At 69.0% G+C, this 55536-nt stretch carries 57 protein-coding genes and 1 pseudogene (1 of these 58 only partly in view); 39 read left to right on the top strand and 19 right to left on the bottom strand.

Features of this window, described 5'->3' with window-relative positions:
• Positions 1 to 149: 149 nt before the first annotated feature.
• Entirely contained in the window at positions 150 to 968 is an 819-nt protein-coding gene (locus EFY87_RS17865) for a GNAT family N-acetyltransferase (protein WP_123272848.1), read from the bottom strand.
• A gap of 251 nt (positions 969 to 1219) precedes the next feature.
• Between EFY87_RS17865 and EFY87_RS17870 the strand changes: the two are divergent.
• The 3 genes and pseudogenes from EFY87_RS17870 to EFY87_RS17880 all read left to right on the top strand — a co-directional run bounded on the left by EFY87_RS17870 (position 1220) and on the right by EFY87_RS17880 (position 3728).
• Positions 1220 to 1808, top strand: a pseudogene (locus EFY87_RS17870) (recombinase family protein).
• Positions 1809 to 1977: 169 nt separating this feature from the next.
• Positions 1978 to 2493, top strand: a complete 516-nt coding sequence (locus tag EFY87_RS20105; protein ID WP_148043394.1) for a hypothetical protein — start codon at positions 1978 to 1980, stop codon at positions 2491 to 2493.
• A gap of 41 nt (positions 2494 to 2534) precedes the next feature.
• Positions 2535 to 3728, top strand: a complete 1194-nt coding sequence (locus tag EFY87_RS17880; RefSeq protein WP_123272850.1) for an ATP-binding protein — start codon at positions 2535 to 2537, stop codon at positions 3726 to 3728.
• Between the two features lie 80 nt (positions 3729 to 3808).
• Here the strand turns inward: EFY87_RS17880 and EFY87_RS17885 are convergent, their stop codons facing one another.
• Positions 3809 to 4624: an NAD-dependent epimerase/dehydratase family protein gene (locus tag EFY87_RS17885; RefSeq protein ID WP_123272851.1), complete on the bottom strand. Its 816-nt coding sequence runs from the start codon at positions 4622 to 4624 to the stop codon at positions 3809 to 3811.
• A gap of 131 nt (positions 4625 to 4755) precedes the next feature.
• On the opposite strand from EFY87_RS17885, the gene EFY87_RS17890 reads away from it, so the two are divergent.
• The 3 genes from EFY87_RS17890 to EFY87_RS17900 are packed head-to-tail and all read left to right on the top strand — an operon-like array spanning position 4756 to position 8104.
• Complete coding sequence (locus EFY87_RS17890; RefSeq protein WP_123272852.1) at positions 4756 to 5709, top strand: 5-dehydro-4-deoxyglucarate dehydratase; 954 nt, start codon at positions 4756 to 4758, stop codon at positions 5707 to 5709.
• Positions 5706 to 6962, top strand: coding sequence for an enolase C-terminal domain-like protein (locus EFY87_RS17895; protein ID WP_123272853.1), 1257 nt, complete (start codon positions 5706 to 5708; stop codon positions 6960 to 6962). Before EFY87_RS17890 ends, EFY87_RS17895 begins: the two co-directional genes overlap by 4 nt.
• Positions 6959 to 8104, top strand: a complete 1146-nt coding sequence (locus EFY87_RS17900) for a hypothetical protein (RefSeq protein ID WP_220093701.1) — start codon at positions 6959 to 6961, stop codon at positions 8102 to 8104. Before EFY87_RS17895 ends, EFY87_RS17900 begins: the two co-directional genes overlap by 4 nt.
• A 233-nt stretch (positions 8105 to 8337) precedes the next feature.
• On the opposite strand, the gene EFY87_RS17910 is transcribed toward EFY87_RS17900, so the two are convergent.
• On the bottom strand, positions 8338 to 9273 hold the full coding sequence (locus tag EFY87_RS17910) for a metallophosphoesterase (protein WP_123272856.1): 936 nt from the start codon (positions 9271 to 9273) through the stop codon (positions 8338 to 8340).
• Positions 9274 to 9339: 66 nt separating this feature from the next.
• Here EFY87_RS17910 and EFY87_RS17915 point away from each other — a divergent pair, with 66 nt between their 5' ends.
• Complete coding sequence (locus EFY87_RS17915; RefSeq protein ID WP_123272857.1) at positions 9340 to 9792, top strand: GatB/YqeY domain-containing protein; 453 nt, start codon at positions 9340 to 9342, stop codon at positions 9790 to 9792.
• 33 nt (positions 9793 to 9825) lie between these two features.
• Here EFY87_RS17915 and EFY87_RS17920 read toward each other — a convergent pair whose 3' ends face one another.
• Entirely contained in the window at positions 9826 to 12150 is a 2325-nt protein-coding gene (locus EFY87_RS17920; protein ID WP_158607703.1) for a transglycosylase domain-containing protein, read from the bottom strand.
• Between the two features lie 222 nt (positions 12151 to 12372).
• On the opposite strand from EFY87_RS17920, the gene EFY87_RS17925 reads away from it, so the two are divergent.
• A complete protein-coding gene (locus EFY87_RS17925; RefSeq protein WP_123272859.1) occupies positions 12373 to 12687 on the top strand; it encodes a WhiB family transcriptional regulator in 315 nt (104 codons plus the stop codon).
• An 8-nt stretch (positions 12688 to 12695) separates the two neighbouring features.
• On the opposite strand, the gene bagB is transcribed toward EFY87_RS17925, so the two are convergent.
• Positions 12696 to 13859 carry an ArsA family ATPase gene (gene bagB, locus EFY87_RS17930; protein ID WP_123272860.1) on the bottom strand — a complete coding sequence of 388 codons (1164 nt, stop codon included), beginning with the start codon at positions 13857 to 13859 and terminating at the stop codon, positions 12696 to 12698.
• Positions 13856 to 14857 carry an ATPase BagA gene (bagA, locus tag EFY87_RS17935; protein ID WP_123272861.1) on the bottom strand — a complete coding sequence of 334 codons (1002 nt, stop codon included), beginning with the start codon at positions 14855 to 14857 and terminating at the stop codon, positions 13856 to 13858. The genes bagB and bagA overlap by 4 nt, the downstream gene beginning before the upstream one ends.
• A gap of 113 nt (positions 14858 to 14970) precedes the next feature.
• Here bagA and EFY87_RS17940 point away from each other — a divergent pair, with 113 nt between their 5' ends.
• The 5 genes from EFY87_RS17940 to EFY87_RS17960 all read left to right on the top strand — a co-directional run bounded on the left by EFY87_RS17940 (position 14971) and on the right by EFY87_RS17960 (position 19405).
• Positions 14971 to 16188, top strand: coding sequence for a sensor histidine kinase (locus tag EFY87_RS17940; RefSeq protein ID WP_123272862.1), 1218 nt, complete (start codon positions 14971 to 14973; stop codon positions 16186 to 16188).
• The gene (locus tag EFY87_RS17945; protein ID WP_123272863.1) at positions 16185 to 16859 is read left to right on the top strand and encodes a response regulator; all 675 of its coding nucleotides are present in this window, start codon (positions 16185 to 16187) and stop codon (positions 16857 to 16859) included. The genes EFY87_RS17940 and EFY87_RS17945 overlap by 4 nt, the downstream gene beginning before the upstream one ends.
• 142 nt (positions 16860 to 17001) lie before the next feature.
• Positions 17002 to 17814, top strand: a complete 813-nt coding sequence (locus EFY87_RS17950) for an alpha/beta hydrolase (RefSeq protein WP_123272864.1) — start codon at positions 17002 to 17004, stop codon at positions 17812 to 17814.
• Positions 17811 to 18572, top strand: coding sequence for an ABC transporter ATP-binding protein (locus tag EFY87_RS17955; RefSeq protein ID WP_123272865.1), 762 nt, complete (start codon positions 17811 to 17813; stop codon positions 18570 to 18572). The genes EFY87_RS17950 and EFY87_RS17955 overlap by 4 nt, the downstream gene beginning before the upstream one ends.
• A complete protein-coding gene (locus EFY87_RS17960; RefSeq protein ID WP_123272866.1) occupies positions 18572 to 19405 on the top strand; it encodes an ABC transporter permease in 834 nt (277 codons plus the stop codon). Before EFY87_RS17955 ends, EFY87_RS17960 begins: the two co-directional genes overlap by 1 nt.
• 64 nt (positions 19406 to 19469) lie before the next feature.
• Here EFY87_RS17960 and EFY87_RS17965 read toward each other — a convergent pair whose 3' ends face one another.
• Positions 19470 to 20192, bottom strand: a complete 723-nt coding sequence (locus EFY87_RS17965; protein ID WP_123272867.1) for an alpha/beta hydrolase family protein — start codon at positions 20190 to 20192, stop codon at positions 19470 to 19472.
• Between the two features lie 104 nt (positions 20193 to 20296).
• Between EFY87_RS17965 and EFY87_RS17970 the strand changes: the two genes are divergently transcribed.
• Genes EFY87_RS17970 through EFY87_RS17985 form a run of 4 tightly spaced genes read left to right on the top strand, consistent with a single transcriptional unit; the run spans position 20297 to position 23088 of the window.
• Complete coding sequence (locus EFY87_RS17970) at positions 20297 to 21580, top strand: NAD(P)/FAD-dependent oxidoreductase (protein ID WP_123272868.1); 1284 nt, start codon at positions 20297 to 20299, stop codon at positions 21578 to 21580.
• A gap of 31 nt (positions 21581 to 21611) precedes the next feature.
• Entirely contained in the window at positions 21612 to 21770 is a 159-nt protein-coding gene (sp36, locus tag EFY87_RS17975; RefSeq protein WP_123272869.1) for a Sp36 family protein, read from the top strand.
• Between the two features lie 3 nt (positions 21771 to 21773).
• Complete coding sequence (locus EFY87_RS17980) at positions 21774 to 22235, top strand: RidA family protein (protein WP_123272870.1); 462 nt, start codon at positions 21774 to 21776, stop codon at positions 22233 to 22235.
• A 22-nt stretch (positions 22236 to 22257) separates the two neighbouring features.
• Positions 22258 to 23088, top strand: a complete 831-nt coding sequence (locus EFY87_RS17985) for an NUDIX hydrolase (RefSeq protein WP_123272871.1) — start codon at positions 22258 to 22260, stop codon at positions 23086 to 23088.
• Between the two features lie 21 nt (positions 23089 to 23109).
• Here EFY87_RS17985 and EFY87_RS17990 read toward each other — a convergent pair whose 3' ends face one another.
• Positions 23110 to 24006 (bottom strand): lysozyme, encoded by an 897-nt coding sequence (locus EFY87_RS17990; RefSeq protein ID WP_220093702.1) that lies wholly within the window; start codon positions 24004 to 24006, stop codon positions 23110 to 23112.
• A gap of 92 nt (positions 24007 to 24098) precedes the next feature.
• Here EFY87_RS17990 and EFY87_RS17995 point away from each other — a divergent pair, with 92 nt between their 5' ends.
• Positions 24099 to 24902, top strand: coding sequence for an MBL fold metallo-hydrolase (locus EFY87_RS17995; protein ID WP_123272872.1), 804 nt, complete (start codon positions 24099 to 24101; stop codon positions 24900 to 24902).
• Here EFY87_RS17995 and EFY87_RS18000 read toward each other — a convergent pair.
• Both EFY87_RS18000 and EFY87_RS18005 read right to left on the bottom strand, forming a co-directional pair.
• Entirely contained in the window at positions 24890 to 25750 is an 861-nt protein-coding gene (locus EFY87_RS18000) for a PP2C family protein-serine/threonine phosphatase (protein ID WP_158607704.1), read from the bottom strand. The two genes, EFY87_RS17995 and EFY87_RS18000, sit on opposite strands and share 13 nt — an antisense overlap.
• Before the next feature lie 91 nt (positions 25751 to 25841).
• A complete protein-coding gene (locus EFY87_RS18005; protein WP_123272874.1) occupies positions 25842 to 26519 on the bottom strand; it encodes a Crp/Fnr family transcriptional regulator in 678 nt (225 codons plus the stop codon).
• 144 nt (positions 26520 to 26663) lie between these two features.
• Between EFY87_RS18005 and nth the strand changes: the two genes are divergently transcribed.
• Positions 26664 to 27365, top strand: coding sequence for an endonuclease III (gene nth, locus EFY87_RS18010; RefSeq protein WP_123272908.1), 702 nt, complete (start codon positions 26664 to 26666; stop codon positions 27363 to 27365).
• Complete coding sequence (locus EFY87_RS18015; RefSeq protein WP_123272875.1) at positions 27362 to 28015, top strand: NUDIX hydrolase; 654 nt, start codon at positions 27362 to 27364, stop codon at positions 28013 to 28015. Before nth ends, EFY87_RS18015 begins: the two co-directional genes overlap by 4 nt.
• Before the next feature lie 3 nt (positions 28016 to 28018).
• Here EFY87_RS18015 and EFY87_RS18020 read toward each other — a convergent pair whose 3' ends face one another.
• From EFY87_RS18020 to EFY87_RS18030, 3 genes are all read right to left on the bottom strand, one after another.
• The gene (locus EFY87_RS18020; RefSeq protein ID WP_123272876.1) at positions 28019 to 28420 is read right to left on the bottom strand and encodes a phage holin family protein; all 402 of its coding nucleotides are present in this window, start codon (positions 28418 to 28420) and stop codon (positions 28019 to 28021) included.
• Between the two features lie 81 nt (positions 28421 to 28501).
• Positions 28502 to 29758 (bottom strand): Na+/H+ antiporter NhaA, encoded by a 1257-nt coding sequence (nhaA, locus tag EFY87_RS18025; protein WP_123272877.1) that lies wholly within the window; start codon positions 29756 to 29758, stop codon positions 28502 to 28504.
• A gap of 168 nt (positions 29759 to 29926) precedes the next feature.
• A complete protein-coding gene (locus EFY87_RS18030; RefSeq protein ID WP_123272878.1) occupies positions 29927 to 30613 on the bottom strand; it encodes a TetR/AcrR family transcriptional regulator in 687 nt (228 codons plus the stop codon).
• Positions 30614 to 30744: 131 nt separating this feature from the next.
• Between EFY87_RS18030 and EFY87_RS18035 the strand changes: the two genes are divergently transcribed.
• The 10 genes from EFY87_RS18035 to EFY87_RS18080 all read left to right on the top strand — a co-directional run bounded on the left by EFY87_RS18035 (position 30745) and on the right by EFY87_RS18080 (position 37616).
• Positions 30745 to 31179, top strand: a complete 435-nt coding sequence (locus tag EFY87_RS18035; protein WP_123272879.1) for a nitroreductase family deazaflavin-dependent oxidoreductase — start codon at positions 30745 to 30747, stop codon at positions 31177 to 31179.
• 106 nt (positions 31180 to 31285) lie between these two features.
• Positions 31286 to 31888 (top strand): hypothetical protein, encoded by a 603-nt coding sequence (locus EFY87_RS18040; RefSeq protein ID WP_123272880.1) that lies wholly within the window; start codon positions 31286 to 31288, stop codon positions 31886 to 31888.
• Between the two features lie 82 nt (positions 31889 to 31970).
• Entirely contained in the window at positions 31971 to 32804 is an 834-nt protein-coding gene (locus EFY87_RS18045; RefSeq protein ID WP_123272881.1) for a Fic family protein, read from the top strand.
• A 656-nt stretch (positions 32805 to 33460) separates the two neighbouring features.
• Complete coding sequence (locus EFY87_RS18050) at positions 33461 to 34150, top strand: CpaE-like family protein (protein WP_148043396.1); 690 nt, start codon at positions 33461 to 33463, stop codon at positions 34148 to 34150.
• Positions 34147 to 35319, top strand: a complete 1173-nt coding sequence (locus EFY87_RS18055; RefSeq protein ID WP_245988739.1) for a TadA family conjugal transfer-associated ATPase — start codon at positions 34147 to 34149, stop codon at positions 35317 to 35319. The genes EFY87_RS18050 and EFY87_RS18055 overlap by 4 nt, the downstream gene beginning before the upstream one ends.
• A complete protein-coding gene (locus EFY87_RS18060; protein ID WP_158607705.1) occupies positions 35316 to 36029 on the top strand; it encodes a type II secretion system F family protein in 714 nt (237 codons plus the stop codon). The genes EFY87_RS18055 and EFY87_RS18060 overlap by 4 nt, the downstream gene beginning before the upstream one ends.
• Positions 36026 to 36592: a type II secretion system F family protein gene (locus tag EFY87_RS18065; protein ID WP_123272885.1), complete on the top strand. Its 567-nt coding sequence runs from the start codon at positions 36026 to 36028 to the stop codon at positions 36590 to 36592. Before EFY87_RS18060 ends, EFY87_RS18065 begins: the two co-directional genes overlap by 4 nt.
• Before the next feature lie 72 nt (positions 36593 to 36664).
• Positions 36665 to 36892 (top strand): DUF4244 domain-containing protein, encoded by a 228-nt coding sequence (locus EFY87_RS18070; protein WP_123272886.1) that lies wholly within the window; start codon positions 36665 to 36667, stop codon positions 36890 to 36892.
• Positions 36892 to 37278, top strand: coding sequence for a TadE family type IV pilus minor pilin (locus EFY87_RS18075; protein ID WP_245988740.1), 387 nt, complete (start codon positions 36892 to 36894; stop codon positions 37276 to 37278). The genes EFY87_RS18070 and EFY87_RS18075 overlap by 1 nt, the downstream gene beginning before the upstream one ends.
• Positions 37275 to 37616 carry an Rv3654c family TadE-like protein gene (locus EFY87_RS18080; RefSeq protein ID WP_123272887.1) on the top strand — a complete coding sequence of 114 codons (342 nt, stop codon included), beginning with the start codon at positions 37275 to 37277 and terminating at the stop codon, positions 37614 to 37616. The genes EFY87_RS18075 and EFY87_RS18080 overlap by 4 nt, the downstream gene beginning before the upstream one ends.
• A 33-nt stretch (positions 37617 to 37649) precedes the next feature.
• Here the strand turns inward: EFY87_RS18080 and EFY87_RS18085 are convergent, their stop codons facing one another.
• From EFY87_RS18085 to EFY87_RS18100, 4 genes are all read right to left on the bottom strand, one after another.
• On the bottom strand, positions 37650 to 38834 hold the full coding sequence (locus EFY87_RS18085; RefSeq protein WP_123272888.1) for an acetyl-CoA C-acyltransferase family protein: 1185 nt from the start codon (positions 38832 to 38834) through the stop codon (positions 37650 to 37652).
• A 133-nt stretch (positions 38835 to 38967) separates the two neighbouring features.
• A complete protein-coding gene (locus EFY87_RS18090; protein ID WP_148043397.1) occupies positions 38968 to 40506 on the bottom strand; it encodes a hypothetical protein in 1539 nt (512 codons plus the stop codon).
• A gap of 108 nt (positions 40507 to 40614) precedes the next feature.
• Positions 40615 to 41406: a GNAT family N-acetyltransferase gene (locus EFY87_RS18095; protein ID WP_123272890.1), complete on the bottom strand. Its 792-nt coding sequence runs from the start codon at positions 41404 to 41406 to the stop codon at positions 40615 to 40617.
• A gap of 46 nt (positions 41407 to 41452) precedes the next feature.
• Positions 41453 to 43792 (bottom strand): DEAD/DEAH box helicase, encoded by a 2340-nt coding sequence (locus EFY87_RS18100; protein ID WP_123272891.1) that lies wholly within the window; start codon positions 43790 to 43792, stop codon positions 41453 to 41455.
• 115 nt (positions 43793 to 43907) lie between these two features.
• On the opposite strand from EFY87_RS18100, the gene EFY87_RS18105 reads away from it, so the two are divergent.
• The 4 genes from EFY87_RS18105 to topA all read left to right on the top strand — a co-directional run bounded on the left by EFY87_RS18105 (position 43908) and on the right by topA (position 49704).
• Positions 43908 to 44279 (top strand): STAS domain-containing protein, encoded by a 372-nt coding sequence (locus EFY87_RS18105; protein ID WP_123272892.1) that lies wholly within the window; start codon positions 43908 to 43910, stop codon positions 44277 to 44279.
• Positions 44269 to 45786 (top strand): DUF7059 domain-containing protein, encoded by a 1518-nt coding sequence (locus EFY87_RS18110; RefSeq protein ID WP_123272893.1) that lies wholly within the window; start codon positions 44269 to 44271, stop codon positions 45784 to 45786. The genes EFY87_RS18105 and EFY87_RS18110 overlap by 11 nt, the downstream gene beginning before the upstream one ends.
• A gap of 13 nt (positions 45787 to 45799) precedes the next feature.
• A complete protein-coding gene (locus EFY87_RS18115) occupies positions 45800 to 46741 on the top strand; it encodes an LLM class F420-dependent oxidoreductase (protein ID WP_123272894.1) in 942 nt (313 codons plus the stop codon).
• A gap of 137 nt (positions 46742 to 46878) precedes the next feature.
• Positions 46879 to 49704 (top strand): type I DNA topoisomerase, encoded by a 2826-nt coding sequence (gene topA / locus EFY87_RS18120; RefSeq protein ID WP_123272895.1) that lies wholly within the window; start codon positions 46879 to 46881, stop codon positions 49702 to 49704.
• Positions 49705 to 49761: 57 nt separating this feature from the next.
• Here the strand turns inward: topA and EFY87_RS18125 are convergent, their stop codons facing one another.
• Positions 49762 to 50073: a hypothetical protein gene (locus EFY87_RS18125; protein ID WP_148043398.1), complete on the bottom strand. Its 312-nt coding sequence runs from the start codon at positions 50071 to 50073 to the stop codon at positions 49762 to 49764.
• Here EFY87_RS18125 and EFY87_RS18130 point away from each other — a divergent pair.
• Positions 50066 to 50458, top strand: coding sequence for a hypothetical protein (locus tag EFY87_RS18130; RefSeq protein ID WP_123272897.1), 393 nt, complete (start codon positions 50066 to 50068; stop codon positions 50456 to 50458). The genes EFY87_RS18125 and EFY87_RS18130 overlap by 8 nt on opposite strands.
• Position 50459: 1 nt before the next feature.
• Here the strand turns inward: EFY87_RS18130 and EFY87_RS18135 are convergent, their stop codons facing one another.
• On the bottom strand, positions 50460 to 51815 hold the full coding sequence (locus tag EFY87_RS18135; protein WP_123272898.1) for a serine hydrolase domain-containing protein: 1356 nt from the start codon (positions 51813 to 51815) through the stop codon (positions 50460 to 50462).
• A 75-nt stretch (positions 51816 to 51890) separates the two neighbouring features.
• Here EFY87_RS18135 and tmk point away from each other — a divergent pair, with 75 nt between their 5' ends.
• The 4 genes in view from tmk to EFY87_RS18155 are tightly spaced (at most 20 nt apart) and all read left to right on the top strand, a layout consistent with a single transcriptional unit that may run on beyond the window.
• Positions 51891 to 52484 carry a dTMP kinase gene (tmk, locus tag EFY87_RS18140; protein ID WP_342769141.1) on the top strand — a complete coding sequence of 198 codons (594 nt, stop codon included), beginning with the start codon at positions 51891 to 51893 and terminating at the stop codon, positions 52482 to 52484.
• Positions 52481 to 53653 carry a DNA polymerase III subunit delta' gene (locus EFY87_RS18145; RefSeq protein WP_123272899.1) on the top strand — a complete coding sequence of 391 codons (1173 nt, stop codon included), beginning with the start codon at positions 52481 to 52483 and terminating at the stop codon, positions 53651 to 53653. The genes tmk and EFY87_RS18145 overlap by 4 nt, the downstream gene beginning before the upstream one ends.
• A 15-nt stretch (positions 53654 to 53668) precedes the next feature.
• Entirely contained in the window at positions 53669 to 55243 is a 1575-nt protein-coding gene (locus EFY87_RS18150; protein ID WP_245988742.1) for an alpha/beta hydrolase, read from the top strand.
• A gap of 20 nt (positions 55244 to 55263) precedes the next feature.
• Positions 55264 to 55536, top strand: the start of a protein-coding gene (locus EFY87_RS18155) for a 3-hydroxybutyrate dehydrogenase (protein WP_123272901.1). Its footprint extends 477 nt past the window's final position; 273 of the gene's 750 nt are visible here — the first part of the coding sequence; its start codon is at positions 55264 to 55266; its stop codon lies off the right edge, out of view.

A 55536-nucleotide genomic window follows, 5' to 3' on the forward strand; every position in this document is an offset into this window, starting at 1 on the left:
GGGCAGATCCCATGACCGCCAGCGGGCACTTCTCATGACCGCTACCGGGCAGCTACCTGACCGCCCCCGGGAATTTTTTCGTGGCCGCCGTCAGCCGAGCCGCCCCAGTTAATAGTTCTCGTTTGGCGATCGTCGTATGGGCAAGCTGATCAGCCTTCTCCGAACTGAAGTCTCCAGCAGCGTTCGAAGGCGTATGAGCGGAATCCCATCCCTTCGAGGATGGGAGCTGAGGTCTCCTGTCGGGCCTTGGTCAGCGCCATCGTCGCCCCCTTGGCGTGACCGAGTTCGCAGCGAGCAGTCACCAGTGAACGGTAAAGGCCGCGCCTGCGGAACGCTGGAATGGTCACTGCCCCGAACAGCCGCACGACCGAGCCAAACACTGCGCAGCGAGCCACAGCGGCTGGCGAGCCCTCGACAGTCGCCAACATCGCGAACTCCGAAGACGACTCCAGACCAGCGCGCAAAGTGGCCCAGTCCTGAGTCATGGTGTCGGACGTGGGTGCGGGCCGGCCCCACCCCTCGGCCTCTAATCTGGCCAGTGCCGTGAATTCCTCTTTGCTGGCCACGACATTCGTCGACACCCCAGGTGGGGTGCCGCAGTTCTGCTGGTCGTGCGTGTCGACTTCAGTGAGAGGCCGCGCCATTACCAACTCGGTCAACACCACGGTTGCGCCGGCGGAGCGCAGGGACTCGGTGGCATCCGGTTCGGCCCGTCGCTCCGCCCGCCACCACACGTCGTGGGTACCGCGGGCGCGGGCGAAGCGCTCAACCTCGGTGCGTACCTCAGCAAAGGGTCGGTCTGACGTAATCCACGCATGAACCCGGCCCGACGTTGTCGACGTCAAGTGCGTCGGGCGGCAGATCACCAGGTAGTCATCAGTCTGCACAGCGTCGATGTTCGGCGGTAGCCATGCCCGGTCAACGGCCTCCGACGCGGCGAGCACTTGCGCTGACGTCCAGGAGGCCATCCTTCGAGTGTAATACGCACCGAAGACCTAAAATCGCAGGTTGCGACGACGATCTGGCAGTAGAACATGCGCCAATCGCTGTATTACTCGGCGTAGTCGCGATAGAGGTTCCCTCAGCGGGACACCCTGAGCAGGGGCGGCGACCGGCTCGACTTCGCGGGATTCCTCGGTCATATGAATCCCGTAAGACCCGCCCGGTTTAATGCCCGGTCGAGCGTGCTCAAACGGTACAGTCAGTGGTCGTGGCGAAGATGCTGATCGGATACGCCCGCTGTTCCACTGACGGCCAGGACCTCACCGCGCAGCGCAACGCGCTGACCGCCATGGGGGTGGACCCCCAACGGATATACGTCGACCACGGCCTCACCGGAACAAACCGTGTCCGACCTGGCCTGCGCGAAGCTCTTGCCGCGTGCCACGCCGGCGACACCCTCGCGGTCACCAAGCTCGACCGCCTCGCCCGGTCCCTGACCGACGCCCCGCAACATCGTGGAAGAACTCACCGCCGCCGAGGTCAAACTCAACATCGGCGGATCCGTACACGACCCCACCGACCCCGTTGGTCGACTGCTGTTCAACGTGCTCGCCATGATCGCCGAGTTCGAATCCGACCTGATCCGGATGCGCACCCGCGAAGGGATGAAGGTCGCCAAGGCCAAGGGCCGACTCCGGGGTAAGCAGCCCAAGCTCAAACCAGCCCAAGAAGCCCACCTCGTCGAGCTCTGGCGCGCCGGCCACCACACCTCGGCCGAACTAGCCGACCTCTTCAACGTCGGCCGCTCCACCGTCTACCGAGCCGTCCGACGCGCAGAACCCGACACGGGCGACACCTCCGGCTGACCGGAACCCCTGGCCGAAATTCCCCCTTCCAGATGGGCGATCACAACGGCCAGGAATTACAGGCGGCTCAACCCACCAGCAGCCATGCGGTGGCCGAAATGATCCGTTAACGGGCCGACTCAACCGGAAACGAAGGCGCCGTAGACGCCGGAGCCGCCACACTCGACCCATGACCACTGCTGAACCCGGCGAGACCACCGGGATCACGATCAAGGACCTTCAACATCACTGGGTCAGTGGCACACCACTCGATCTACGCAACTCTCCGCAGGAGGCCCGGGAACTCGACCCCGACCACCTCCGCCAGGTCCTGCTCGACCCTGACCTTCGACCCGACCCCCGCGGCCTCAACATCTACGGCGCACACCTGACCGGACCACTCAACCTGGACGAATGCACGATCCGCACATCCCTCCGCCTCCCACACCTGACCGCCAACCACCCCATCCGCCTGTCCGGGGCGCACATCACCGGCCAACTCGACCTGTCCGGCGCCACCCTCACCGGACAAGAACGCCGGATCGACCTTAGAGTCGACATCGGTGGTCATGACAGGCACTCCTTGGAGGACAGGTTGGCGCGGAGCGTTGGCCAGCCCGCGGGAGGCGGAGCCCTTGGCGCTGCCGTGGCTGATGCCGAGCAGGCCTGCGTTGTTGCGACGGTTAGCAAAGTTAGGAAGGTTTAGGAGATCGCCTTAAATCTTCCTAACTTTGCTAACATCTGCGGATGGATCCCATCCGAAACCCCTACACCCCGAACGCCGGAGCCCCTCCAGCGGCGCTCGTCGGACGGGACGATCAGTTGCAATCGTTCGATCTGCTCCTCGCTCGCTTGGAGCGCCGGCGCAGTGAGCAGTCGATGATCATCACGGGGCTGCGCGGCGTTGGGAAGACCGTGCTTCTGGGCGAATTCCGCGAGAAGGCGCTGTCCGCAGACTGGGTCGTGGTCGAAGTCGAGGTGAGCAAGCATGACGAGCTGGGGTTTCGCACCTCCCTGGCGAGCAAGTTGCGTACGGCGATGTTCGAGCTCTCACCGCGATCCGAGTGGACCGCGAAGCTTCGGCACGCGATGTCGGTCCTCAAGTCATTCACCGTAAGCGTTGACTCGACGGGCGTCGTGTCGGCTGGGCTCGACATCGAAGCAGCGGAAGGATTTGCCGATCATGGGCGCCTGGATCTCGACCTCACCGATCTCTTCGTGGCCGTCGGCGAGGCGGCTCAGGATCGGTCCCGTGGCGTCGTTCTGCTCTTTGACGAGGTGCAGTTTCTGAACCGCCAGCAGCTCGAAGCCATCATCATGGCGCTCCACAAACTCGTCCAACGCCGACTTCCCGTGACTCTGGTTGGAGCAGGTCTCCCGCAGATAGCCGAACTCGCTGGAGACGCGAAGTCATATGCGGAACGGCTCTTCAAGTTTCCCGGCATAGGAAACCTCACCGAGCAAGCCGCCAGGCGTGCGCTGGCCGAGCCAGCCGAGGCCGAGGGGGTGGCATTCACTGACGAAGCACTCCATAGGGCGTTGACAATCACCGGACGGTACCCCTATTTCTTGCAGGAGTTGGGATCCGCCGCCTGGGCATCCGCGTCGGGGAGCGAGATCACCCCAGTCGACATCGACCACTGTCAGGGACTCTACGTGTCGAAGCTCGACGGATCTTTCTTCCGGGTCCGAATTGACCGATGCACAAATCGGCAGCGGCAGTACCTTCGTGCGATGGCCGAACTCGGTGGCGAGCCACAGAAAGCCCAGGACGTCGCCGCCCTGTTGGGACGTCAGTCGAGTCAGGTTGCGCCATTCCGCGCTGAACTGATCAGCATGGGACTTCTCTACACACCTGAGCACGGGTACGCAGCCTTCACAGTTCCCCGCTTCGATCAGTACATGAAGCGCATCTTGCCGACCTTCGAGGTGCCATCCTGATGTCGACCACGGCTCCACTTTGCTGACGTCATTCGAAGGCCGCGCGTTCGGGACGCGTAGCGGCGGCGCGTGGCTGGGCCTCAGGGCGGGTTGTAGATCCCGAGCAGCGCGGTGGTGAAACCGCCCCCGACATACTCCGAACCGGGCGACTCAGGAACATCGGCGAGCCGATCGGCATATACCTCGGCGTTGTCCTGCGGTTCGTATCCGAGGGCGCGAGCTTCGGTGAGCGAGTAGATCCGGCGCGTATTGTCCGAGACACCCCAGATCACCTGGTAACCGGGGCTTTCCGCCGAGAGGCAGGCCTCGAAAAGACGCGCGGCGTCGTCCGGGGACAGCCAGGTGCCAAGGCCGCGCGGGCCGAGCGGCAACGGGTCGGGGAAGCAGGAGCCGATCCTGATGACGATGACATCCATGCCGAACCGCGAGTGGTAGAGGCTGCCGAGTGCTTCGATCGCGGCCTTGCTCACGCCGTAGAACGTGTCCGGCCGGGTGGTGGTGTCCGCCGGTATGCCGTCGGCGCCGGCCTCGTCGACGCGCCGGAAGCCCACCGCGTGGTTGCTCGACGCCAGCACCACCCGCCGTACGCCCGCCTCCTGCGCCGCCTGGAGGACGACTTGCGTGCCGGTGATGTTCACCAGCGACGTTTGTTCCCAAGAGCTTTCGCGACTGAGGCCGCCCAGGTGAATGACCGTGTCCACCCCCTCACAGGCCCGCGCCATCAGCGCCCGATCGGTCACGTCTCCGGTCAGCGACTCCTCGCCGTCCCCGGCAGGCGTCTCCAGCGGCTTGATGTCGACGAGCCGCACCACGCGACCGCGCCGCCTCATCCGCTCCCGCACCAGGCCAGCGACCATCCCGCCGGCGCCGGTGATGAGAAGTCGTTCGTCCGGCATGCGTTTGGTCCTTTCGCGCGCACTCGTCAGCCAGCTGCAGGTCGCCCGGCATTGATGCTCGGTCAGGCGTAAGAACATAATTCACGTAACGGGACGAACGGGCGAGCCGCCGTCCGCGAAAGGATGAGGACATGGCCGCACCACCTGCCGAAACAGCCGGGCAACTGACCGGAGTGCTGGCGTTCCCGCTGACCGCGTTCGACAGCGAACTCGAACTCGACCTGGAGGGCACCGCAGCTGGCATTGAGCGGCAGGTTGCAGCCGGGGCATCGGCCGTGTTCATCGCCTGCGGCACCGGCGAGTTGAGCTCGCTGACGTTCGAGGAGCAGCGCGCACTGTGGCGCCGCGCCGTCGAGGTAGTGGACGGGCGAGTGCCGGTGTGGGTCGGCGCGGGCGGCGGTGCCGGGCAAGCGCGGGCGGCATACCGGGCCGCAGCCGACTCGTATGTCGACGGCGCGCTGCTCCTTCCGCCCTACCTGGTGACCGGACCCGAGCGCGGCATCGGCGACTACGTTCGCTACGTGACCGGCACCGGCGCGCTGCAGACGGTCGTTTACCACCGCGCCACCGCAGTCCTGTCTCCCGCAGCCGCAACAGACCTGCTGGATGTGCCCGCAGTGATCGGCATCAAGGACGGCTACGGCTCGATCGAGCTGATGAGCCGCATCGTCACTGCCGTGCGTTCCAGCGGTCACCCGCGGGCGCAGGACTTCCTCTTCTTCAACGGGCTACCGACCGCGGAGATGTCTGCTCGCGCGTACGCCGCGATCGACGTGGCTCGCTACTCCTCCGCGGTGCACTGCTTCGCTCCGGAGCTCGCCCAGGCCTTCCATGACGCGTTACTGGGTGGCGACGAGGACGCGGTCGACCTCTTGCTGGCCCGCTTCTACCTGCCGCTGGTCGCATTGCGCGATGAATGCCCAGGATTTGCAGTGTCATTGGTGAAGGCAGGCGCCGCGTTGCGCGGCCACCCGATGGGCGCGGTCCGGCCGCCGCTGGTGATGCCGGACGCCATACAGGTGGAACGGCTTGCGGCGATCCTGGCCGCCGGTGACGGCGCGATGCAGGAGTTGGCTGCACGATGAAGATCCTGGGTGCGCAGCTGACGCCGGTCGCGTTCGACGACCCGCCGCTGCTCAACGTCATGGGCGTGCATGAGCCCTACGCCCTGCGCAGTGTGCTGCGACTGCAGTGCGAGGACGGCATCGTCGGCCTTGGCGAGTCGTATGGCGATGCGCCCTTCCTGGAGCAACTCGGCAAGGCGCTGGCCGCTCTGCCGGGTCTGGACGCCTTCGACCTGCCCGCGCTGCGGGACTCCGTCGCGCGCTCGCTGGGTCACGCCGTCATCACCGACGCGCACGGCCTGATCGGCGGCTTCTCCGCGAACAAGACTCTCGCGTCGGTGTATTCGATCATCGAAGTCGCTGCAATGGACGCCCAGGGAAAGGCCCTCGGCGTGCCCGTGGTCGACCTGCTCGGCGGGAAGGCGCGTGACCGAGTCGACTTCTCGGCATACCTCTTCTACAAGTACGCCGCGCACCAGAACGGCCGCACCGACGACTGGGGCGAGGCGGTCACGCCCGAGCAGATCGTCGAGCAAGCGCGGCGGATGATCGGCCAATTCGGTTTCGGCTCCATCAAACTCAAGGGCGGCGTGTTCGCGCCGGACGTCGAGTGCGCGACCATTGAGGCTCTCGCCGACGCATTCCCCGAGCACCCGCTGCGCATCGACCCGAACACCGGATGGACGGTGCCGACCTCGATCGAGGTGGCTCGCCGGCTGGGCGGCGTCCTCGAATACCTCGAAGACCCCACCCCCGGCATCGAGGGTATGGCGCAGGTCGCGCGCGAGGCGCGAATGCCGTTGGCCACCAACATGTGTGTCGTCAGCTTCGCCGATATCGCACCGGCCGTCCGCGAACGCGCCGTCGGCGTCATCCTCTCCGACCACCACTTCTGGGGCGGGCTGCGCGACACCAGCGCACTGGGCACGCTGTGCGACACCTTCGGGATCGGCCTCTCGATGCACTCCAATAGCCACCTCGGTATCAGCCTGGCCGCGATGGTGCACGTCGCGGCCGCGACGCGTCAGCTCACCTACGCGTGCGACACGCACTGGCCGTGGAAGACGCAGGACATCATCGAGCCGGGCGTGCTGACGTTCGAGAACGGCTCGGTGGGCGTGCCGACGGGTCCCGGCCTGGGTGTCGTGCTCGATGAGGACGAACTGGCACTGGCGCACGAGCGGTATGCCGCGTGCGGTCAGACCGCACGCGATGACGTGACCTACATGCGGCAATACGTTCCCAGCTTCACCGCGAACATCAAGCGCTGGTGACCATGCGCGTCGTGGGATACGCCTACCCCTGGGATGTAGTGGCGCCTGGATTCGTCGACAGAGCAAGGGAACTCGGTGTCGATGCGGTCGCCGTCGCGCTCAGTTATCACAGCACGCGGGCGGCCACGCCGTGGTCCCGGGAGACCAGCACGGTGCTCGCGCCGACAGCTGCGCTCTATCGCCCGGTGCGCGACGCCGGGTGGGGTTCGTTGCGACCGGCAGCAGCGTCCTGGTTGCCGAGTGAGGACCCAGGCGCCGATGCGGTCGCCGTGCTGAATGCCGCGGACATTCCGGCGCTGGGCTGGATCGTGCTCACGCACAACTCGTTTCTCGGTGTGGCGAATCCTGAACTCTCCGTGATGAATTGCCTCGGTGAGCAGTATCCGTGGGCGCTGTGCCCGAGCAATCCGGAGACGATCCGCTATTGCGCGACGCTGGCGACCGAAGCGACCAGAGGTCTGAATCTTGCCGGCACCGTGCTCGAAGCCGCCGGACAGATGGGAGCCGTGCACCAGTGCCAGCACGAAAAGACCGACGGTGCCTGGTCCCCGGCTGTCGCTCGACTGCTGTCCGTATGTTGCTGCGAGCACTGTGCGGTCCGATGGTCGGCAGATCCCGATGAGGTTCGTATGGCATTGCGCGGCACTGTGTTCCGCCTTATCGCCGGCGGAGAAAGCTCCAGCGCCACGCCCGAAGAGCTGCTGCCCGGTGACCTGGCCACGCGGATCCTCGCCGGACGGCATGCCGCCACCGACGAGCTGCGGCGCGCCATACAGGAGGGACTGGGGGAGGGACACGTCACCGTGCATGCGTCACCCGATCCGTGGGCGACCGGAGCGCTGCCGGGTCTGACTCCGGCAACGGGCCAGGACGTTGACGCAGTCGTGACACCCTGCTGGACGCCGATCGACACCTCGGAACGCACCGTTCGCGAGGCTCGCGCGCAGCTTCCCGCGAACGTCTCCGTGGGCGCCTACGTGACAGGCGTCGCGGCGACTCCGCGACCCGAATTGCCTTCTGATGCCGCGCGATTGGCGGCAGCTGGCGCGGATGAGCTGCACCTCTATCACCTCGGCCTGGCCGGTCCGGCCCGATGGCCGCACCTGCAGGCCGCCGCGACGGCAGCCCACTCCGCCGACTGACGCAATCGCCATCGAGTGACGCACGTGCACCTGCGTCACTCGGCGGCACGCTTCGGTGCAGACCCGCTGCCACAGCTGCGGTTCGGTGAACCAGAAGTCGTGCACGACACCGACCGCTTCCTCACCGAGCGGGGTACTTCCGTGCCGAACGGGGTAGAACGGAGCCGGATTTCCTGTGGCGGAAGTACCCCGGTCGATGCATAAGTACCCCGGTCGGCGAGATCGGTGCGGGGTCACCGGCCGACGAGGGTGAGCAGCGTGGCCTCCGGGCGGCAGGCGAGCCGCACCGGGTTGTACTTGTTGTGCCCCAGGCCGGCCGAGACCTCGAGCCAGGCTGCGTCGGCGGGCGCGTCGTTGTCCGGGTGACCGGACGCGCCCGGCCACCACCGCGAAACCCCTTTGGCCCGAGCATTGTCCAGGTCGCAGTTGGTGGTCAGGGCGCCATACCCGGGCACGCAGACCTGGCCGCCGTGGGTGTGCCCGGCCAGGATCAGCCCGGCACCGTCCGCAACCATCGGGTCCAGCACGCGAACGTATGGCGCGTGCACCACCCCGATCGTCGCCGCGACGTCGGTGGCGGCGCGTCCGGCGACCGACGGGTAGTCGTCGAAGTCGATGTGCGGGTCACCCGTGCCGACGAATTCGACGGGGACCTGTCGGATCTCGAGCTTGGTGCGCACGTTGTCCAGGTCGGTCCAGCCGCCGCCAGTGAAACCGTCGATGAGGTCCTGCACGGGCAGCGACGGCTTGCCGAGCCGGTCGACATGCTGGCGAGTGCTGCCGCCGACATACTTCAGCGGGTTGCGCACCCTGGGTGCGTAGAAGTCGTTGGACCCGAGCACGAACGCGCCGGGAAACTCCAACAGCGGTTCCATCGCGCGCAGGACGGCCGGCACCGCGTCCGGGTCGGAGCAGTTGTCACCCGTGTTGATGACGAAATCCGGCTCGAGTGCAGCAAGGCCGCGCACCCACTCGATGCGACGCTCCTGCCGAGGCACCAGGTGCAGGTCGGTCAGGTGCAGCACCCGCAGCGGCCGCGATCCAGGCGTCAGCACCGGCAGGTCGAAGCGGCGCAGCGTGTAGAGGTGGCGTTCGGCCAGGGACGCCCACGCGAGCGTTCCGAGGCCGAGACCGGCCACGGCCACGGAGGACTTGGTAAGGGGATGCATCGGTGTCAATTATGCGATCGGAAATCCGCGGGAGTCCGCCCGGGTCGCAGTGCGACACTGGTGCGTATGACGAGCAAGCAGAGCCTGCGCGAGGACATGACCGCCGCGATGCGCGCCCGCGACACGGTGCGGACCGGCACGCTGCGGATGACGATCGCGGCCATCACCAACGCGGAGGTCGCCGGCAAGGAAGCCAGGGAACTTACCGACGACGAGGTGCAGCAGGTCATCGCCAAGGAGGCCAAGAAGCGCCGCGAGGCGGCCGAGGCGTATGACGGGGCCGGTCGCACCGAACTCGCCGCCACCGAGCGGGCCGAGCTCGCGGTCCTGGAGGAATACCTCCCCACGCAACTGGACGACGCGGAACTGACGTCGCTCGTCGCCGCCGCGATCTCGGAGACCGGGGCGCAGGGCATGACCGGCATGGGTCAGGTCATGAAGGCCGTCCAGCCGAAGGTCGCCGGCCGCGCCGACGGCGGCCGGGTCGCGGCCGCCGTGAAGCAGGCGCTGCAGAGCTGACAGCGGCAGCCACCCGACGCTTGACCGCAGTGGTCAGCCGACGTGGTGCTTCGGCGGTCCGGTGTGGGTGCGCCCCGGTGGAGGCGAGTGGGTCGTGGTCGGCTCGTGGGTAGGCACTGAACTGCTCGTCGACGAGGGTGGAGCGGTCGTGGACGGCGGCACATAGGTGTAGCTCGAACTCGAGCTTGACGACGTGGTCGACGGAGCGGTCGTAGGTGTCGTGCCGTCGGGCAGCATGAAGTACTTGATCGGCTGCCCTTCGAGCGCCGCGTTCATGATGCCTTCCCAGATCGGCGCCGCCAGCTGGCCACCGAAGACGTAGCCCTTGTAAAAGGTGCCGGCGAGCGTGATGTTCTTCATCGGCGCGGTGTTCTTCTCATGGCCGACCCAGACCGCAGTCGCCATCTGCGGGGTATAGCCGGCGAACCAGATATTGGCCGCGTTGTCGTTGGTGCCGGTCTTGCCGGCCGCCGGACGACGACCGCCATCAAGCAATACGTCGCCGTTCGTGGTGCCTGCCGGGTTGGTCAGCACCGACTCAAGCACCTGCGTGGTCTCGGCGGCGACCTTCTTCGTCAGGACGCGCTTGCAAGCCGTGCCAGCCAGCTTCAGCTGCTTGCCGTTGCCGTCGGTAATGGACACGACCGGGCGGGGCGGGCAGTAGATGCCGCCGGAGGCGATCGTCGCGTAGGCGTTTGCGACATCCACCGGAGCGACATCGGAGGTGCCGAGCACGATCGAGGACGGCACGGCCTCGATCGTGCTGCCGTTGCCCATGCGAACACCGAGCTTGGTCGTGGTCTTCAGCACATTGCACGCCCCGAGCTTGCTGACCAGGCTCGCGAAAATGGTGTTGATCGACTGCGCCGTGGCGTCCGACAGGGTCATCTTGGAACCTGCGGCCGGCTCGGGAACGTCGTTCGGCAGGTTCCAGTCCTCGCCCTGGCCGAGACCGCACGCGCCCGGGAAGTCCTGGTGGGTGAATGCGTGCGCGTCGTAGGTCCGGCTGGTGCTGCCCGGGGACATCGCGTCGTATGGCGGCACGGTCAGCAGCGAGTCCGGTGTGTAGCCGTGTTCCAGCGCCGTGATCACCGCGAAGAGCTTCTGGGTGGAGCCGATCTGGAACCCGGCGCTGCCGCCGCCCAGCGAGCCGGGGATGTTGAAGTTGACTGCGGTGTTGAAGTCGCCGCCGGTGTTGGAGTAGGTGGTGTTCTGCCCGCTGGCCAGCACCAGCCCGGTGCCCGGCTGCACGATGACACCCGCGGACTGCACGTCCGCGCTGTTGCCTTGCGGCACCTTGGCGCGAATCTGCTTGTTGATGACGTCGGCGAGCTTGGGACTGAAGCTGGTCTTGATCGTCAGGCCGCCGCTCTGCAGGGTCGCCAGCCGCTCCCTCGGGCTCTTGCCGAGCGCCGGCTGCGTCTCCAGCCAGCTGATCACGTAGTAGCAGAAGTAGGGGTATTTCGAGTTGGCGCAAGAGTTCGACGAGGCCTCGGTCGGGTGCAGGCCGAGCGGGGAGTTCTGCGCCGCGATCAGCTGCTTCCGGGAGATCATCTTCTGCTGGTACATCTTCCCCAGCACGACGTTGCGGCGCGCGAGCACACCCTTGGGGTTCATGAACGGGTTGAGCACGCCCGGCTCGTTGACGATGCCCGCCATCATCGCGGACTGCTGCAGGTTCAGCTGGGAGGCGTGCACGCCGAAATAGCTCAGCGCGGCCGCTTCGACGCCGTAGATATTGCCGCCATACGGCACCAGGTTGAGGTAGCCGTCGAGGATCTGGGGCTTGGTGTACTTCTGCTCCATCGTCACGGCGTACTTGAGTTGCTGCAACTTGCGGACGTAGCCCTCCATGCCCGTGCGGCTAACCGCTTCCTGCGCGCCCTTGGTGTTGCCCGCGTTCAGCGCCTGGTTCTGCAGCGCGATCTTGACGTACTGCTGGGTCAGCGTCGACGCGCCCTGCGTGCCGTTGCTGAAGATGTTGGACACGATCGCCCGCGTCAGGCCCCGGGGGTCGATGGCGCCATGCTCGAAGAAGCGCTCGTCCTCAATGGCGACCTGCGCGTTCTTCATGTTCTGCGAGATCTTGTCGTAGGGCACGACGATGCGGTTCTGGCTGAACGGCGTCGCGAGCACCGAACCGTCGGCGGCCAGGATCTTCGACTGCTGCGCCAGCGGGTTCATGGCGAACGAGCCCGGCATGTCGTTGAAGATCTTGATGCTGCCGTTGGTCGCCTGGCCCGCGGCACCGAGCGCGGGCAGCGCCAAGCAGGCCGCGATCAGTCCCATGGCCACCGCGGTGGCGATCAGGGCTCCGATGAGGCTGAGCACGGTGCCGAGACGGGTCGCAACACGCATGCCGGCCAGGGTAACCGCAGAGTCTGTCAGCAGCGGCATTTCGGCGGCCCGACATCATAGACGAATCGCGCGCCGCGCACGTATAGTGCGGAAGGACTATTTGGAAATAGTTCCCCGAGGATCTGGCGGTCGGCCCGAACGGTCAATACCGTGGCGACCAGAGAACGTGCGGGGGGCGAGGACGTCACAATCCAAGCTGGGCGGGGAAGGCCGAAAGAGAATATGACTGCTGTACTGCCTGACAAGGCGACCTGGGACGAGAACTGGCATGCGCGCGCGATGTGCCGCAGCGGAGCATCACCGGACGAACTCTTCGCCAAGGGCGCTGCCCAGCAGTCGGCCAAGGTCATCTGTCAGCGGTGTCCCGTCGTCGCCGAGTGTCTCGCGGACGCGCTGGACAATCACACCGAGTACGGCGTCTGGGGCGGTATGACGGAGCGCGAGCGACGGGCGTTGTTGCGTCGGCGCCCGGATGTCCGCTCCTGGGAGCAGCTCTTCCGCACCGCCCGCGCTGACGAGGCCAAATCCGCCAGCTGACTCCCGGGCTACTCCGCCAGCTGCGCACCGATCTCGCGTAGTTGCCCGACGTCGTTGACGTCCTCGGCAGCGGCCGCCACCAGCACTTGGGGGATCGTCGGGTGCGATGCTGTGAACCGCCCGATCGCAGCCTCGTGCCGCACCGCCTGTGCCGCATGCTCGGCGTGCAGGCGCAGCAGCGCTGCCGTGTCCGTCGGCTGCCACGACGTGCCGGTGCGCTCTGGCAGTCCGTCGGCCTCTTCGGCGGCCGCTTCGGCCCGGCCTTCGCGCAGTGACGGCAGCCGGGTGCGCTCGACGCGGTTGACGACCAGACCGGCCAGCGGCATACCCTCCGACGCCAGCCGGCCGGCGAAGAAGGACGCCTCCCGCAGCGCGTCCCGCTCGGGCGTCGCCACCACGACGAAGGCGGTCGACGCGTCGCTGAGCAGCGCGTAGGTGTGATCCGCGCGCTCCCGGAAACCCCCGAACATCGAGTCGAGTGCGGCCACGAAAGTCTGCGCATCCCGCAGCAGCTGGCCGCCGAGCACCTTGGACATGACGGCGGTCATCGTGTGCACGCCGACCGACATGACCTTCAGGTAGGCGCGGCCGCCGGCCTTGGCCGGTGACATCAGCAGCCGGATGAACTTGCCGTCCAGGAACGACCCGAGCCGTCCGGGTGCGTCGAGGAAGTCCAGCGCCGAACGCGACGGTGGGGTGTCGACCACGATGAGGTCCCAGCGGGCGGCGCCGCCGGCGAGCTCCGCGTGCAACTGCCCGAGCCGCTCCATCGCCATGTATTCCTGTGTGCCGGCGAATGAGCTCGAAACTGCCTGGTAGAAGGGGTTTTCCAGGATCTGCTGGGCCTTGTCCGGGGTCGAGTGCCGCAGCACCAACTCGTCGAAGGTTCGTTTCATGTCGAGCATCATCGCGTCGAGCGACCCGCCGGCGGAGGAGTCGATCGAGTCGACCGGCGCCGGCTCGTTGTCCAGGTGCTCCAGGCCGAGCGCCTGCGCGAGCCGCCTGGCCGGGTCGATGGTCAGCACCGCGACAGTGCGCCCCTGCTCCGCCGCCCGGATGGCGATCGCGGCCGCAGTCGTCGTCTTGCCTACCCCGCCCGATCCGCAGCACACGATGGTGCGCACCGAGCGGTCTCGCAACAACACGTCGATGTCCAGGGTCGGCGGGGTCATCCGAAAACTCCTTGCGCAGCAACGGCATCCGCGAGTTCCAGCAGTCCGCCGGCGTCCATGCCGCCCGGCACGAGCGGCAGGTGCACCGTCGGCAGTCCCAGCCCCGCGAGGGCGTCGCGTTCGCGGTCCTGCAGCGCCAGGCGCTGGGTGAGGTCCCGGCCGGTCTGCGCGAGACCGGCCAGCATCCGCGGCCCGACGCGCAGGCCGACCGCCGCGAGATCCGCGGCGAGCGGAGCGTCGTCGAAGTCGGTCGCCGCCAGCTGGGCGAGCGTGCCGTCGCCGACCGGGGGAGTGACCTCCTGATTGATCACCACCGCGCCCAGGGGCAGCGAGAGAGCCCGCAACTCAGCGGCTGCCTCGACGGTCTCCTGCACCGGCATCTCCTCCAGCAGCGTCACCAAATGCACTGCGGTCTGGGCGGATTGGAGCAGTGCGGTGATCGCGTCGGCCTGGTTCTTCACCGGCCCCATCTTCGCCAGGCCGGCCATCGCATGGTTCACCCCGAGGAACTGCCCGACCCGTCCGGTCGGCGGCGCGTCGAGCACCACCGCGTCATACAGCTGGGCGCTGCGGGTGCCGCGCCGGCTCGGACGGCGGCGCACCGCCTCGTAGACCTTGCCGATCAGCAGCACGTCACGCAGGCCTGGTGCCACGGTCGTCGCGAAGTCGATCACTCCGAAGCGCTCGAGCATGCCGCCCGCCATGCCGAGTTTGTAGAACATCTGCAGGTATTCGAGCAGCGCGGCCTTCGGGTCGACCGACAGGCCCATCACCTGTCCGCCGCCCGGCCCGGTCGCGACCTGCACCTCGTCCTCGCCGAGGCGGGGCACGTCGAAGACGCCGCTGATGCCCTGCCGGCCCTCGACCTCGGCCAGCAACACCCGCTTGCCGTGCGTCGCGAGCGACATGGCGAGCGCCGCCGCGATGGTCGTCTTGCCGGTGCCGCCCTTGCCCGTGACGACGTGCAGGCGGACGCCGTCCCAGTCACCGCTGCTCATGCGATCACGGTAGCGGGGCTCCCTCGCGAGCCTGCGGCGTCATACCCGGGAGTGACCGCGCAGATGTACTCCAGCGGGACGTCGGCCCGGACCTGCTCACCTACGCTGCACGTATGTCGTCAGTCGTGCCCCGACGCCCGGACGCTCTGCTCGGCGAGGCGTCCCGTTGGTGGGTGCGAGCGTTGCCGTGGGCCGTCGCATTCCTCTACTTCATCACCCTCATGCCGGTCACCCTCGGCGTGCTGAACGCCGACTACGGACTCAACGCCGGGATCGCCGGCGCGCTCGCCGTCCTACAGACGGTGCCGTTGCTGTATGCCGTGATCCGTCCGCTGCAGGCATGGTGCGTCGTCTTCGCCGCTGACGTCGTGGGTGCGCTCGCCCTGCTGACGGCCGACACCGCCGGGTATGCCTGGCCGTTCCCTGCGATGGAGATCGTCGGACTCACCCTGCTCTGTCTGGCCGTCGGCCTGCGCGAGTCGCGCCGCACGCTGGTGCTGCTCTGGGCCGCCACCATCGTCTCCGGTGTGTGCCTCACCTCGTTGGCGCCGGACAGCACCAGCAACACGGTGGCGGTCGTCATCGTGCTCAGCGCGGTTGCGCTAATCCTGGGTGCCGCGCTCCGCGAGCGGTATGACGCACAACGTCGCCTCGCCGAACAGGAGACGATCAGCGAGGCCGAGCGCAGCCGCCGGACGCTGTTGGAGGAGCGTGCCCGGATCGCCCGCGAGTTGCACGACGTGGTGGCGCACCACATGTCGATGATCACCGTGCAGGCCGACACCGTCACCTACCGGCTGGGCGGGCTGTCGCCGGAGGCACAGGAGGAGTTCAGCTCCATCGCGAGGACCGCACGCGCTTCGCTCGGCGAGATGCGGCGGTTGCTCGGGGTGCTGCGCAACGAGGATGCCGACGGCGAGCTCGCGCCGCAGCCGGGTCTGGCCGACATCGGTCAACTCGTGGAGGCGACAGGCCGGGCCGGTGTGCTGGTCGAGTTCGCCACCTGCGACACGGTCGTGCCGGAGGCGGTCGGCCTGTCGGCATACCGCATCGTTCAGGAGGCGCTCGCCAACATCGTGCGGCACGCGCCGGGCGCGGCGACACAGGTGAAAGTGTCGGCGAACGATGAGCACCTGCTCGTCCTGGTGGCGAACGAACCGTCCCTGCAGCTCCCCGAGGCGCCACTTGAGGAGGGCGGGACAGGTCAGGGTCTGGTCGGCATGCGCGAGCGGATCCGCCTCGTCGGTGGCACCCTGGAGGTTGGGCCGCTGCCCGACGGCGGCTTCCGGGTGGCAGCCCAACTCCCATTGGCGGCAAAGGATTTCATGTGACGACGCGCGTAATCATCGTCGACGACCAGGCCATGGTGCGCGCCGGCTTCGCCGCCCTGCTGGCTGCTCAGGAAGGCATCGAGGTGGTCGGGCAGGCCTCCGACGGGGAGGAGGGCGTCGCGTTGGCCATGCGGACGCATCCCGACGTCGTGCTGATGGATGTCCGTATGCCGAAGCTGGACGGGCTGGGGGCGACCCGGCGGATCCTGGCCGCACCCGCGGTGGCGGACCGGACGAAGGTGCTGATGCTGACCACCTTCGATGTCGACGACTACGTCTACGAGGCGCTGCGGGCCGGCGCCAGCGGGTTCCTGCTCAAGGACGCTCCGCCGGCGGACCTCATCGCGGCGGTCCACGTGATCGCCGCAGGGGACGCGCTGCTCGCGCCGTCGGTGACTCGCCGGTTGATCGCCGACTTCGCCCGCCGGAGCCCGTCGGTCGGCCGAGGGAAACTCGCGCTGCGGCTGAACGCGCTGACCGAACGGGAGACCGAGGTGCTCAGCCTGGTCGCCCGCGGCAGCTCCAACGCCGAGATCGCGCAGGCGCTCTTCGTCGCTGAACAGACGGTGAAGACCCACGTCAGTCGCGTCTTCACCAAGCTCGACCTGCGCGACCGTGCGCAGGCCGTGGTGTTCGCCTACGAGTCGGGACTCGTGACGCCGGGGGAGTGATACCCGGGTAGGGGCCGGCAAATGGCTCCGCCGGGTGATGTGGGGGTGAAAACCTCCTTCCTACCTTTCCGGGTATGACCCAACGCAGTGAACGACAAAAGACACAGGGAAATGACGACACCCGAAGCACGAGGGGGTTGTCATGACACCGACACTCCATTACCGCCTGCGCGACGTCGACGAGCACACCCTGCTAGCCTGCGACCCGCCGGGCGGCGTACGCGTCGTCGAGGCATTCGGTGACGTGGCGCTCGCCGACCACATCGCGATCGTCGTCCCCGGCAACGGTCACCACCTGGGCAACTACTTCACCGACCGGGGCCCGGTCAGTCCGCGGGCCCGCGGCGAGCAGGTGCTGCGCATGATGACGGCCCTGGCTTCCGACGAGCGGGTCGCCGTGGTCGTCTGGGTCGGTTACCGGACCCCGGCCGGTATGGCGTCGGCATTCTCCAACAGTTACGCCCGCGAAGGAGCCGACGACCTGGCCCGCCTGACCCACTACCTGCCGCGTTCCGCGCACCTGACGCTGATCGGGCACAGCTACGGCAGCGCGGTCTGCGGCCTCGCGCTCCCTACCGCGCGGGTCGACGACTGCGTCGCGGTCGGTAGCGCCGGCATGGGCGTCCAACACCGCGACCAACTCGGCGTCGCCACTCGACTGTGGGCCGCGCAGACCGAGTCGGACTGGATCCGCTTCTTCCCGCACGGCCGGATCGGCCGGCTCGGGCTGGGCCGCCCACCACTGCATCCTGCCATGCGGGCGACGCGGTTCGGCACCGGTGACATCACCGGCCACTGCGGCTACTACACCGAGGGCAGCGAATCGTTGCGCAACATCGCCCGCATCGCGGTGGGTCGGTATGACGACGTGACGCCCGCAGGTACGGCCGTCCCGTCCGCTGCGCCGATCGAGAACACCGCAGATGCAACGGCTTTCGTGGCGGTGCAGGCATGAACCCGCAGAGTGGTCTGCCGGCGATCCTGTGCGAGGACGTCCGAAAGAGCTACCCACGCCGTGGTCAGGTGCTCGACGGACTCGATCTGGTAGTCGAGCCCGGCACGATCCACGGACTGCTCGGTCCGAACGGAGCCGGCAAGACGACCGCCGTGCGCATCCTGTCCACGCTGCAGCGCCTCGACTCCGGTCGCGCGATGGTCACCGGCCGCGACGTGGCGCGTGATCCCGCCGGTGTGCGTGAACGCATCGGAGTGGCAGGGCAATACGCGGCCGTCGACGAGATCCTGACCGGAAGGCAGAACCTGCAGATGTTCGGTCGGCTGCACCATCTGCGGGCGCGCGTTGCGAGAGCTCGCGCCGACAAATTGCTGGAGCGCTTCGACCTGGTGGCTGCCGCCGACCGGCCGGTACGGCACTACTCCGGCGGCATGCGCCGGCGACTCGATCTTGCGGTGAGCCTGATCCGCAGCGCTCGGGTGCTCTTCCTCGACGAGCCCAGCACCGGGCTCGACCCGCGCAGCCGCAACGACGTCTGGGACGCGGTCCGCGAGCTGGCCGGCTCCGGCACGACGGTGCTGCTGACCACGCAGTACCTCGAGGAGGCCGACCGGCTCTGCTCACGCATCTCCGTGCTGGACCACGGCCGGATCGTCGCGGAGGGTTCACCCGCAGAGTTGAAGGCGCGTGTCGGGGGCAACCTCGACGACGCCTTCCTGCACCTCACTGGCCGGCCGATGCTCGTGGGGGTGGCGTGATGACCGCCATCTCTGCCGAATTACAGCCGCTGCCAGCACGATTGGCGTGGTTCGCCGCCGACACCTGGGTGGTTGCACGACGGCACGTCATGCGCCTCTTCCACCGCCCGGACGAGTTGCTCGGCACGCTGCTGATCCCGGTGATGGCAGTTTTGATGTTCGGGTTCGTCTTCGGCAACGCGCTGGGCGCGGCGATGACGCTGCCCGGTGACGAGTACCGCGAGTTCCTGCTGCCGGGGCTCTTCGCTCTCACCATGGCCTTCGGGATCGGCAACACCACCATCTCCGTCGCCTCCGACATACGCGGCGGTGTGCTCGATCGGATGCGATCGCTTCCCATGTCGCCCGCGGCGGTGCTGGCCGGACGCTCGGTGGCCGATTTGCTCACTGCCGCAGTCGAACTCGCCATCGTGATGGGGTTTGGCACGCTCCTCGGCTGGCACTGGCATGGCGGGGTCGGCGCGCTGCTCGCGGCGTTCGGCCTGCTGGCGCTGCTGCGACTGGCCTTCTCCTGGGTCGGCATCCTGCTCGGTTTGCTGGTCAGCGGTCCGGAGGCGGCGATGAAGTACTTTGCCCTGCTATTCCCGCTGGCGATGGTGGCCGACACCGTCATACCGACCGACCTCATGCCGGACGGGCTCGCCGGGGTCGCTCGCTGGAACCCGTTGTCCGCCACCGTGATTACCACGCGGCGGCTCTTCGGCAACCCGTCGGCTCCCACTACCTCGTGGGTCGCCGAGCAGGCGCCCGCGCTCGCCGTCGCGTGGCCGGTGGCGATCATCGCCGTCAGTATGCCGCTGGGGCTCGTTCGGCTGCGGAGGATTGCGCGATGAACCCCGCAATCCTGTTCGCGCTCGCCGGACGAGCGCGGATGCCGGCACAATGCGCCGGCGCTCGTCAGGAAAGCAGCCCGCCCACCCCGGTGACCGTGTGCGTGAAGTATGCGGACCGCGGATCGATCAGCTCGAAGTGCGCACAGCCGGCCAGTACCTGCAGCGGCACTCCGGCGCCGACGGCTGCCTGGTAACTCTCAGAGACCTCCACTGGCACCCGGTCGTCGGCGTCACCATGCACCAGGCTGGCTCGCACCGGCGGGCGTCCGAGCATCGCCGGGTCCGCGGCGCGCCATACGGTTTCGGAGGCCGCACCCATGAGCTCAGCCGCCGCGTCGCCGCCCAGGCCCAGATCACGCGTCATGTGTAGATCTAGGCATCCGGCGAGTGAAACGAACCCTATCACCGGCACTCCCTGGTGGGCCGACCAGGCCGCCAGGTGCCCGCCCGCGGAGTGGCCGAGCAGCACGATGTCGTCCGGCAACGCAGGGTCCGACGCCACCGCGTGGATGGCGGCCAGCACGTCTGCCGCCATCGCCGGCCAGTCGCCGGGAATGCGACGGTATTCGATCGTCGCGACGTGAAAACCGTGTGCTGCCAACGCAGTTGATTGCGGTCCAGCATGTCCGCGGTCATACGAGGGCCGCCAGAAGCCACCATGTATGACGATGACGGTCGCGTCGCGCGATGCTGCGGCGGGCAGGCGCACATCATACACCTGATCGTCGTCCGGACCGTATGACGTCGTGCGATCCGGAGGCGGAGCGACCATCGAGAGCACGGACACGAAGATTGAGGTTACCGGGCGAAGGTGATCCAGTTAACGTTCGAAACCGAAATATTGCTACCGTCCGACCGAAGGTTGTGAACCATCCGGAAAGAGGTTTGTCAATGGTGCTCGAACCCCTGCGGCCCGCCAAGGGCCAGGGCACCCCGCACGTCATCGTCATCGGCGCCGGCATGGTCGGCCTGTCGACCGCCTGGCACCTGCAGGAGCGCGGCGTCGAGGTGACCGTGGTGGAGCGCTCCGGGGTGGCTGCCGGCAGCTCGTGGGGCAACGCCGGCTGGGTCTCGCCGGGCCTGTGCGTGCCGCTGTCCGACCCGTCGGTGATCAAGTACGGGCTCAAGGCACTGCTCGACCCCGACTCCCCGCTCTACATCCCGATGAAGCCGGACCCCAAGCTGGCCTCCTTCCTGCTCGGCTTCGCGCGCCGCTGCACGCCGGGGCAGTGGAAGCGGACGATGGACAAGTTCGTCCCGGTCAACCGCCAGGCCATTGCGGCATACCAGTTCCTGGAGGACCACGGCGTCCAGGCGACCTCCCACGAGGCGCCGATCATGGCCGCTTTCCGCCGGGCGCAGGACGCGGTCGGTCTCGAGCACGAGGTCGAACTCATCCGCGCGGCCGGTCTGGAGCTGGAGGCGACCGAGATCGACAACGCCACCCTGCGCGCCGAGCTGCCGATCGTCAGCCCGGACGTCGAGAAGGCGATCCGGCTCGGCGGGCAGCGGTTCATCAACCCCGGCGAGTATGTCGACGCGCTCGCGACAGCTGTTGCCGAGCGCGGCGGCCGCATGGTGATCGGCTCCAATGCGCGTGCGCTGCGGCACGGGCCCGGCGGTGTGACCGTCGAAATGGTTAGTGGTGAGCCGATTTCCGGCGATGCCGTCGTCATCGCAACCGGTGCCTGGCTGCCCGAGCTGGCCAGGGTCTGCGGCGTGAAGACCGCGGTGCGCGCGGGTCGCGGCTACAGCTTCTCGGTGGCCGTCACCGACCCGGCGAACCGGCCGGTGCCGTGCCCGGTCTACTTCCCGTTCGAGCGGATCGCCTGCACGCCCATCGGCGACCGGCTGCGTGTCGGCGGCACCATGGAGTTCGCCGGCACGGAGGAGCCGCTGCACGTCGAGCGGGTCGACGCGATCGTGAAGAACGGCCGGCCCCTGCTGTCCGGCGTCGACTGGGAGGACCGCCAGGACACCTGGGTCGGCGGTCGTCCGGTCAGTGTCGACGGCCTGCCGCTGATCGGCCCGACCCGGGTGCCGCGGGTCTTCGCCAACGGCGGACACGGCATGTGGGGCATCACCCTCGGCCCGCTCTCCGGCCAGCTGCTCGCCGAGCAGATGGTCACTGGTGTCACCCCGGCCGAGCTCGTCCCGTTCGACCCGACCCGATGAGTGGCGTTTCGACGGGGAATAGGGTGACCGCATGACCACGTGGGAATACGCGACGGTGCCGCTGATCGTGCACGCGACCAAGCAGATCCTCGACCAGTGGGGAGCCGACGGCTGGGAGCTCGTGCAAGTTGTTCCCGGCCCCGACGGCACCAGCCTGGTCGCCTACCTCAAACGGCCGAAGGAGCACTGACCGATGTCCGCAGTGGAAGATCGCCTGGCCGAGCTCGGTCTGCAGTTGCCGGAAGTCGCGGTGCCCCTCGCGGCATACGTGCCCGCGCTGCGGGACGGCAATCTCGTCTTCACCTCCGGTCAGCTGCCGGTCGTCGGCGGGCAGTTGCAGGCGACCGGCAAGGTCGGCGCCGAGGTCACCCAGGAGGAGGCGGCGAAGCTTGCCGAGATCTGCGCGCTCAATGCGATCGCAGCCGTGAAGACGGTCATCGGCGACCTCGACCAGGTCACACAGGTGGTCAAGGTGGTCGGTTTCGTCGCCAGCGACCCGGCCTTCACCGGGCAGCCCGCGGTCATCAACGGCGCGAGTGAACTCTTCGGCAAGGCGTTCGGCGAGCGCGGTGCGCACGCCCGGTCGGCCGTCGGTGTCGCCGTGCTGCCGCTCGACGCGCCGGTCGAGGTCGAGATCACCGTCTCGGTCAGGTAAGGCCGCAACCGTCGTGACCACTATGCGCGACTTCGAGGCGGTACCGCGAGTCCACGACCTGGCCGTGAACTGGCTGGCCAGGCCTGCCGCCGAGCGCGTGCCAGGATCGGTGCGGCTCGCATCGACCGTGCTCCTGCTGCGCGAAGCAGCCTCCGGTGCAGAGGTTTTCATGCAGCATCGGGCGTCGTCGATGCCGTTCGCGCCGTCGATGTGGGTGTTCCCCGGCGGTGGTGTCGACCCGCGAGACGAGTCCGGTGAGGTGCCGTGGGCCGGCCCGGCGGTGCCGGAGTGGGCGCAGCGCCTCGGGGTGCCGGAGCCGGTGGCGCAGGCGCTGGTGGTCGCCGCGGTGCGCGAGGTGTTCGAGGAGTGCGGTGTGCTGCTCGCCGGGCCGTCCGCCCACGAGATCATCTCCCAGCCGAATGACGAGCAGTGGCAAGAGGACCGGGCGCGGCTGGCGGACCACAGCCTCGCCTTCTCGGACCTCCTGCGTGACCGGCAGCTGGTGCTGCGATCGGATCTGCTTGCGGTGCAAGACCACTGGGTCACCCCGGAGATGGAGCCCCGCCGCTACGACACGTGGTTCTTCTCGGCCCTGATGCCGGCCGAGCAGGTTGCCGATGATCGCACGACGGAAGCGTCCGAAGCCGGATGGCATCGTCCCGCCGACGTGCTCCGGGAAGCGAGCGCCGGGGCGGCGAGCCTGCTGCCGCCGACGGTCGTGCAACTGCAGCGAGTTTCCGGCTGGGGAAGTTTCGACCCGGTGACGACCAGTCGCGCCGGTCTGCTGCCGGTCATGCCGGAGCCGGTGCAGGTCGGCGACCGCGTGGTCCTGCGCGCTCAGCTCAACGACTGACGTCCGCCGGAGTGCACCGGCTCAGCCGTTGGCCAGTGCCTTGACGCGCGACAGGTCGCCGTTGAACCAGTCATGGTCGATCGGCGAACTCGTGTACTGCCACATCGTGTAGTAGGGCCAGCGGCCGGGCAGCGTGCCGGGCGACGAGCTGTAGCGCGCGATCCACAACGGGTTGGTCTGGTTGAAGGCCGTGGTGTTGCCGGTGCAGGTCTGCCACCAGTCGGCGGTCGTGTAGATGACCGCGTCGCGCCCGGTCTTGCGCCGATATTCGGTGAGGAAGGACCGGATCCAGGAAGTCATCGCCGACTGCGAAAGGCCGTAACACGTTGCGCCATAAGGGTTGTACTCGATGTCGAGCATGCCTGGCAGTGTCTTGCCGTCCTTGGACCAGCCGCCGCCGTGCGCCACGAAATAGGCCGCCTGGTTGACCGCGGAGGAGCCGGCCGGGTTGGCGAAGTGGTAGGCCCCGCGAACAATGCCCGCCCGGTAGCTGCCGTCGTACTGCTGGGCGAAGTAGGGGTTCGTGTAGTAGTTGCCCTCGGTCGCCTTGGTGTAGGCCCAGCGCACGCCCGAGCGGTACTGCGAGCTCCAGTCCACGTTGCCCTGGTATGCCGCGACGTCGATCCCCAGGGTCGCGTTCGCGCTGGACAGCGGGCGGACCAGCGCGCCCGAGTCGGCGCCGGTCTTGCTGTCGTGGTGTTCCCAGCCGGCATACGCATCGCCGAGCCGCTGGATCCCAGCCCGTTTGGCCGCTGCCGTGGGCCGCTGGGCGTGGCTGGCAGCTGCGTGAGCCGGCCCGGCGGCGGCTACGAAGGTAAGCGCCGTGAGTGCGGCGCAGGACGTGAGCAGGGATTTCTTCATCGAGACCTCTCGCAGGTGGAACGGCAGGACGCCGTGGCCCCGAGCCCACAGCAGCAACAGCTTTCACGGTAATCACGCCAGGTCTACAGCGCGCCAAAGTCCGGTCAAGGCTCGGTCAAGTTGGGTAAGAGCGGACTACGGTTGTCCGCATGACGACAGGCACGGTATGGCGCGGCGGCGCCCTGGGCGACCAGGTGCGCGCGGTGCTCGCCCCCAATCCCGGGCCGATGACCCTGGACGGCACCAACACCTGGATCCTGCACGTCCCCGGCGACACCGTGGCCGCAGTCGTCGATCCGGGACCGCTGCACGAGGGTCACCTCCAGGAAGTGCTGCGCCAGGTCGGCGCCCGCGGCGCCCGCGTCGCCCTCACACTGGTCACACACTGGCACCACGACCACACGGAGTCGCTGGAGCGGTGGGCGGAGCTGACCCAGGCGCCGGTGCGTGGGGGCGGACGTGGCCCGGATTTTGCCGATGATGAGCGAATCTCCCTCGGATCGCTGCAGATCCGAGTGCTGCTCACTCCTGGGCACACCGCCGACTCGGTCTCGTTCCACCTGCCCGATGCGGGCGCGCTGCTCACCGGCGACACCGTGCTCGGGCGCGGCACGACCGTGGTGGCGCACCCGGACGGAGCGCTCGGCCCCTACCTCGCGTCCCTGGACAAGTTGCACGCCGTCGCCGCGGCGCATCCGACCGCGCTGGCGCCGGCGCACGGGCCGACACACGCCGACGCCGCGACTGTCATTGCGGCATACCGGCAGCACCGCGCCGAACGACTCGACCAGGTGCGGGCCGCCCTGGCGGCAGGTGACGACGAAGCGACCGACGTCGCGCAGGCGGTGGTCGAGCGGGTCTACGCCGACGTGCCGCGCGAGGTGTGGCCGGCGGCGAAGTGGAGCGTCCAGGCCCAGCTGGACTACCTCGCCGCAAACGGTCAGGCCGGCTGAGGCGCCAGTGCCGCGATCACCACGCTGATGTTGTCGGCGCCCCCGGACGCATTCGCGAATCCGACCAGACCATCGGTGATTTCCGTCGGATCGTCGCCGCGTGCGGCGCGGACGCGCTGCACCAGGTCCCAGAGATCGGCCGGTGCCGAGCAGTAGTTCCACAAGCCGTCGCTGCATACGATCAGCCAGCCCGGCTCCTCCGCCAGCAGATGAGCCAGGCGTGGGGTCAGGTCCTTGGGCGCGTTGCGTCCGAGCCATCGGGTGATCGCGTGGGCGTTCGGCGCGTTCTCGGCGTTCTCCCGCGGGACGCCGCGGCGGATCAGCTCGTGCGCCATCGAGTCGTCCGATCCGAGCTGGACCGCGCGCTCCGGGCCGGATGCCGGAATCCAGTAGACCCGGCTGTCGCCGACGTTCCCGCCGACGATCAGGTTGTCCTCGACGATGGCCGCCGCCATCGTGCACGACGGGGGTGTCGGGTCGTCTGCTCCGCCCGTTTCGGCCGCTGCCGCACTACCGGCCTGCGCGGCGTCGGCGAATGCCTGCGCCGCCGTCTCCAGCCAGACGTCCTGCGCGACCCCCCGCCGAGGCATCGGCTGGGACAGTCGTTCCATCGCGGCGACCGAAGCCGCTTGCGAGGCGAGCTGGGAGTCGGTCGACGTCGACACGCCGTCACAGACCACGAGCACGGCTCGCGCGCCCTGTTCCTCGGAGGCGGCAAGCGCGATCGAGTCTTCGTTGCGATGGTGTCGTTGCCCGATGTCGGACTGGCCGGCAACCCACGGATGTGGTGACAGGACAATGTGATTGCGCGGATCGTCCGCCGCATCCGATGACCGGCTGTTCTGCACTGCCGTGCCCTCCTTCTGGTCCGCGCGAGGTGTGCCGACAGACAGACGCTGCCGTGGCGAGGGTGGTTCCGGGCGGCGACCGCCAGGAGAGTCAGCGCGCCCGGCGCTGCAACCGGTCGATGTCGAGGAGCGTCACCGCGCGGGCCTCGAGGCGGATCCAGCCGCGTGAGGAGAAGTCGGCGAGCGCCTTGTTAACCGTCTCGCGGGAGGCGCCGACCAGCTGAGCGAGCTCTTCCTGGGTCAGGTCGTGCTCCACGAGGGTGCCTTCGTCGGACGGCTTGCCGAAGCGGCGCGACAGGTCGAGCAGCGCCTTGGCGACGCGGCCGGGCACATCGGTGAAGACCAGGTCGCCCAGGGCTTCGTTGGTGCGGCGCAGCCTGGCCGCGAGGACCGACATCATCGTCATGGCGACCTCGGGCCGGGTGCCCAGATAGGCGCTCATGTCAGGGTGGGACAAGCCGACCAGCGCGGTGTCGGCGACGGCGGTCGCCGTGGCGGTGCGCGGACCCGGATCGAAAAGGCTGAGTTCGCCGAGCATCTCGCCCTCGCCCAGGATCGCCAGGAGGTTCTCCCGGCCGTCCGCCGAGCGGCGGCCCAGCTTCACCTTGCCCGACGTGATCACGTAAAGCGAGTCGCCCTGCTCGCCCTCGTGGAACAACTCCTGGCCACGCGCGATCTTGGTTCGCGTCATCGTCGAGAGCAACGCTTCGGCAGCGTTGTCGTCAAGGGCGGCGAACAGGGGCGCTTTGCGCACGGCCTCGGTATCCACGCCTGCAGTCTGCCACGTAGCCCCCGTGCGTGTGAGGTAGCCGACGTGCGTGCCCTGTCACCGGGCTCGTCTACGCTCGGCGATGTGAAGCGCATCGACGTGTCGGCCGAGTCCGGGCTGGCACGCACCCGCCGGGCGCGCCGGATGTTCCGGGCCCTGCGCGAACAGTTCCCGCACGCACACTGCGAGCTGGACTTTCGCACGCCACTGGAGTTGCTGGTCGCCACCATCCTCTCGGCGCAGACGACCGACGTCGGGGTCAACAAGGTGACGCCGACCCTTTTCGCGCGCTACCCCGACGCCGCGGCGTATGCCGGTGCCGATCGCGAAGAACTGGAGGAATTGCTGCGGCCGACCGGATTCTTCCGCGCCAAGGCCAAGTCGGTGATGACGCTCGGGCAGACCCTGGTCGAGCGCTTCGACGGACAGGTCCCGCCGCGCCTGAAAGACCTGGTGACCCTGCCGGGAGTCGGGCGCAAGACTGCCTTCGTCGTGCTGGGCGATGCGTTCGGACAGCCCGGGCTGACGGTCGACACGCACTTCGGCCGGGTCGTGCGCCGCATGGGCTGGACCGACCTGGACGACCCTGTCAAGGTCGAGGCCGCGATCGGTGCCATGTTCCCCCGCAAGGACTGGACGCAGCTCAGCCACGTGCTGATCTTCCAGGGCCGGCGCATCTGCCACGCGAAGCGCCCGGCCTGTGGAGTGTGCCCAGTGGCCAGATGGTGCCCGTCATACGGCGTGGGGGAGGTCGACCCGGACAAGGCGCGAGCGCTGCTGAAATTCGAGCTCGCGCCGGGCGCGGTGCGGCCGGCCGGGGTCCCCGAGCCCGCGGCAGTGCGATGAGCGAACGCCTGCCCACAGGCGCGCCCGAGCCGGCCTGGCTGAGCGATCTGGAGCGCCGGGCGCGCGAGACACCGTTCGGCCGGCGTCTGCCGCCGGCGACCGGCCGGGCCTCCGCTGTGCTGATGCTCTTCGGCCCGGCAGCCGGCGGCGGCGAGGACGTCGTGCTGACCGAGCGGGCGGCGACCCTGCGCAAGCACGCGGGGCAGGTGTCGTTCCCCGGCGGCGGCGTCGACCCAGGCGACGTCACGGCGGTCGACACGGCGTTGCGTGAGGCGCGCGAAGAGATCGGGCTGGCACCCGAGGGGGTCGAGGTCGTCGGCGAGCTGCCGGTGCTGCCGCTCAGCGTCACGGGCTTCCGGGTCACCCCTGTCGCCGCGTGGTGGCGCACGCCCTCACCGATCGGGGTGGTCGATCCTGCGGAGGTCGCGCGCGTCGCGCGGGTCGCGCTCGTAGATCTGGTGGATCCGGCCAACCGGTTCAGGGCCGTGCACCCCGCGCGGTCCTTCGACGCGCCCGCGTTCGAGGTGGACGGGCTCTACATCTGGGGGTTCACCGCGATCGTGCTGGATGCCACGCTGCGGCTGGCCGGGCTGGAACGTCCGTGGGACCGCGAGGATCGCCGGCCCGTGCCCGACCGCTACTGGCGGTAGGCGTCAGACCTTCGGCGGCTTGATCGCGGCGACGGTGCGCTGTGCGTTGTCGATGGTGCGCTCCGGCTTGCCCTTGATCTTCTTCAGCGCGCTGATGCCCAGCAGCGCGAGGATCAGCGTGATGAGCAGCAGCACGCCGGAGGTGATCAGCAGCCCGATCCACAGCTGCAGGCCGGCGGCGTGCAGGCCCCAGGCGAGGGTGAGCAGGAGGAAGCCGAGCAGGTAGAGGGCGAACAGCCCGGCACCGGCGAGCAGGCCGGCGCCCTTGCCACCCTTGGCGACATCGGACTTGATCTCCACCTTGGCAAGGGCGATCTCGTCCTTGACGATCGCCTTCAGGTCGGTGGAGGCGTCCGCGACCAGCTGGCCGAGGGTTCGCTCTGTGCCCTTCGTGGTCTGGGCCATCGATTGCTCCTCATGAATGGTTGGCTGCTCGTGACGTGCCGTGGCTGTTGCCAGCATAGAGACACCGAACTCACCGGTACCTTAGTAGGCGCCGCCGTGGTCGTCCCGCGACTCGGCTTCGTGGATCCGGCGGTAGGTCGCGTTGCGGGCGCGCAGGCACACCGTTGCGAGCAGCGCCGACAGCAGCGACCCGGCGAGCACGCCCACTTTGACATGCTCGTCGGCGACCGATCCGTCGCCGAAGGCGAGTTCGCCGATCAGCAGTGACACGGTGAATCCGACGCCCGCGAGCACTGCGAGCCCGAAGAGATCCGGCCAGGTGAGGTCGTCGTCGAGTTCGGCCCGGGTCAGTCTGACCGTCAGCACGGTGCCGCCGAAGACGCCGACGGTCTTGCCCGCGACCAGGCCGAGTATGACGCCGAGCGTGACCGGGTCGCGGAGCGCGTCGCCGAGTCCGCCGCCCACCACGGTCACGCCGGCGGCGCAGAAGGCGAACGCGGGCACACAGAATCCGGCGGACACTGGGCGGAGTGCGTGGTCGACTCGTTCACCGAGCGACGTGGCTTCTCCCGGACGGACCTGCGCCGGCATGAGCAGACCGAGTGCGACGCCCGCGACGGTCGCGTGCACGCCGGAGTTGAGCACGGCGAGCCAGGTGGTCAGCCCGAACACCAGCAATAGCAATGGATTCCGGCCACCTCTGACGGTCAGTGCGAAGGCGGCGAGCAGCACCACGGCGACGGCCAGCCAGCCGATGCTGATCGAGGAGGTGTAACAGATCGCGATGATGGTGATCGCGATCAGGTCGTCGACCACCGCGAGGGTCAGCAGGAACGAGCGCAGCGCGCTGGGCAGATGACTGCCGATGACGGCGAGCACCGCGAGCGCGAAGGCGATGTCGGTGGCGGTCGGGATCGCCCAGCCGGTGAGTCGGCCGGCGCCATACACCTGGGTGGCGGCATACAGGATCGCGGGCAGGGCGACCCCGCAGCACGCGGCGACGATCGGCACGGCGGCCTTTGCCGGGTCGCGCAGCGAGCCGTGGGTGAACTCGTGATTGAGTTCGAGACCGGCGAGGAAGAAGAAGATCGCGAGCAGCCCGTCGGACGTCCAGTGGGCGAGACTCATGTCCAGATGGAGCAGGTGCGGGCCGAGAGAGGTGGCTACCAGGTGGTGGTAGCCGTCCCGCCAGGGCGTGTTCGCCCAGACCAGTGCCGCGATGGCGGCGACCAGCAGCACCGCGCCGCCCACTGTCTCCTGGCGCAACAGCCCGGCGATCCGCCGTGCCTCGGGCCAGTCACCGCGCGAGAATGCGCGCCGGATCGGGCGAATCGTCATGGTGGCCTTCGCTGGGAGGGGTCGCGGAACGTCACGCCGACCAGACTTCCCGGCACACCGTGGCCCAGTCTACCGGCGCGGCCGCCGGCGATTGACGGTCGAACCGGCCGCTGACGGCGCAGCAGCGGGGTCAATGGCAGTTTCGGGCGTCAACGGTGGGTTGGGACGTCAGTCGCGGAAGCCGATGGTGCGTGCGGCGGTCCGGAAGGTGAAGGCGCAGACGGCGTCGCCGGGCTCGAAGCTGCCGACGAACTGCCCGAAGAGGTCGAAGCTGATCACGCCGAAGACCTGGGTCCAGGCGGCGGCGAAACGCAACAGCACGGCTTCGGGCAGCTGTGTGCCGAGCGCGGTCCGCAACTCCTTCGCTTGCCGCCGCAGTCCAGCGGACGCCGGCGGGCTCTCGGGATCGTCGAGTTCCCCTGCAGCCCAGGCTGTTTCGATGAGTTGTATGGCGGCAGCGGGTGTCCGGGCGGCGTCCGTAATCGTGTCCTGCGGGGCCCGGTAGCCGGGCACCGGAGATCCGAAGATCAGCGCGTAGCGGTGCGGATGTTCGCGCGCCCAGCCATAGATCGCCTCGCACAGCGCGACGAAGCGCCTCCCCGGCGCCGCGCGGCCCGCGGCTGCGCTCTCGGCAACCTGCGCGACGTCCCGGTAACCCTCGGTGATGAGCGCGGTCAGCAGGTCGTCGCGACTGGGCACGTAGCGATAGACCGCGGACGACACCATGCCCAGGTCGCGAGCGACGGCCCGCAGGGAGAGCGCGGCCGCACCCTGCTCGGCGAGCTGCCGGTTGCCGGACTCCAGGATTCGCCGCATGGTGTCGACGCGTGCGCGTTCACGAGGAGTGGATGGCATGAACCCATGCTCGCAAAAGAGAGCAGGAAACACAATAAAGAGCAGTGCTCTTGATTTGTCGTGGGCGATGTGGTTCGTTGGTCTCGAGAGCACTGCTCTCGAAACCTCGAATCCCTCGAAAGGCGTTGGCCATGACCACTCAACTCGACCCGGCAACGCGGGTGATGAACGTCCTCGTCAAGGCGCTGTCCCGCCTCGGCATCAGCGCCTTCGGCGCGAAGGAACTCATCGTCATCGGCCGCAACTCCGGGCAACCGCACAGCACCCCGGTCAACCCGCTGTCCGTCGACGGTGCGCTCTACCTCGTCGCGCCACGCGGCCGGACCCAGTGGGTGCGCAACGTGCGCCACAACCCGGAGATCACCCTGCGATGCGGGCGCAGCCGGACGCCATACACCGTCACCGAGGTGTATGGCGCCGCCGCGGTCCCGGTCCTGCGGCACTACCTGAAGCGCTGGGCGTGGGAGGTCGGCACGTTCTTCCCCGAAGGCGTCACCGCGGCGTCGACCGGCGCCGAGCTCGAAGCGGTCATCCCGGCTCATCCGGTCTTCCGGCTGGAGCGGTGACGGCCGGGTCACCGTCGCGCTGAGCCGGCTCCCGGCATACCGGGCACGTCCCGCGCGTTGCACGTATGACGCGAAGGGCAGTCCCCTCGTCAGGAAGTCTTGACCGATGCCGTTGACCGATCACGAGATCGAGCAGTTGACCGTCCCCGAGCGCCTCGACCTCATGCGCCGGCTGCGCGAGAGCGAGACGCTGGACGCAGTGCGGGCGCCGTGGTTGCGCACCGTGCGCCGTCGCCGGGCCATTGCGCTCGCGATCACGGCGGTCTGTGCGGTGTTTCTCGTGCCGTGGACGGCATACCTCGCACTCAGCCTGCCCGACCACTACGTCTCGCACGCCTGGGCGCTGACCTGGGCCGGTTTCGACGTGCTGCTCATCGTGATGCTCGGGCTCACGGCGTTCTTCGCCTGGAAACGCCGCATGCTGCTGGTCCTCACATCTTTCGCGGCCGGAGTGCTGCTGCTGGCCGACGCCTGGTTCGACGTGACCACCGCGAACAGGCACTCGGTGGCCCAGGCACTGGCCTCGGCGATCTTCGTCGAGGTGCCGCTCGCGGTCTTCCTCATCTGGATGGGGGTCGCGATCTCCGGGCGCGCAGCCGGCCTGCTCAATGCCGTGACCGGGCAAGGTTTCTCGGGGAAGTGGCGGATGCCCATCAATGCCGACGTGATGAACGCCGAGGACCGCGAGCTACCCGGCCGGAGAGGCTGACCGGGTGACGACGCTGGTATGGCGCGGCCATATCCTCGGCACAACCGCACCACCGCACGCACACTTTCAAGGAGCCCGACCCGTGACCGCCGACCTGTCTCGCCTCGCATCGCTGCCTGGTGTGGGAGAGGCGATCGACGAGGCGCGCGAAGCGTGCACCCGGCTGCGCTGGCACGAGGCGCTGCGCCGGAGGGTGCCGGAAGTGGCCGCCGAGTCCAGGGTGCGGGGCGCACGCGCCAGCGCGTTCCTCGAGGGGGCCGAGGTCCCGGTCGACCTCGTGCGGGACGCCATGCGCGGAGCTGTGGCCCTCGACGACGGGCCCGGGGACCGGGTCCTGACGGGCGCGATCCGGGCGACAGCTGAGACCGAGCACCTGGGCGGTGTCCTGCGCACCGCTCCCGCGCAGGCGATCGCGACCCTGCACAAGGCTGCCGCCGCTGCGGTCATGGCCCCCGACGCGCTGGCCCGCCCGCGACAGGGAGACGAAACACCTTCGGACCTGGCCGAACTCGGTGCGGCACCGCCGCCGGCGGAAGCGGCGCAGCGGTTGCGCGGCGTGGTGGAGCTCATCGCCTCCTTGGGCGAGGCCCCCGGCATACTCCTGACGGCGATCGTGCACGCGGAGGTCGCCACGGCTCGCCCGTTCGGCTACGCGAACGCGCTGGTCGCGCGTGCTCTGGAGCGAGCGCTGCTACAGGCGTCCGGAGTCGACCCGGTGGGCGGCGTGGTCAGCGAAGCGGGGCATGCGCGGCAGGGTGCCGTGGCCTACCAGGGAGCGCTCTCGGCATACCTCACGGGCTCGACCGAAGGTGTTGGACTGTGGTTGCGCCACTGTGCGCAGGCCGTCGTCGCGGGTGCCGCCGAGGCGACTGAGATCGCCGACGCCGTGCTGGCCGGTCGTCTCACCGGACACTGAACGAGGCGGATTGTCCGCCTGTGATGCACCGGATTCAAGTCTTGTATGACGTCCCGGATCGGAGTAGACCTGAGTCATCAGCGACGGATGGGAATCCGACGACCACCGCTATCGAAACCGGCACCCACGCGGAGACAGTCCACGTTATGGACCGCTCGTCCGGGGCCTTGAGCCGCGGCGACAACCTTGAGGATGCACGCCTGGTAACCGGAGGTAGGAAGCGGTTGAAGGCCCCGCCACCCACGTGGGTGGCGGGGCCTTCGTCCTGCCCGGAAGGCGAGTCCTTGACGCGCGGTTTACCGAATCTCGACACTTCCGCCGAAGGTATGAAGTTGTTATGGGATCCATCTGGACTGTTGTTCCGAACGGTCGACCAGTTCCACACTTGAACCGAAGCGCTCCCAGTCCAGGTCGCAGCGCTGCGCCGGGCCTCACACCCCCCCAGGGGTCGCGGCGCACACACAGAAGGCCCCCGCCCACCCCCCGGGCGGGGGCCTTCTGCGTGCGTTCGGCCGGCACGCGGTGGAATGCCGGCCGACGCTCTCCGGTCCCCTCATCCACACCCCGGTGTAGCATCGGCCGGCATCCACAGGTAGCGACGTCGCAGCTGCCGCTGAGGTTCCACCGGCTCCACGATCGTCGGTATGGACAGCGGCATGACGATTGCACTGCTCGGCGGCGGCACGGGTGCCGGCGCGACCACGGCCCTGGTGGCGCTCGCCACCCGCGCGCACGCCGCTCACCGACGTGTTGTCGTGGTGGATGCCGACGCGTGTGGTGGCGGCATCGATGTGGCGTTCGGCATCGAGACGGTGCCGGGCGTGCGGTGGGAGGACCTGCTCGGCTCCGACGGTCCGCTCGACGGCGAGCGGCTGCTGGAGCGACTGCCGAGCCGTGACGACGGACCACAGGTGCTGTCCTTCGGCCGGCAATGGTGTGAGCTGCCGGCAGGTCTGCTCGATCGGGCCGTGACCGCAGTGCGGCCGGTCTGCGACCTGGTCCTGGTGGACCTGGGCCGGGCAGCGGCAGCGATGCGGACCGAACGCTACGACCACGTCCTGCTGGTGGCGAGGGGCACGCCGAGTGGCCTCGCGGCCGCGGGCGCGACCGTGCAACGCCTCGGCGCGCGACCGATGCTGGTCGTCCGCGGCTTGCGGGAGGCGCCGGCCCTCGACGTTGCCGGTGCGCTACGCCTCGACCTTGCGGGGTGTCTGCCGGACGACCGGCACCTTGCGGTCGACCTCGAGCGAGGGGTGCCGGCCGGCTCGCGTGCGCGGTCGGCGTATGCCGGGGCATGCGACCGGTTGCTGCGCGACCTTGTGGTGGCCGCGGAGGCCGCGGCGTGAGCGAGCGAAGCGAGCGTCCAGCGGGCGACCCGGCTGTCGGCGCGGCGCTGTGGGCGGAGATCCGCGACGGCCGGCCACCGACGCCGGAGAGCGTCGACGGGCTCGCCGCGGTGGATGCGGCGGTGCTGGGCAGGCACAGTGTGCAGACTCTGGCCGGCCGGCTGCGCGCGGACGTCTTCGGCGCCGGCCCACTCGACCCGCTGCTCACGATCCCCGGTGTCACCGACGTGCTCGTCAACGGCACGGGCGGGACATGGCTCGATCGCGGCAGAGGGCTCGAACGCACCGACGTGGACGTCGGCGATGCGGCGGCGGTTCGCCGTCTCGCCGTGCGCCTGGCGTCCCGCGCCGGTCGCCGGCTCGATGAGACGGTGCCCTACGTCGACGGGTTGCTCCCCGGTGGGGTCCGGTTGCATGCCGTGCTCCCGCCGCTGGTCGAAGGCGCGGCGCACATCAGCCTGCGGGTGCCGCGCCGGCATCCGCCACGGCTCGATGAGCTGGCGGCGACCGGCACCTGTGACGCGCGTGGCCTGGCGGTGCTGCGCCGCATTGTGGCTGCCCGCGTGGCGTTTCTCGTCAGCGGTGGCACCGGCTCCGGCAAAACGACTTTGCTTGCGGCCATGCTCGCCGAGGTCGTTGCCGGTGAGCGCATCGTGATCGTCGAGGACGTGCGGGAGTTGCACGTGGACCACCCGCACGTCATCCGGCTGGAGAGCCGGGCGCCCAACGTCGAGGGCAGCGGCGAGATCTCCCTGTCGACCCTGGTGCGGCAATCCCTGCGCATGCGGCCCGACAGGCTGGTCGTCGGCGAGGTGCGCGGGGCGGAAGTGCGCGAGTTGCTCAGCGCGCTCAACACCGGCCATGAGGGCGGGTGCGGCACGGTGCACGCCAACACCAGCGGCGACGTGCTGGCGCGGTTCGAGGCACTGGGCGCGCTTGCGGAGATGTCCGCCGACGCCGTGCGTTCCCAGCTTGCCTCGGCGTTGCAAGTGGTCATCCACCTGCGCCGCGAGGGCGGGGTGCGCACAGTGGAGGAGATCGGCGTCATCGGATGGTCCGGCGGGCGCTTGGGCGTCACACCGGCGATGCGGCGGGTCGACGGCGTTCTGCGCGACACGACCGGCCGGGCCGCCCTCGACGCACTGCTGGCCGGCGGCGATCCGGTGTGAGCCTCTTGGTGGCGGCAGCAGTGTGCCTGGCAATCCTTCTCTGGCCGGGCCGCCGATCGGGTGACCTGCACCGCCTCGCGCGCGGGCCGGCCCTATCGTTGCGGGCCGCGCCCGGGCGGGTGCTGCGGCGGCGTGCTGGGCGGTCCGCAGATCTCGACGTCGTCGTCGGGATGCTGGAAGGCATCGCTCCGGCGCTGGCGGTGGGTGTGACTCCGGCGACTGCCGTTTCGACGTCCGCGTCTCTCGCGGCGGTGCGGGTGACGCGACCAGGTTTGCGGCACGACCTGCTGCGCCTGGCTCGGGAAGCGCAGGAGGGAGGCGAACTCGCGCCGTGCTGGGCGCAGCTGTACGCACGGCATCGGATCCCCGGGCTCGACGACGTCGCGCGGGCCTGGGCGCTGTCGGAGCAGCTGGGCTGCCCGATCGGTGACGCGCTGCGCACTGCGACGGCAATGATGCGGGAGCAGAGCGATCTCGACCGGCGCATCGCCGCCGCGACGGCCGGGCCGCGGGCCACCATGCAGCTGCTCACCGCCCTGCCCGTGCTCGGGGTGGCCATCGCGGCGCTGATCGGTGTGCCGCCGTGGCGGCTGTATGCCGGATCGCTCGGTGCGTTCGTGCTGATCGTCGGTGCGCTCTTCGTCGTGGCGGGGCGTCTGCTGACCCGGCGGATGATCCGGCGGGCCGCCGCACCGGCCGGGCTGCCGTGAGCATCCTGCTGGCGGCGACCGCGCTCGCCCTGGTGCCACTGGTCTGGCCCGCGTCGCGAACCGTCGACGTCCGCGCACGAACGGTCGGCCGGCAGGGCACCGATAGCGATGCAGGCCGCGCCGAGGACGTGCTCAGCGTCGCCGCGGCGCTCGATCTGATGGCTCTCGCACTGGCCAGCGGGGTGCCGCTCGTCGTGGCCGTCGACGAGGTCGCCGGCCGGTGTGGCCCCGTGGTGCGATCGCACCTGCGCCAGGTGGTGGCGGCGCTCCGCTGGGGCGTGGACGAGGCCGCCGCCTGGGAGCCGTTGCCCGCCGTATGGCGACCCGCCGGTCACGCGGTCGCGCTCGCCGGTCTGGCCGGAGTCCCACCGGCCGGGCTACTGGCCGGAGCGGCAGCCGACCTGCGCCGAGCCGAGCAGCGCCGCATCGAAGAGGCCACCGGGCGGCTGTCGGTGCTCGTCGTCATACCGCTCGGGCTGTGCTTCCTGCCCGCCTTCGCACTGCTCACCGTCGTGCCGGTCATCGCCGCCCTCGCCGGCGACCTGCTCGAAGGTGCCGCATGAACGACCTTGCGCCGGCCCTCGGCGCCTGGAAAATGCTCTCGCAGAGGGCAATTCACATCAAAGGAGAAGCATATGGCACAGCGAACGGTTCAGCTCGGGCTGCGATTGCAGAGCCGATTGGCCCAGGTGGCCGGTGCCGCACGGGCTCGCCGCGACGCAGGCATGACGACTGCGGAGTATGCCGTCGGCACGCTCGCCGCAGTCGCGTTTGCGGCCGTGTTGATGGTGGTGGTCAAGTCCGGGGCGGTGAAGGCAGCATTGACCGGGATCATCGAGTCGGCGCTCAGCGTCGCGTCCTGATGCCGCGCGGATGGTGGTTGCGGCGCCGGCTGCGTTCCGAGGGCGGGATGGTCACCGCCGAGCTCGCGGCCACCATCCCGGCGCTGGTCTTCGTGCTGTTGATCGCGCTCAACGCGGTGCTGATCGGGATCAACCAGGTGCGCTGTGTGGATGCTGCGCGGGTCGCGGCGCGTGCGGCGGCGCGGGGTGACAGCCCAGGCGCGGTGCAGGCGGCGGGTGCCCGTGCCGCACCGTCGGGCAGCGCGGTCGTTGTGTCCACAGCCGGCTCCGACGTGACGGTGACGGTCACGGCTCCCGTGCCCGGCCCGTTCGGGTGGCTCGTGGGCGGCCACCGGCTGACCTCGACGGTCACGACGCCGGCCGAGGCTGTGGATGCCGCGCCGTGAGGTCTCGCGAGCGCGGGTCCTCGACTGTGCTGGTGGTCGCCGGCATCGGGGTGGTGCTGGTGCTGCTGACCGGCGCGCTGGCACTGGTGTCCGCGGTTGCGGCCAGTCACCGGGCGCGCGCCGCGGCCGATCTCGCGGCCCTGGCGGCGGCCCGGGTGGTGGTCGACGGCAGCGACGCACGTCACCCGTGCGCTGTCGCGGCTCAGGTCGCGGGCCGCAACCACGCCGTGGTGACGTCGTGTGCGGTTGCCGGCGAGGACGTGACGGTCACGGTCGCGGCGGCGGTGAGCTGGCCGGGTCTCGGCCCGGCACGGGCCCAGGCACGGGCAGGACCGTGATCGGCGGCGACAGGCTTGAGACCAGAGAGCGGTCTACAACCTCTCGAACACCGCGGCGATGCCCTGGCCCCCGCCGATGCACATCGTCACGAGCGCGTACCTGCCGTCGATGCGCTCCAACTCGTAAAGCGCCTTGACGGCGAGGAACGCGCCGGAGCACCCGATCGGGTGGCCGAGTGCGATCGCGCCACCGTTGGGGTTGGTCTTGGCCATGTCCAGGCCGAGACCGCGCGATACCGCGATCGCCTGGGCCGCGAACGCCTCGTTGGACTCGATCACGTCCATCTGGTCGAGGGTGAAGCCACCCTTGGCGAGAGCCTTCCGCGTGGCCGGGATCGGGCCCTCACCCATGATCTCGTTGGGGACACCGGCCACGGCATACGAGGCCAAGCGGGCCATCGGCTTGGCCCCGGCCGCCTCAGCTGCGGATGCTTCGCCGAGCACCAGGAAGGCGGCGCCGTCGTTGATGCCCGAGGCATTGCCGGCGGTGACCGTGCCGTCCTTCGTGAATGCGGGACGCATGCGGGCCAGCGTCTCGACGGTGGTCCCCGGGCGGACGTGCTCGTCGGTTTCGAAGACGACCTCACCCTTGCGGGTCTGCTTGACGATCGGCAGGATCTGCGTCTTGAAGCGTCCTTCCTCGATCGCAGCAGCCGCACGCCGGTGTGACTCCGCCGCCAGCTCGTCCTGCTCTTCGCGGGTGATGTCCCATTTCGCCGCGAGGTTCTCGGCGGTGATGCCCATGTGCCCCACGCCGAACGGATCGGTCAAGGCGGCCGTCATGCTGTCGACCATCGTCGTGTCGCCCATCCGGGCGCCATTGCGCATTGCCGGTGACAGGTAGGCGCCGCGGGACATGACCTCAACCCCGCCACCGACACCGAAGTCGGCGTCGTCCAGCAGGATGTTCTGCGCGGTGGTCACGACGCCTTGCAAGCCGGACGAGCAGAGCCGGTTGACCGCCATGGCGACCGAGTCCATCGACAGGCCCGCCTGGATCGCGGCGACCCGTGCGACGTAGGGGTAGCGCGACTCGGTCGGGATCACGTTGCCCACGGTCACGTAGTTGATCCGGTCCGGATCCACACCCGACCGGTCGACTGCCTCCTTCATCACAGTCCCGGCCAGGTCGGCCGGCTCCTGGTCGGCAAGGCTTCCACCGAAGCTGCCGATCGGGGATCGTACGGCCGACAACACGACGACGTCTCGCTCGGTCATGGCAAGTTCCTTTCAGGCCGAACTGCAGTCCGTGCCGGACGATTCCTGGCCGAGGCTGCGCATGGGCACCGGTTCGAGTACCTCGCAGCCTAGTCGCCGATCCCTACGGAATGCGCAGGATTCGCGTGCCGTCTCACTCCCAGATACCACCTCTGGCCCGGCGCCACCAGGTCGCCTCGGCGCTGTCAGCTGCTTCGCTGTAGAGGTCGGGGTGGTGGGTGATCCCGGCGGCATAGATGCCGGATTGCCGAGTGTCCTTGGCCCGGATGAACGGTTTCAGGTCGTCGAGTTCGGTCAGCAGCCCGGCGTGCGCCATACCGGTGAGGGTGTTGATGGTCAGGCCGATCCGCTCGCTGCGCTTGAGCAACAGTCGCAACTCTTCGTCGTTGTCGGGGGTGGCCAGTCGTGACACGAGGTAGGTCGCCAGTTGCCGGGTCACCGGGTCAGCTCCACTCGTGCACAGTTCCGCCGCGGCAGCACAGATCGGCGCCGCGAACGGACTGCAGTAGATCAGATTGGCCGCGTGATGGCGTAGCCCGAAGCGCTCGCTGCTGAGCACGAGGCGAAGCAACTCCGGCAGCACACTCCCGCCGGGGTGGCCCGGCCAACTCGCCGCCATCGCGGCGCCGGTATAGAGGTCGACCTCGGCCTGGACGGTGCGGTTCATCCGGCGACCGGTCAGCCGGGACATCGGATGCACATCCTGATCGATCCGGCGCAGGATCGACGCGCTCAGGTCGTCGGGCAGCATGGCCGCGATGGAGGCGATCGGCTCGTACGAGCCCAGGCTCCATCGCGGCAGGCGGCGTTCGAGGTCGCGCGCGATGTCCTGCAGCTGATGCGGTGCCAGATCACCCCGGTAACCTGGCATCTCGAACGCAGCCGCGTAGAGGTACAACCGATCGTCCGGCACCGAGGGGAGGTCCGTGAGCAGCTTATGGATGAGTTGCCTGCTGCGGATGTCGCCGACGATCCCCCACGCGTCGATGACGCCCGACGCGCCCGGCGCCGCCGTGAGGTCACGGGCCGCATCGAGTAGGTAGCTCGCGTAGTGGTCGTGCTCCGCCACGATGGAGAGTGCCTCGACGCGAGGGAAATAGGCCGCGTTCACCGAGCGCATGCATTCATCGAGCAGCTGCCGGATCCACTGCATTGCCAGCGCATCCGGCAGGAGGGACGTTTCGGCATACGTGATCGAGTCGGCCAGCATCAGCCAGTCGCCGCCGGTGAACTGTTCGCCGGCGACGTACCGCACGTAGAAGTCGTTGACGACTAGCTGCCGTGGCGCGACAGCGCGTGGCACCGACCGGAGCTGGGCCAGTTTGTCCGCGCCGGCAGCGCGGGGCGCCAGCCGGGCAGCCGACCGTAGCGGGGCGCTCAGCGTGCCGGGCGGCAGCTGGAGCAGTTGCTCGTACTTCGCGATCGCGCCGATCGTGACCCTGGCCTCACCCTTCTCGGCGCGGGAGATCTCCGTCTCGGACAGTGCCACCCCGCGCTCACGAGCGACAGCAGCGAACGCGTTCCCCGTCAGGTCACCGAACGGCGAAGCCATCCGGTGCGACCACAACAGCCATCCGGCAACGAGATTGAAGTCCTCGAAGGTCGTCCATGGTCCGCGGACCACGGGCCCTTCGGGTACGTGACCCCGGCGGCCTGCCACCTCCCATGTCATGGGCGTATCGTCCCGCCACCACGGCCCGCCGGAGGCAGAACGACAGTTTCTTGCGCGAATCTCTCCGACGTGCAAGACGGGCAGTCCGGCTCGCGGGCTCGGGCTGCGTCAGCGTCGCCAGATGTATGGCGTGGTGGTGGTCACCCGCCGGAAGCCGTAGCGCTCCAGGATCGGCCGCGAATACTCGGTGGAGTCGGAGTTGATGAACTTCTTCCCGGCCTGGAGTGCAGCCTGGGCACGCTTGGCGGTCAGCGCACGGTAGATGCCGCGACCGCGCCATTCGGGCAGGGTCGCGCCGCCCCAGATGCCGGCGAAGTCGGTGCCGGGCACTGGATTGACGCGGCCCGCGCTGATCACCCGGCCCTCCGACTCGGCGACCCAGAGTTCGAATCCGGGATCCGGCACCTCCAGCTGGTGCATGGTGGCCTCGACCCGTTCGCCGATAGTTTCGGGATCGCCGAAGACGGATGCCTGCATCGCGGCCATTGCGGTGACATCTGCCAACTCCGTGACCCGGCGCAATGCAACGCCCTCCGGCAGGGGCAGATCCGCTGCGAGACCGACCGCTTCGCCGACCATCACCGACTCCACGTCCTCGGCGACGAAACCGTGCCGCACCAGCAGACCGTGCAACTGCGGCACACCGTCGTGACCGCGGGTCTTCCACTCGAACTCGGTCACCTCCGGGTGCACCGCATAGTGCTCGACGGTGTCGGTGATCAGTTGCTCCACCTCAGCGTCCGTCGGTGCACCGAGCGACCGGTAACTGACGAAACCCCTTCCGCCGTGGTGCATCCCCCAGAACAGCGGTCCGTGCCGCTCGAAGCGCACTGTCCCGCGCATCTCGGCCTCGGCGCGCAGCTGACTGTCGTATGCCGCGAGAAGTCTCGCATCGTCCATCACGAAGGCAGAGCATGCCGACGCCGGCCGGCTCCGGGCAACTGATTTAGCCTCGGTCGCGCAACACCCGGTCGAGCACGAGCACCGCGCCCGCCTTATCCAGCGGCTGGTTGCCGTTGCCGCACTTCGGGGAGTGCACGCATGCGGGGCAGCCGGTGCTGCACGGGCACGCGGCGATCGCAGCGCGAGTCGCCATCAACCAGGTGGCTGCCTCGGCATACGCCCGCTCGGCGAAGCCGGCCCCACCCGAATAGCCGTCGTAGACGAGCACGGTCGGCAGCCCGGTGTCGGGGTGCAGGGCGGTCGACACCCCGCCGACGTCCCACCGGTCGGACTGCGCGACCAGCGGCAACATGGCGATGGAGGCGTGTTCTGCGGCATGCAGGGCGCCGGGCAACGCGGCCGATCCGAGCCCGGCGGAGAGCAATTCGTCCTCCGGGACGGTCCACCAGACTCCGCGGGTCACCAGCTCACGTTCGGGCAGGTCGAGTGGGTGTATGCCGAGCAGCTCGCCCGAGGGCAGCAGTCGCTGGAATGACGTGACGCGCGACCGCACCCGGATCGTCCCGAAATGCAAAGTTACACGGCCCCAACGGGTTTCGCGTGCCGCGTGCTGTATGTCGAAGGCCGCGACCGACTGCGCCATTGTCGACCAGCCCGGGTCGCCGACGACCACGTGCGCGGTCGTCGCAGGCAGGTCGAGCTCGGTCACCACGTGCGACTGGCCCTGGTGGAGGTAGACGGCGCCGGTGTGCACGGCCGCGTCGGCACGCGCCGCGTCCACGGTGCCGAGCACCCGGGCGGTGCGGGTCTCGACCACCCGGACGTCGTCCGCGCTGTCGCCGCGCAGCGAGAAGTGGTCGGACGGACGGTCGTCACGCGCCCAGAACCACCCACGTGGCCGGCGCCGCAGAATGCCGCCGGCCACCAGGGAGTCCAGGATCGACGGCAACGTCGCTCCGAAGTATGCGGAGTCCGCCTCGGTGACGGGCAGTTCGTGCGCCGCCGCGGCGACGTGCGGTGCCAGCACGAAAGGGTTGGCCGGGTCGAGGGCGGCGGCTTCGACCGGACGATCGAAGATGGCCTCGGGGTGGTGCACGAGGAATCCGTCGAGCGGGTCGTCGTCGGCGACCAGCAGCACCAGGGACGTCCGGCGGCTGCGGCCGGCCCGGCCGGCGCGCTGCCAGAGGGAGGCGAGCGTGCCCGGCCACCCGGCCAGGATCACGGCGTCCAGGCCGCTGACGTCGATGCCCAGCTCGAGGGCGGAGGTCGCTGCCAAACCGCGGAGTTTGCCTGTGCGCAGGTCATTTTCGAGCGCGCGACGTTCTTCGGGCAGGTAACCGCCACGGTATGCCGCGACGACGCCGGCTGGGTCTCGATACGAGCCTCCCCCGCTGTGCTCCTCCGGCTCTACTCGACCAGCCAGGCGGACCTTGGCACGCACCATCTCGGCCACGACCTCGACGCCGACGCGCGAGCGGGCGAAAGTGAGGGTCTGCACGCCCTGGTCGATGAGCGTCGCCATCAGGTCGGCGGACTCGGCGACAGCGCTGCGGCGGGCGGTGTCGCCCCCGGCTGCCGGCTTCGTGCCCGGCTGCCACAACCCGACCACCATCGGGGCCCGCGGCGAACCGTCCTGGGTCACCTCGTGCACCGGCACACCCAGAAGTTCGCTCGCGTGCAGCCCGGGTGTGGCGACGGTCGCCGAGGCGAGCACGAAGGTCGGATCGGCGTGATAGCGCGCGGCGATGCGCCGTAGCCGCCGCAGCACGCCGGACACCTGGGAGCCGAAAACCCCTCGGTAGACGTGACATTCGTCGATCACGACGTAGCGCAGCGCGCGGAAGAACGACGCCCAGCGTTCGTGCCCGGGCAGCAGGGTGTGGTGCACCAGGTCCGGGTTGGTCAGCAGCAACGCGGCATGCTCGCGGATCCACCGCCGCTCGTCGTGCGGAGTGTCGCCGTCGAGGGTCGCCGCCCGCACCCCTGGTATCGCGAATCCCCGGATCCGGGCCTCCTGGTCGGCCGCCAGAGCTTTGGTCGGTGCGAGATAGATGGCGGTCGCGCCACGGCCGGTGGGTGCGGCCGCCCCGTCGGCGATCGCGGAGAGCACCGGCAGCAGATAGCCCAGGCTCTTGCCGGAGGCGGTGCCGGTCGACAGGACGACGTGCTGACCCGTCCATGCGCGATCGGCGGCCTCCCGTTGATGCGACCACAGTGCGTCGACGCCGGTGCCCTTGATCGCGGCCGCCACTTGCGGATTGACCCAGCCTGGCCACGCTGCCTCACACGCCCGTCGCCCAGGAAGTTGCCGCTGGTGCAGGAGCGCGCCGGTGCCGGTCCCCGCCAGGGCAGCAAGCGCCGCACGCGCATCAAAGTCGGTCATATCGGGTATCCACGGTAGATCCGATATGTGACAACGGTGCGACGGCCCGATGAAACCGTGAAACGATGCGACACTTGCCAGCGGCACTCCGGCATACGACTCGAAAGGCAGCTTCGTGACCGACCTGGACATCACCGGCAGAGACGAAGGCGAATTCACCGTCATCCGCCTGGTCGGTGACGTCGACGTCTCGGCCGCAGCGCGACTGAGGGACGCACTGGCGCGGTTGATCACCTGCCCCTCGGAGCGGGTGCTGGTGGACCTGACCGACGTGCCCTTCCTGGACTCGACCGGTCTCGGTGTGCTCGTCGCGCGGCTCAAGCAGCAGCGCGTCGATGGTGGCGACATGGCGCTCGTCATACCCTCCGAGCGGCTGCTGCGGAACTTCCGCATCACCGGACTCGACCGGGTCTTCCGGATCTACGCCACCGTCGCGCAAGCCGTGGCTGCGGACGCGGACGGCGCTCCTCCCGCCGATGGGCACTGAGCCGCACGCCGCACCCGCGCCGCTCGGCGACGACCCGGGCGCCCTGCGCCGGGCATTGATCGCGGCCGGATTCACCCTGGACGGAGTCGCCGACTGCCTCGGCCCGATGGCCGCCGCGGCGTTGCACCGCGAGCAGAGGCTGCCCGCTGATCTCATGACGAGAGAAGATGATTCGCCGGTCGCGACCCTCGTCCGGCTCTTCGCGCTCGGGCTGCCGGTGAACGTCCGGCAGGCGGATCGCGCGCTCGCCGGCTGGGACACGGCGCGGCTCGCGGCTGCGGGGCTCGTGCGCGTCGACGGGTCTCGGGTGACCGCGGCATACGACCTCCGACCGTATGGCGACGACAGTCACCAGTGGTGGGTCGCCTCCGACCTGTCCGAAGTGATGACCGGTGAGCCTCTGCCGGTCGACCACGTGCTCGGCATCGGCGGTGCCTCGCTGACGCTGGCGTCGTGGACCCCGCGACGTGACGTCCGCCGGGCCCTCGACCTCGGCACCGGTTGCGGGGTGCAGTCCCTGCATCTCACCGGTCACGCCGCGTCGATCGTCGCGACCGATACCTCGCAGCGGGCGCTGGACATCGCCGCCTGGAACGCCGCGCTCAACGGCGTCCAGTGGGACGCGCGCCGGGGCGACCTCTTCAAACCCGTTGCGGGAGAACGCTTCGACCTGATCGTGAGCAACCCGCCGTTCGTCATCACGCCGCGGAGCGAGGGTGTGCCGACCTACGAATATCGCGACGGCGGGCGCGTCGGTGACCGGGTGGTGCGCACGCTGATCCGTGAGCTGCCGCGCCATCTCGAGCCCGGTGGTGTCGCCCAGTTGCTCGCCAACTGGGAGGTGCCCGAGGGCGCAGACTGGCCGGACGTCGTCGGCGGCTGGTTCGAGGGCACCGGCCTCGACGCCTGGGTGGTGCAACGGGACACCCAGGACCCCGCCGAGTATGCCGAATTGTGGTCCGGCGACGGTGGGATCCGCTCGGGCACAAGGGACTACGAGCGGTTGTATGCCGCCTGGCTGCGCGATTTCGCCGAGCGTGGCGTCGCCGAGATCGGCTTCGGGGTCATCACCGTGCAGCTACCGCAGACGCGCCGCCGGCCCTGGCTGGATCTGGTCGAGGTGACCGGGCCGGTGCGGTCACCGATGGGACCGGCGATCGACGCGGGCCTGCGTGCGCGCACCTGGCTGGCGGAGGCGGGCGAGCAGCGTCTGCTGGACGCGCACCTGACGGTGGCCGCCGATGTCACCGAGGAGCGGCACGGTCGCCCCGGTGCCGAGGATCCGTCGGTCATCGTGGTCCGGCAGGGCGGCGGATTGCGCAGGGCGATCCGGGTCGACACCGTGACCGCGGCGCTCGTGTCGGTGTGCGACGGCGAGTTGTCGGTCGGGCAGGCGCTCGAGGCGATCGCCGCGCTGCTGGACGTGCCGACGGATCGCCTGGTGGCCGAAACGCTGCCCGCCATACACGATCTGGTGGCGGACGGTCTGCTGCTGACCTCCGAGTGAGAGGGTTCTTCCCATGGAACTGCGCATCTTCACCGAACCTCAGCAGGGCGCGTCGTATGACGATCTCGTCGCGGTCGCGCAACACGCCGAGCGGCTCGGCTTCGGCGCCTTCTTCCGGTCCGACCACTACCTCGCCATGGGATCCGCGTCCGGGCTGCCCGGTCCCAGCGACGCGTGGATCACGCTGGCCGGCATCGCGCGCGAGACCTCGACGATCCGGCTCGGCACCCTCGTCACCAGCGCGACCTTCCGGTTGCCGGGGGTGCTGGCGATCGAGGTCGCAAACGTCGACGCCATGTCCGGTGGACGGGTCGAACTCGGTTTGGGCGCAGGGTGGTTCGACCAGGAGCACGCGGCCTACGGCATCCCGTTCCCGGCGACCGGGGAGCGATTCGACCGGCTCGAGGAGCAGCTGGAGATCGTGACCGGACTGTGGTCGGCGGATGGCAGCTACTCGTTCGACGGCACCCATTACCAGCTGACGGACAGTCCGGCTTTGCCGAAGCCGGTGCAGAGGAACGGGATTCGCGGTGGAGTCCCGGTGATCATCGGCGGCCACGGCAAGAAGCGCACGCCCGCGCTCGCCGCGGCATACGCCGACGAGTTCAATGTTGCGTTCTCCTCGGTCACCGACACCTGCGCGCAGATCGGCAGGGTGCAGGCGGCCGTCGAATCCGCTGGGAGAGCGGCGGATTCGATCGTCTACTCGGCCGCACAGGTGCTCTGCACCGGCAGCGACGAGGCACAGCTGGCGCGCCGTGCCGCGGCGATCGGGCGCGAGGTTGGTGAGCTCCGCGAGAACGGCGCGGCCGGCACCCCGATCGAGGTCGTCGACCGCCTCGGCGAGCTCGCCGAGGCGGGTGTGGAGCGGGTCTACCTGCAGCTCCTCGACCTGAACGACCTGGAGCACCTGGACCTGGTGGCGTCGGAGGTCATGCCCCACGTCGCGCGCTGATCGCCCAAGCGCGGAAACGGGGGGCGCCGGGGGGCCCGGAATGTGGGGTCTTGACAAGACGTGCATAGACTGCATGCCGTTCGGACGTCGAAGCAGTGACGAATCCGCTGCACGTCGGACGGAGAGAGAGAACGAGAGTGGCGCGCAAGCTTGTCATCGTCGAGTCGCCTGCGAAGGCGAAGAAGATCGGCGGCTATCTGGGGGACGACTACGTAGTCGACGCAAGCGTGGGTCACATCCGCGATCTGCCCAACCCCTCCGAGTTGCCGGCCGACATGAAGAAGGGTCCGTACGGCAAGTTCGCCGTCAACATCGACGACGGGTTCGATCCCTACTACGTGGTCGCCTCGTCCAAGAAGAAGAAGGTCGCCGAACTCAAGCGCCTGCTGAAGGACAGCGACGAGCTCTATCTGGCCACCGATGAGGACCGCGAGGGTGAGGCCATCGCGTGGCACCTGCTCGAGGTGCTCAAGCCGAAGGTGCCGGTCAAGCGGATGGTCTTCCACGAGATCACCAAGGACGCGATCCAGCGCGCCGCCAACAACACTCGCGATCTGGACGAGCGGCTCGTCGACGCGCAGGAGACGCGCCGGGTGCTCGATCGTCTCTACGGCTACGAGGTCAGCCCAGTGCTGTGGCGCAAGATCCGCCGCGGCCTGTCCGCCGGCCGGGTCCAGTCGGTCACCACGCGCATGGTGGTCGAGCGGGAGCGTGAGCGGATGGCGTTCCGCGCCGCGTCCTACTGGGACGTCGAGGGCGAGTTCGCCGCCGGCGGTGGCACCAGCCAGGCATTCGCCGCGAAGCTGACCGGGCTCGACGGCTCGCGCGTCGCGACCGGTCGTGATTTCGACGACCGCGGAAATCTCAAGAGCGACAAGGTGGTTCACCTCGACGCTGCGCAGGCGACTGCGATTGCGGAGTCGGTCGCGGCCGCTGTGGCGTCGGTCAGTTCGGTCCAGGAGAAGCCTTACACCCGCCGCCCGAGCGCGCCGTTCACGACCAGCACCCTGCAGCAGGAGGCTGGCCGGAAGTTGCGGATGAGCAGCAAGGCGGCGATGAGCGTCGCGCAGCGGCTCTACGAGAACGGCTACATCACCTACATGCGCACCGACTCGATCACGTTGTCGGAGTCGGCGATTCGCGCCGCGCGCAACCAGGCCCGTGATTTGTATGGCGCCGACTACGTGCCCGATCAGCCGCGGCGCTACCAGGGCAAGGTCAAGAACGCCCAGGAGGCACACGAAGCGATCCGGCCGGCGGGCGACAGCTTCCGCACCCCGGCGCAGGTCGCCGGTGAGCTGCGCGGCGAGGAGTTCGCGCTCTACGAGCTGATCTGGAAGCGCACCGTCGCCTCCCAGATGGCCGACGCGCGCGGCAGCACCGCGACGGTGAAACTCGCTGTGCCGATTGCGGACTCGGGCGTTGCGCAGACCTCCGAGTTCACCGCCTCGGGCACCGTGATCACGTTCCGCGGGTTCCTCGCGGCATACGAAGAGGGGCGCGACGTCGAGCGCAACGCGTCCGACGACGCCGAACGCCGGCTGCCCAAGCTCGCCGAAGGCGTCGCGGTCGACGTGCTGCGTGCCGAGGCGGAGGGGCACCAGACCAGCCCGCCGCCGCGCTACACCGAGGCCACCCTCGTCAAGGCGATGGAGGAGATGGGCATCGGCCGGCCGTCGACCTATGCCTCCATCGTCGGCACCATCCAGGACCGTGGGTATGTCGGCAAGCGCGGCACCGCGCTGATCCCGACCTGGACCGCGTTCGCGGTGATCCGGCTGCTGGAGGAGCACTTCCCGTCGCTGGTCGATTACGACTTCACCGCCTCGATGGAAGAGGGTCTGGACCGCATCGCAGCCGGCGACGAGGGTCGTGTCGAGTGGCTCACCCGCTTCTACTTCGGCGACGGAAATGACCGTGCGCCAGGGCTTCCCGTGACATCACCGGACGCGACCGATGGCCTACAAGAGATGGTCGAGCGGCTCCCGGACATCGACGCACGCGCAATCTCGACGATCGACATCGGCGACGGCATCGTCGTACGAGTGGGTCGCTACGGCCCGTATGTCGAAGAGGTCGTGCCCGATGGGGTCGACCCGTCGACCGGTGAGGTCACCGCCGACTCCGCGGAGGCGCCGAAGTCGCGTCGCGCGACGATCACCGATGACATCGCACCGGACGAGATGACCCCGGAGCGGGCGCGCGAACTGCTGCTCGCTGCCGACGACGACGGCCGGGTGCTGGGACAGGACCCCGAGACCGGTCGCGAGATCATCGCGCGAGCCGGGCGTTACGGGCCGTACGTGACTGAGGTGCTGCCGGCTCCGCCGGAGCCGCCGGCACCGGCGGACGGCGCAAAAACCAAGCGGGCCAAGAAGATTGCCGGTCCGAAGCCGCGCACCGCGAGTCTCTTCAAGGACATGGACCTGGCGACCGTCGACTTGGCGACGGCGCTGAAGCTGCTCAGCCTGCCCCGGGTCGTCGGGACGGTCACCGAGGGCGAGGGCGAGGACGCCAAGCAGGTCGAGATCACCGCGCAGAACGGTCGCTACGGTCCCTATCTGAAGAAGGGCACCGACTCGCGGTCACTCGCCAGCGAGCAGCAGCTCTTCGACATCACGCTGGAGGAGGCGCAGGCGATCTACGCCGAGCCGAAGCGGCGTGGCCGGGCTGCGCAACCGCCACTGAAGGAACTCGGCAACGACCCGGTCTCGGAGAAGCCGGTCGTTATCAAGGACGGCCGGTTCGGGCCGTACGTCACCGACGGGGAGACCAACGCGACCCTGCGCCGCGGCGACGACCCTGCGTCGATCACGCCGGAGCGGGGTTTCGAGTTGCTTGCGGAGAAGCGCGCGAAGGGTCCGACGACCCGCAAGCGGGCCGCGAAGAAGACGACCAAGAAGGCCGTCGCCAAGAAGACCACCGCGAAGAAGTCGACTGCCAAGAAGGCGTCGGCGGGCTGAGCGCGAGGAACCATACCGGGCCGGGCACCGTCACAAGCTCGATCACGCCCGCAGCAATCACCGGAGGGAATCCATGTCCAGCAACCTTTTTCGCCGTACCGTCATCGGTGCAGTCGCCGCCGCGGGGGCGGTGAGCCTGGCTGCGTGCAACAGCGGAAACAGCGCCAGCGTGACCACGCCGCCGTCGCACAGCACCACCAGCTCGACGTCGTCCGCCGCACCGACGTCCAGCACGACCACCCCGGTCCAGACCCCGAGTTCATCCTCGTCGTCCAGCTCAAGTCGTTCGTCACGGGTGCAGCCGACGACGAACGACAAGCTGACGCCGAACGGCACGAACCTGAAGTACGGGCAGCCTGCTGTGATCAACGGCGACTCGTCCGGCAAGTTCAAGCTGGCGGTGAAGTCCATGGTCAAGGCACCCGCGTCGGCATACGCAGCAGCCAATCTCAACAAGTCCAACGGCACGCTCTACTACGTCAACTTCGACGTGACCAACCTCGGCGGCTCGAAGTACGGCTTCCACCCCACCTCGGTCAATATGTTCGAGTTGCGCCCCGTCTTCGGTGCCTCGCAGAAGGGTCGCACCGGCGGCGCGCCGCTGCAGGACATGCCGGGTTGCAAGGCGGGTTCCTACACCAACATGTCGGTCGGCCAGACGGCGTCGGCGTGCTACTTCTACCAGATCACCGGCCCGGCACCGACCCAGGTGATGTGGTACGACTTCACCACCAAGATCGTCTGGTCCAAGTAGTTCAGGGGGTCGGCTCGGCGAAACCGAGCGGCTCCCGGGTGAACCGGTAGGTCGCCCAGTTGAGCTGGCGCACCGAGCCGTCCTCGCGACGCCGGATGGAGAGCCGCTCGCCCCGCTCCCGCCCGCTGACGGTCCGGTAGGCGTCTTCGCCGAGTGCTTCGAACACCGACGGGGGCGCTGCCGGGTCGGCACCGGCCGGTCGCGCGATCAGCTTGCCCTCCTGGATGGCGAAGAAGAACTGGTCTCCCTCCGAGAACCACTGTCCGACGATAGGTTTCAGCTCTTCGGGCTCGACCGTCCCCGGTGTCCACGGCGCCGGCAACTCCGGCTCGTGGGTGAGCACGTGGTCGGCAAGTGAGATCGCGGTGCCGGCCGGGTCCTTGGCGATGGAGTTGTTCATCAGGACCGCGCCAGTCGTGCCCGACTCCGGCTCGGAGAAGAATCCGGTGATCGCGCCGGGCAGTCCGCCGGTGTGGCCGAACCACACGTGGTCGCCGCGGCGCACCAGCTCCAGGCCGAGGCCCCATGCCTCGTTCCAGCCCGGGTCCACCACGATCTGCGGCTGGAGCATTTCCTCCACCGTGTCCGGCGACAGGATCGACGCGTCCGGGTCGAGCAGGAAGCCGTGCCAGCGCACCATGTCCGCGAGGGTGCTGCACAGGGACCCGGCGGACGAGACACCGCCCTTGTCCAGCAGCGGTTCGGAGATCGGCACGTCGGTGAACGGCGGCACGTAGTACTGCGCGGTGTGCGGCGCGGCGAGCCGGAGGGTCGTGCGGCGCAGCTCCAGCGGGTCGAGCAGTCGCCGCTGGAGTGACTGCGCCCAGTCGCCGCCGTCGAGCCGTGCGGTGATCTCGCCGAGGATCGAGTAGGACAGGTTGGAGTAGTGCCACCGGTAGTGGGGGCGCAGCACCCGCTCCGCCTCGTTCCAGCCGGGGAGCAACTCCTCCCGGGTCGGGAAGTCGAGCGTGTCCCAGACGTCGCCGACGGGTTCGCGCTGCATCCCGGTGGTGTGCGAAAGCAGTTGGCGCACAGTCACGTTCGGATGCGTCGTCTCGGGCAGGAGCGCGTCGACGGTGTCGTCCAGGCTGAGCTTGCCCTCGTCGCGCAACTGCATGGTCATCACCGCGGTGAAGGTCTTGGTGTTGGAGGCGACCAGGAACTGCGTGTCGTCGCCGAGCGGCACCTGCGGGTCGGACAGGTCGGCCTGCCCGACGGCGTGCGACCAGATGGTCGTGCCGTGCCGCCCCACTCCGGCCACGAGCGCGGGGGTGCGGCTCGTGCGCTGGGCCTCGATGGCCTTGATCGTGAGGGCGCGGGTCGTCGAGTGGCTCAGGGGCGAGGTGCTGTGCGTCATACGACCCAACCTACGGGGGAGGTGCTGGCTGCGCACCGCGACCCGTGTCGGCGCGGTCGCCTACGCTTCGTGATTGTGTTCATAGCGTTCGAGGGCGGCGACGGCGCGGGCAAGACCACGCAGATCGAGTTGCTGCGGGTGCGGCTGGTCGATGCCGGGTATGACGTGGTGGTGACCCGCGAGCCCGGCGGCACTCCACTGGGGGAGAGCATCCGTGCGGTGCTGCTGCACGGTGACCACGTGGCGCCGAGAGCGGAGGCGCTGCTCTTCGCGGCGGACCGCGCGCACCATGTCGCAACCGTCGTGCGACCGGCGCTCGCGCGTGGCGCCGTGGTGCTGCAGGACCGCTACGTCGACTCCTCCGTCGCCTATCAAGGAGCCGGACGCGAGCTGGATCCTGCTGACATCAAAGGGCTTTCGATGTGGGCGACCGAAGGGTTGCTTCCGGATTTGACTGTCCTGCTGGACGTGACACCAGAGGTCGGCCGGGCGCGGCGCGGCGCGGTGCACGACCGGCTGGAGTCCGAGCAGGACGATTTCCACGCGCGCGTCCGCGAGCACTACCGCGATCTGGCCGCGTCGTCGGCGGAGCGCTACCTCGTGATCGACGCGAGCCTGCCGGCCGAGGAGATCGCGGCGATCGTGGCCGACCGGGTGGAGCCGGTATGACGACCGCGGCGGGTGTCTGGACGGACGTGATCGGTCAGGACCACGCCGTCGCGACGTTGCGGGCGGCGGTCGAGGACCCGGCACGGATGACCCACGCCTGGCTGCTGACCGGCCCACCGGGGTCCGGGCGATCGATCGCGGCGCGAGCTTTCGCGGCGGCGCTGGAGTGCCCGGCCGGCGGCTGCGGCGAGTGTCACGAGTGCCGCACGGTGCTCGACCTGAGTCACGCCGACGTGACGGTGATGGCCACCGAGGGGCTGTCGATCCAGGTCAAGGACGCGCGCGACCTGGCCGGGCTGGCGCAGCGCCGGCCGAGCGTCGGCCGCTGGCGAGTGATCGTCATCGAGGACGCCGACCGTCTCACCGAGCGTGCCGCCGACGCATTGCTGAAGGCGTTGGAGGAGCCGGTCGAACGCACCGTCTGGGTGCTGTGCGCCCCGTCCCTGGAGGACGTGATCATCACCATCCGCTCGCGCACCCGGCACGTGCGACTGCGCACCCCTCCGGTCGATGCGGTCGCCCGGCTACTGGTGGAGCGTGACGGCATCGACCCGCAGCTCGCAGCGGATGCGGCGCGTGCGGCCCAGTCGCACGTCGGCCTGGCCAGGCGGCTCGCGACCGACGTCTCTGCGCGCGAACGGCGCCGCAAGACACTGCTGCTCGCCGGGCACATTCACCACCTCGGCGATGCGATGAACGCCGCTGCCGATCTCGCGGCGATCGCGGGTGAGGAATCGTCGGCGTCGTCCGCCGAGCGGGATGCTGCCGAGAAGACCCGGCTGATGGAGCAGCTCGGCGCCGATCCGGCCGCGCGCACTCAGCCCCCGCACGTGCGGTCGCAGCTGTCGGCGCTGGAGAAAGAGCAGAAGACCCGCGCCACGCGCTTCAGCCGTGACGTCATCGACCGGTCGCTGGTCGACCTGCTATCGATCTACCGTGACGCTTTGGTCGCGCGCGCGGGCAACACCGTGCCGCTCATCAACGCCGACCTCGCGGACGAGGTGCAATCGCTGGCGCAGAGCCGCACCAGTGAGCAACTGCTCACCGCGATGGACACCATCGGCACCGCCCGGGAGCGCATCGAGGCCAATGTGCCGCCGCTGCTCGCCCTGGAGGCGATGGCGATCGGACTGCAGGCGCCTCTCTCCGGGGTCGCACCGGGCCGATGACGTACCGTGCAGGGCATGGTGGGACGACGGCGGGTAGCCGGTCTGGCGGGCTTCACGATCCTCGGTATGGCGGCCGCAACCGGCTGTAGCAGCGGGTCCGGAAGCAATCACGAGACCTCGGCGGTTGCGCCGTCGACGGGCTCGTCGGTGTCCGGGGGGTCGTCCGCAAGCCCGACTGCGGGCACGCCGGCCGCGCTGGCCAGGTTCTACGACCAGAAGCTGGACTGGTCTTCCTGCGGCCCGGCCAAGTGCGCCACGCTGACCGTGCCGGTCGACTATGCGGATCCCGGCGGCGCGACGATCAAGCTGGTCATCGACAAGGTGCCGGCGACCGGCCACCGGAAGGGCTCGCTGGTGGTCAACCCCGGCGGTCCGGGCGGCTCCGGCGTCGACTACGCGGCTGCGGCATCTGAGGGCTATGTCGTCCGCAAGGACGTGCACTCGTCATACGACATCGTGGGGTTCGACCCGCGCGGAGTGCAGCGCTCGGCGCCGATCACCTGCTACGACGACGCGCAGCTGGACACGTATCTCGGGGCCGACCCGACACCGGACACCCCGGCGGAGGAGCAGCAGGTCGCCGCGGAAAACAAGGCGTTCGGAAAGGCATGCCTGGCCAAGAACGGCAACCTGCTGCGACACGTCTCGACCGTCGAGGTCGCCAGGGACATGGACATCCTGCGAGCGGCGCTCGGCGAGGACAAGCTCAACTACCTCGGCAAGTCCTACGGCACGCTGATCGGCTCGACGTATGCCGGGCTCTTCCCGCAGCGGGTCGGTCGTTTCGTGCTCGACGGGGTGGTGCCGCCGGACATCACCGCGGAGCAGGAGAACCTCGGGCAGGCAAAGGGTTTCGAGCAGGCGACACGTGCCTACGTGCGTGACTGTGTCGCCCAGGGCAGCTGTCCGCTGGGCAGCAGCCTGGACGCCGGCATGACGCGGATCCGCTCGTTCCTGAAGGCCGTGGACGCGAAACCGTTGCCGGTGACGGGTCAGGGCGATGTCAAGGAGCTGACGGAGGGCTGGGCGACGATGGGCATCGCCGAGGCGATGTACGACAAGTCGTCCTGGCCGGTGTTGACGGACGCGTTCCAGGCTGCGTTCAACGGCAGCGGCAACAAGCTGATGGCGCTCGCGGACCAGTATGCGTCCCGCAACAGCAACGGCACCTACAGCGGCAACATCATGCAGGTCATCAACGCCGTCAACTGTCTCGATCGCAGCAGTCCGTCCAGCCTTGCGACCTACCGCCAGGAAGCAGCGGCGTTCAGCAAGGTCGCCCCGACCTGGGGCCCGATGCTCGCGTGGGGTGGCCTCGTCTGCGGTGAGTGGCCGGTCAAGGCGACCGGCAAGCCGGAGAAGATCACCGCGGCTGGATCCGGCCCAATCCTGGTGGTGGGGACGACGCGTGACCCGGCCACGCCATACGAATGGTCGGTGCAGTTGGCCAACGAACTCGCCAATGGGCATCTGATCACCCGGGACGGCGACGGTCACACGGGGTACATGATGGGTTCGACGTGCATCGACAACGCCGTGGACGACTACATCCTGAACGGCGTTGTGCCGCCGAAGGGCAAGACCTGCTGAGAAGTGACGAAGGAGATCCCATGAGTGTGGACCTGAGTGGCAAGCGCGCGCTTGTGACGGGCGCGGGCAGCGGCATCGGGCAGGCATGCGCGGTCGCGCTCTCCGGTGCCGGGGCGTTCGTGACCGTCGCGGACATCGACCCGCGGGCCGCGGGTGAGGTCGCCGAGCAGATCGGTGGCGAGTCGTGGGTCGTCGATCTCGCGGACACCGAGGCGCTCGGCGAGCTGCGGATCGATCAGGACATTGTGGTGAACAATGCTGGCATTCAGCACGTTTCGCCGATCGAGGACTTC

This window comes from Flexivirga caeni (assembly GCF_003724155.1).
Taxonomy (GTDB): domain Bacteria; phylum Actinomycetota; class Actinomycetes; order Actinomycetales; family Dermatophilaceae; genus Flexivirga; species Flexivirga caeni.

Coding starts and splice junctions, on each gene's coding strand:
- nhaA (WP_123272877.1), bottom strand. CDS start 29,758: ATGACGATTCGCCCGATCCGGCGCGCATTCTCGCGCGGTGACTGGCCC.
- EFY87_RS17865 (WP_123272848.1), bottom strand. CDS start 968: ATGGCCTCCTGGACGTCAGCGCAAGTGCTCGCCGCGTCGGAGGCCGTT.
- EFY87_RS18095 (WP_123272890.1), bottom strand. CDS start 41,406: ATGGACGATGCGAGACTTCTCGCGGCATACGACAGTCAGCTGCGCGCC.
- EFY87_RS17925 (WP_123272859.1), top strand. CDS start 12,373: ATGACTGCTGTACTGCCTGACAAGGCGACCTGGGACGAGAACTGGCAT.
- EFY87_RS18145 (WP_123272899.1), top strand. CDS start 52,481: ATGACGACCGCGGCGGGTGTCTGGACGGACGTGATCGGTCAGGACCAC.
- EFY87_RS17880 (WP_123272850.1), top strand. CDS start 2,535: ATGGATCCCATCCGAAACCCCTACACCCCGAACGCCGGAGCCCCTCCA.
- EFY87_RS18020 (WP_123272876.1), bottom strand. CDS start 28,420: ATGGCCCAGACCACGAAGGGCACAGAGCGAACCCTCGGCCAGCTGGTC.
- EFY87_RS18110 (WP_123272893.1), top strand. CDS start 44,269: ATGGGCACTGAGCCGCACGCCGCACCCGCGCCGCTCGGCGACGACCCG.
- EFY87_RS18150 (WP_245988742.1), top strand. CDS start 53,669: ATGGTGGGACGACGGCGGGTAGCCGGTCTGGCGGGCTTCACGATCCTC.
- EFY87_RS17980 (WP_123272870.1), top strand. CDS start 21,774: ATGTCCGCAGTGGAAGATCGCCTGGCCGAGCTCGGTCTGCAGTTGCCG.
- EFY87_RS17910 (WP_123272856.1), bottom strand. CDS start 9,273: ATGCATCCCCTTACCAAGTCCTCCGTGGCCGTGGCCGGTCTCGGCCTC.
- EFY87_RS17995 (WP_123272872.1), top strand. CDS start 24,099: ATGACGACAGGCACGGTATGGCGCGGCGGCGCCCTGGGCGACCAGGTG.
- EFY87_RS17940 (WP_123272862.1), top strand. CDS start 14,971: ATGTCGTCAGTCGTGCCCCGACGCCCGGACGCTCTGCTCGGCGAGGCG.
- EFY87_RS18040 (WP_123272880.1), top strand. CDS start 31,286: ATGCCGTTGACCGATCACGAGATCGAGCAGTTGACCGTCCCCGAGCGC.
- EFY87_RS17895 (WP_123272853.1), top strand. CDS start 5,706: ATGAAGATCCTGGGTGCGCAGCTGACGCCGGTCGCGTTCGACGACCCG.
- EFY87_RS18050 (WP_148043396.1), top strand. CDS start 33,461: ATGACGATTGCACTGCTCGGCGGCGGCACGGGTGCCGGCGCGACCACG.
- EFY87_RS18015 (WP_123272875.1), top strand. CDS start 27,362: ATGAGCGAACGCCTGCCCACAGGCGCGCCCGAGCCGGCCTGGCTGAGC.
- EFY87_RS18075 (WP_245988740.1), top strand. CDS start 36,892: ATGCCGCGCGGATGGTGGTTGCGGCGCCGGCTGCGTTCCGAGGGCGGG.
- EFY87_RS18100 (WP_123272891.1), bottom strand. CDS start 43,792: ATGACCGACTTTGATGCGCGTGCGGCGCTTGCTGCCCTGGCGGGGACC.
- EFY87_RS17890 (WP_123272852.1), top strand. CDS start 4,756: ATGGCCGCACCACCTGCCGAAACAGCCGGGCAACTGACCGGAGTGCTG.
- bagB (WP_123272860.1), bottom strand. CDS start 13,859: ATGACCCCGCCGACCCTGGACATCGACGTGTTGTTGCGAGACCGCTCG.
- sp36 (WP_123272869.1), top strand. CDS start 21,612: ATGACCACGTGGGAATACGCGACGGTGCCGCTGATCGTGCACGCGACC.
- EFY87_RS18135 (WP_123272898.1), bottom strand. CDS start 51,815: ATGACGCACAGCACCTCGCCCCTGAGCCACTCGACGACCCGCGCCCTC.
- nth (WP_123272908.1), top strand. CDS start 26,664: ATGTTCCGGGCCCTGCGCGAACAGTTCCCGCACGCACACTGCGAGCTG.
- EFY87_RS18030 (WP_123272878.1), bottom strand. CDS start 30,613: ATGCCATCCACTCCTCGTGAACGCGCACGCGTCGACACCATGCGGCGA.
- EFY87_RS18070 (WP_123272886.1), top strand. CDS start 36,665: ATGGCACAGCGAACGGTTCAGCTCGGGCTGCGATTGCAGAGCCGATTG.
- EFY87_RS18090 (WP_148043397.1), bottom strand. CDS start 40,506: ATGACATGGGAGGTGGCAGGCCGCCGGGGTCACGTACCCGAAGGGCCC.
- EFY87_RS17960 (WP_123272866.1), top strand. CDS start 18,572: ATGACCGCCATCTCTGCCGAATTACAGCCGCTGCCAGCACGATTGGCG.
- EFY87_RS18085 (WP_123272888.1), bottom strand. CDS start 38,834: ATGACCGAGCGAGACGTCGTCGTGTTGTCGGCCGTACGATCCCCGATC.
- EFY87_RS17885 (WP_123272851.1), bottom strand. CDS start 4,624: ATGCCGGACGAACGACTTCTCATCACCGGCGCCGGCGGGATGGTCGCT.
- EFY87_RS17915 (WP_123272857.1), top strand. CDS start 9,340: ATGACGAGCAAGCAGAGCCTGCGCGAGGACATGACCGCCGCGATGCGC.
- EFY87_RS20105 (WP_148043394.1), top strand. CDS start 1,978: ATGACCACTGCTGAACCCGGCGAGACCACCGGGATCACGATCAAGGAC.
- bagA (WP_123272861.1), bottom strand. CDS start 14,857: ATGAGCAGCGGTGACTGGGACGGCGTCCGCCTGCACGTCGTCACGGGC.
- EFY87_RS17955 (WP_123272865.1), top strand. CDS start 17,811: ATGAACCCGCAGAGTGGTCTGCCGGCGATCCTGTGCGAGGACGTCCGA.
- EFY87_RS18115 (WP_123272894.1), top strand. CDS start 45,800: ATGGAACTGCGCATCTTCACCGAACCTCAGCAGGGCGCGTCGTATGAC.
- EFY87_RS17970 (WP_123272868.1), top strand. CDS start 20,297: ATGGTGCTCGAACCCCTGCGGCCCGCCAAGGGCCAGGGCACCCCGCAC.
- EFY87_RS17950 (WP_123272864.1), top strand. CDS start 17,002: ATGACACCGACACTCCATTACCGCCTGCGCGACGTCGACGAGCACACC.
- EFY87_RS17920 (WP_158607703.1), bottom strand. CDS start 12,150: ATGCGTGTTGCGACCCGTCTCGGCACCGTGCTCAGCCTCATCGGAGCC.
- EFY87_RS18035 (WP_123272879.1), top strand. CDS start 30,745: ATGACCACTCAACTCGACCCGGCAACGCGGGTGATGAACGTCCTCGTC.
- EFY87_RS17985 (WP_123272871.1), top strand. CDS start 22,258: ATGCGCGACTTCGAGGCGGTACCGCGAGTCCACGACCTGGCCGTGAAC.